Here is a 57,671-nt window from a genome sequence, read left to right on the forward strand (position 1 = left end):
AAATCTTCTGAATAACGTAATAACCCAAACCACTTTCACGTTAAGTGACGGATATGTGAATTATATACTCAAAACGAATGAACCAGAGATAGTAGAAAATTATCGTGAATCTGCTTCTATTTTCGTCAATAATTTCAGAAAAATTTTGGATAAAAAAACAGTCGAAAATGTAATTCAAATATCAGAAGTGTTAAAGACTCCTGGTAATCTGAGAGAGGTGCTTTCGGCTTTATGGCATCGTCATTCACAAAAACCACTTTATATCGGTATATTGACCGCTAATCGCCATCATACAACAGATATGACATCTATAGGGAGATACGTCAATATTGTGCCAGCCATGATTACATGCTTATCAGATATTAATGCTATTATGCAGTATGTATCTGCTTGGACAATACCTTACTATTATGTTCAACAAATGATAGTGAATGAATATGGTCATCACATTCCTTTTGATTTTTTGATTAATCAAGAAATTCAATCAAATGATAATCATAGATGGGTTACTAGCCACTCTATGCCTCAGCAATTAGGGCATTTATCTAAGGTAATTATCACTATTTAACCTCAAATATGGTCTTCCCCTATTCTTACTGCAGACTGCTCATGACATAGAAAGCGTTCCAGCCTCTGAATTCCACATGATGCTGAAAATATTGACTCTACTATGCTCTTTCGTTGATTCAATATCTGCGTCGACTTTTATATGTAAACGAAGTTCATTTCGTTTTTTATCTTCTGGATAGTGTTTTGTTTTTCTTCCTCCTTTGGTCTGAGTATGTTTAATTTTTTGCGGGCATTGGATACATCATAGATCCGATATGCCCGTATCTTCTTAGGCGCTTTAAATTGAGATACTTTGCCAATAAGCCCGCTGCACCATTGCTCTTCCTTCGAAGATCGTTCGTTTTTCCCAGAGGAACCCAGAATCTCGATTGAAAGTCATACCAAATATCAATGGTTATCATGGCTGCCCTTCATCCATTGTTTAATGACGGTTGCTTAATGGGAAATCGCATCCCGAATGGCTTCCAATGAAGCGGGATTCTCAATCAGGGCAATATCGCTTGGTTCACGTCCTTCACAAATAGCCTGCATGGTGCGGCGCAACATTTTTCCTGAACGGGTTTTCGGTAATTGCGTCACAAAATAGACGCGTGCCGGACGTCCAACGCTGCCGATTTTCTTATCCACCAACGCCATTAATGCCTTTTCCAATGTGGTAAAATGGTCAGCACTCTGGATTTCTCGTCCTTCTTTGAGGACAGCAAACGCCACGGCGGTTTGTCCTTTCACTTCATCCTTGATACCAATGACGGCAACTTCTGCGACATCTTCGTGGCTGGCGATGCACTCTTCAATCTCCCGCGTTCCCAAACGGTGGCCGGAAACGTTAATCACATCATCCGAACGCCCCAGAATAAAATAATAACCTTCGCTGTCACGTATTCCCCAATCAAATGTCGAATAGACTTGCTGATCAAAGTGACGCCAGTAAGTATTAATGAAACGTCGATCATCACCATAGATAGTCTGGATGCAACCTGGCGGCAAAGGGCCTTTGATAACCAGCATTCCTTTTTCATTATCACCACATTCCTGACCAGTCAGTTCGTTGAGTAGCTTGACGTTAAAACCGTACATGGGAAAACCGGTGCTACCAAAACGGCTTGGCCTGTCATCCAGACTGCGGGCAATCGCCATAATGGGCCAGCCCGTTTCAGTTTGCCAATAGTTATCAATAACAGGCACATTAATGGTTTCGGCAATCCAACGGGCGGTATGTTCATCAAGCGGCTCTCCCGCTAAATAGAGTGTTTCAAGCGATGAGATATCATATTTGGCGATACAATCCGTCGGGTATTTTTTCAAAACGCGGATTGCCGTAGGGGCAGAAAACATTCTGGTGACACGATATTTTTCGACAATTTGCCACCAAATGCCCGCATCCGGTCGTATCGGGAGACCTTCATACATGATCGTTGCCATGCCGGCGATTAAGGGAGCATAGACAATATAAGAGTGCCCAACAACCCAGCCAATATCCGATGTGCAGAAAAAAACGCCGCCTGCCTGACCACCAAAAATAACGTCCATTGATGTCGCCAGCGCCACGGCATAACCGCCGACATCGCGTTGAACCCCTTTCGGGGTTCCGGTTGTGCCTGATGTATAGAGCACACAAGACGTTTCATTGGATTCGAGCCATGTGACAGGCACTTCTGCATCAAGATGCTTCTGCCGTAATGTGGCAAAATCGACATCCCTGCCGTTCACCCAATGAATATTGGACAGTCCGCGATCTACCATCAAAACATGGCGTGGCGTGTGCCTGGCTAATTCAATGGCCTCATCAAGCAGAGGCTTATAAGGAATGATTTTTCCCCCACGTGAACCCGCATCCGCTGAGACGACTAAAACGGGTTCAGCGTTATCTAATCGGGTAGCGAGACTGTGAGAAGCAAAACCCCCAAATACGACTGAATGGATTGCCCCAATACGGGCACAGGCCAGTAAAATAAACAGGGCTTCAGCCACCATTGGCATGTAAACAACGACACGATCACCTTTTTTCACGCCGAGCGACAACATGATAGCAGCGGCACGATTCACTTCCCGATGCAGTTCTTTATAGGTGAAAACTCGCTCGCTATTGATTTTAGTTTCCGTTGAAATGGCAATCAGTGCCCTGGCATCGGGTTGGCTTTCCAGCCAGCGGTCTAGCGCATTGTAGCAGAGATTGGTTTTTCCCCCACAAAACCAACGGGCAAAAGGGGGATGGCTATGATCCAGGGGCTGTTCAAAAGGCTGTTGCCAGTGTATGCGTTTGGCCTGTTCTGCCCAAAAAGTATCGGGATCATCAATTGAATGCTGATAGAAATTTTGGAATGACATAATCTCTCCTACATTCATCTCTCAAGGGTATACAAATTATATGACATACAAATCAAGGTATTCGTTTACCGGAATATCTCTCAATGCCATCAGATCAAGAGATATCGCTAAAATTTTTTGTTGCTGCTCTTGCGGGAAGCGACGCGCCAGATTGGTTTTGAATTTCTCCTCTAATAGCGGAATGCCATCTTTACGGCGACGGGCGTGTCCAATCGGGAATTCGATTTTAACTTCGTCCAATTGAGTGCCATCGGTGAATGTCAACGTCAGTGCATTGGCAATGGAGCGTTTTTCGGGATCATGATAGTCACGGGTGAAATCAAGGTCTTCAACGCAGACTATTTTTTCCCGCAAGGTGTCAATGCGTGGATCGGCAGCGATATCATCTTCATAATCCGCAGCCGTCAGACGCCCAAAAATCAGCGGGACGGCAACCATATATTGAATACAGTGATCCCTGTCGGCGGGATTGTTCAATGGTCCCTGTTTATCAATGATTCTGATACAGGCTTCGTGGGTACGGATAGTGATTTGTGCAATATCTTCAATGCGTTTGTTGTGCTCTTTCAGTTGCTGATGCAAGATCATTGCTGCTTCTACGGCAGTTTGTGAATGGAATTCGGCTGGAAAAGCGATTTTAAACAGCACATTTTCCATGACATAAGAACCATAAGGGCGCTGGAATGTGAATGGCTGACCATTGAACAGAACGTCATAAAATCCCCAGGTTTTGGCAGATAATACAGAGGGATAACCCATTTCACCGGTTTGGGCTATCAGAGCCAGACGCACGGCACGGGAAGTTGCATCTCCCGCAGCCCAGGATTTGCGCGAGCCGGTATTGGGGGCATGGCGATAAGTTCTCAAAGATTGTCCGTCAACCCAGGCCAATGAAACCGCACTTAATATTTCCTCACGTTGCAGCCCTAACAGTTGAGCGACAACCGCCGTGGAAGCCACTTTGACTAAAACAACATGATCCAACCCGACTTTATTGAAAGCATTTTCTAATGCCAGGCAGCCTTGAATTTCATGCGCCTTAATCATCGCTGTCAGAACATCCCATATGGTGAGTGGTTTTTCTCCGCGGGCAATCGCATTTCTGGACAACCAGTCGGCGGTGGCAAGTATTCCGCCAAGATTATCAGAAGGATGTCCCCATTCGGCTGCCAGCCAGGTGTCATTGAAATCGAGCCAGCGGATCATTGCACCAATGTTAAAGGCGGCCTGAACAGGATCGAGCTGGAATTGGGTTCCTGGTACGCGTGCACCGTTAAGTACCGTTGTTCCCGGCACAATTGGCCCTAATAGTTTTGTGCAGGCGGGATATTCCAGCGCCTCTAATCCACAACCCAAGGTATCTATCAGGCAGTGGTGGGCTGTGGCGTAAGCAATTGGGGATGTTATGGTGTAGTCCATGACATAATCCACAATATCTACAATCACTTGATCGTAATCAGGTCGGTTGTTAACAACAGAGGTAGACATAATTTAATCCTTAAATCGAATTATTAACGTTGTTCAAGCGGTATAAATGCCAAATTTTCAGGGCCAATATAGTTAGCTGATGGACGGATGATTTTGTTATCAATACGTTGCTCAATAATGTGAGCGGCCCAACCAGAAGTGCGGGCCATCACAAATAGTGGGGTAAACATGGCAGTAGGAACCCCCATCATGTGATAGGAAACCGCTGAGAACCAATCAAGATTCGGGAACATTTTTTTGTTATCCCACATCACGGATTCAATCCGATCAGCAATGTCATACATCTGGGGTGTCCCTGCTTCCTGGGAAAGTTGCAGGGCAATTTCTTTAATGACTTTATGGCGAGGATCGGAGACGGTATAAACCGGATGGCCGAAACCGATGATAACTTCTTTTCTCGCCAGACGGGCCAGAATATCGGTTTCGGCTTGCGCGGGAGTGTCATAGCGTTGCTGAATTTCGAATGAAACTTCATTGGCCCCACCATGCTTCGATCCACGCAGGGCACCAATTCCTCCGATAATGGCAGAGTAAATATCTGATCCCGTGCCCGCAATGACTCGGCTGGTAAAGGTAGACGCATTAAATTCATGTTCAGCGTACAAGATCAGGGAGGTGTGCATCGCTTTTTCCCATGATCCCCGTGGCTTTTGGCCATGCAGGAGATGGAGAAAGTGTCCGCCAATGGAATCATCATCGGTTTCAACTTCGATGCGACGGCCATTATGACTATAGTGATACCAATACAGCAGTATTGAACCGAGAGAGGCGAGTAAGCGATCAGCAATATCGCGGGCACCAGCTAGGTTGTGATCTTCTTTTTCTGGCAAAGTACAACCCAGTACAGAAACGCCGGTACGCATGACATCCATAGGATGGGCCACCGCAGGCAGTGCCTCCAATGCGGCTTTGACATTGCTTGGCAGGCCACGTAAGGATTTCAATTTGTTTTTGTAGGATGTCAATTCTGCGTGGGAGGGAAGTTTGCCGTGGATGAGAAGATAAGCGACTTCTTCAAATTCACAATGGGCGGCCAAATCGAGAATATCATAACCACGGTAATGTAAATCATTGCCATTTTTGCCAACGGTACAGAGCGCTGTATTGCCTGCTGTAACACCGGACAGTGCAACTGATTTTTTGGGCTTAAATGATGTAGATCCAGAGAGTTCCATTGCCGTATTCTGCTTACTCATGAGTATCACCTCTGCTATTTTTCTGGGAAAACAGGGCATCCAGTTTTCGTTCAAAATCGTAGTAGTTGATGCTTTCATAAAGTTCATTGCGGGTTTGCATCATATTGATGACGTTTTTCTGTGTGCCATCTCGACGCAAAGTGGTATAGACCTGTTCGGCCGCTTTATTCATCGCCCGAAATGCTGATAGCGGGTAAAGGGCGATGGCGACGTTGACGCGCCTTAATTCTTCGATTGTAAAGAGTGGTGTCGCACCGAATTCGGTAATGTTCGCTAAAACAGGGACCTGCGTCTTGGACGCGAATTCCTGATACATATGCAGCTCGGTGATGGCTTCAGGGAACAGCATATCGGCGCCCGCTTCGATATAAGCTGTGGCTCTGTCCAGTGCGGCATCTAACCCTTCTACTGCCAGTGCATCCGTGCGGGCCATAATGACAAAATTTTCATCGGTGCGGGCATCAACGGCAGCCTTGATACGGTCTACCATCTCCTGTTTGGAAACAATTTCTTTATTTGGACGATGACCACAACGTTTAGCACCGACCTGATCTTCAATATGCACACCCGCGGCTCCTGCTTTAATAATAGAACGAATTGTGCGGGCGACATTAAACGCCGAGGAACCGAACCCAATATCGGCATCGACAAGCAGCGGTAAGTCACAGACATCAGTAATACGGCGGACATCAATCAACACGTCGTCCAGCGTAGAGATCCCCAAATCTGGCAGCCCCAGCGAACCTGCAGAAACACCACCACCTGAAAGGTAAATCGCCTTGTAGCCTGCCTGTTTTGCCAGTAATGCATGGTTTGCATTGATGGTTCCGACGACTTGTAACGGAGATTCGTCCTCTATTGCCTGACGAAAAGCTAAACCAGCGGAAGAAAGTGCCATATATAACCCCATTGTTACCAAAATGAAACCAATTTGTATTTTGTTGTTACTGTAAAAAGGTTTTTAGCAAGGTCTATGCCAATATTTAAAAAATGGGCAGATGGGCTAATAGGGATGTGTCAACTATATGTTTTTATTATCTAAATGAATTGGGTGGATAGATTTTGGTTGATAAGTAGCTACTGTTTAGCTATTGGCTATAATGTATATTTGTTTCATCTTGAATCAATTGTGTTTCATTTTTGTTTCATATTTTGGTGGTGAAACAGAACACAAGCAACAGGGGAGGAGATATGGCATCAGCACACGCAGAGGAACGTGATAACAATAAACCCGTTATCTGGACCGTCTCTGTTTCCAGACTTTTTGATCTTTTTCGTGATATTACACCGGAGTTTGATCACCAAGCGAATATCACGCCGATTCAGTTGGGTTTTGAACGTGCGGTCCAACATATTCGCAAACGACTGGAAACTGAACATTGTGATGCGGTGATTTGCGCAGGATCTAATGGGGCCTATTTAAAAAGCCGTTTATCTGTGCCTGTGATTATTGCTAAAGCCAGCGGATTTGATTTTATGCAGGCATTGGCCCGTGCCCGACAAATCAGTTCCCGAATTGGTGTGATTACCTACCAAAATACGTTGCCTGCATTAGAAGAATTTCAGCAGCATTTCAATTTGCGCATTGAACAACGCAGTTATGTCACAGAGGAAGATGCCAGGGCGCAGGTCAATACGTTGAAGGCGATGGGCATAAAAGTGATTGTCGGGGCAGGATTGATTACCGATCTTGCTTATGAAGCTGAGTTAGTGGGAGTTTTTGTCTATTCAGCAGATTCGATTCGGCAGGCATTTAGGGATGCGTTGGAGATGGCCCGAATGAGCAAACTTAATCAGGTAGTGATTTCTCCTTATCCTACAGAAGATAAACTACGCACACGGCACACAATCAACGATATCAGGGGGCATTCTGTTGCAGTAGAACATGTGCGCAATACAATTATGCTGTACTCCCGCTCGACGGCAACAGTTTTAATTCAGGGAGAAAGCGGTACAGGAAAAGAGCTGGTGGCGCAGGCTATTCATCATGAATATACCTTGCGGTATGGACAGCTAGCGGGCAAGTATCCGCGGCCATTTGTTGCCGTTAACTGTGGCGCGATTACAGAGTCTTTGCTGGAGGCTGAACTGTTTGGTTATGAGGAAGGCGCTTTCACCGGTTCACGACGTGGCGGGCGTGCGGGGTTATTTGAAATTGCACATAGAGGGACGCTATTTCTGGATGAAATCGGTGAAATGCCATTGCCTTTGCAAACGCGGTTATTAAGGGTATTAGAAGAAAAATCGGTTGTCAGGGTTGGTGGATATCGTCCGATTGCCGTCGATGTGCGGATCATCTGTGCGACGCATTGTGATTTAGATACTTGGGTCAGGGAAGGGCGTTTTCGGGCAGATTTGTTCTACCGTTTGAGTGTATTGCGGATCAACATACCTGCATTAAGGGAGAGGGGGGATGATATTGGTTTGTTGGCGCTAGAATACTTACAACGGGCTTTTGCGGTACTTAACTTACCTGTTACTGCATCGAGGATACAGGCGCTTGCTGGGTGTTATGATGTGTTGCATGACTATCATTGGCCGGGAAATGTGCGTGAACTACGTAACTTAATGGAACGGATAGCGCTTTATTTAAGTGCTCATCCAGAACAGGCGTTAACCCCTGCATTGATATTATCGCTTTCACCTGAACGCCAAACTGGCTCTGATGTTACGCAAGCAGCCCAGATTGAGACAGTTTCTCTTATCGAAAATACGCCTTCAGTACACGATATTGTGGCACGGTTTTCAGGTAATCGGCGTGCGGCAGCAGAATATCTGGGCATTAGCCGCACAACGTTATGGCGGAAGTTAAAGAAAGAGCAGGAAAAAGTTAAGTAGCAATTTTCTGCCTATTTTTATCATGCTAACGGGGGCATGATTAAATAATGAATGCTCATGAGATCTTGTTTGCTAACAAATGTGCATATTGTTTTATATCAATATTTCCGCCACTCAAGATAATTCCGATACGTTGCCCTTGCAATTGTTCCCGCATTGCGTTTGCCGCAGCAAATCCCAAACAGCCGGTAGGCTCGACGATGGTTTTCATTCGCTCGGCCAAAAAGTACATAGCATCAATTAATTGATCATCTGACGCAGTAAGAATGTCTTTGACAAGGTGGCGAATGATAGCAAAAGTGTGTTGTCCCAAGTGTTGTGTTTGAGCACCATCTGCAATGGTTTTTGGGGTATCTATATGAACTATTTCACCTTTTTTAAAAGATTGCTGACCATCATTACCGGTTGCTGGTTCGACACCAAAAACCTGACATGTAGGGGATAAGTGAGCAGCGGCAAGCGCAGAGCCAGACAATAAACCCCCACCGCCAAGAGGTATAAATAGGGCATCCAACTCACCGACTTCTTCAAATAGCTCCTTAGCCGCGGTGCCTTGACCTGCAATGATATGTGGATGATCGAAAGGTGGGATGAGTGTCATGCCGTGTTTTTCTGCCAGTTGCCGACCGATTTCTTCGCGATCTTCAGTATATCGGTCATAAAAAACGACTTTACCCCCATAACCTTTTGTGGCTGTTATCTTAGCTTGGGGAGCATCGTGTGGCATGACAATGGTGGCAGAAATATTCAGTAACTTAGCTGCCAGCGCAATTGCTTGTGCATGATTGCCTGATGAAAAAGCAATAACGCCTGCGTTTTTCTGTTCATCACTAAACTGGGATAGGGCATTCATGGCTCCGCGGAATTTGAATGCCCCCATTTTTTGATAGTTTTCACACTTGAAATAAACTTGAGCGTCAAAGAATTCATTGACAGTTGTTGATGTGAATACAGGAGTTTTATTGATATAGGGTTTAATACGAGAATGTGCTGCATGAATATGATTATAATCGGGAACAAACTTCATTACTTTGTCTCCTTTGTCCGGTAATGTATCCCATTAATGTTATTGAATACCTTGATAAATAAGAGGACAGTATAGTCACAATATTGTGGTTAATACTGGGATGGCTGTATCAATATGGCATCTTAGAATTTAATATATTCCAGAGGAATCCAGCCTGCTTCTCCTGAGTCTTTATATGCCCAGTACCAACCATTTAATGCTCGGTCAAGATACAGATATTCTCCCGCTTTTACTGTTAACTCGTGAGCCGTGTAATCTTCCTGACATATTGCATTATCAGGATAAATGAGATTCAGAATTTGTTGAGGAACCCAGCCACTGACATTTAAGGAGTTTGTCGTCCAAATCCAGTAAGGGTAATCAATATCGCTATGGCTGATCGAAACAATATCTCCAGCTTGTAATTTGATCGGATTTGGATAAGCACTAACATAGTCGTGAATTACAATGCTTTTTCTCATTATGGTTAAATAGTGTTTCAAAATGATAAGAGTATTCTTTACCTCGCGCACCGCGCGGGGTAAAGAATACCAATATCTGATACTCTCAGTATTATGAAAACCTATTTAATTAATTGTTAGTAATCATTCGCTTGTTATTGGGTGAAGATGGGGTTATTGATTATCTCAAATATGTTTTTGCGGAGGTTGTTATGCCTATAAACCCAACCGACCCATTTAGAACTACGTACCCGCTTGTAAAAAACAGATTAACAGTGCGTTTTCTTAGCAATGAGAGTAATTTCTTCGCCGTATATTTCGATTCACCGAAGGAATTCCCATATCGTCCATTTTCTGGTGTTCTTAATCAAGGTAGTCCAACTTTGGTTTACGAATATCTCTCTACCCCAATGGAGTAAAAGTCCTTTTAAATCACTATCATTCAAAGTTGGATCATCTATTTTTTATATCCTCAACCAATGCTAAACTGTACTAGTTAGCGAGTGCATCGCGAAGCAGGTAAACGATCATGCACAGAGATATACCGAAGATATTAACGTATTGGGGCGAATGGGTAGTGCAAGGCAGGGTTAACATTGGTTGGAAGTCGATATCTGCCGGGTTTAAAAACGCGGTGACTTATTCCGGTAATAACAAGCTATCGTGCAGTGACGAGGACGGCATGATCATAGATGGCTGCGTTGCCAAGTTGCGTAATGTGGGTATGGCTCAGGAGTGCGATTTTTATCGAATATCACTACGTTAGTGGCACGTCTAAAGAGCCATAGGTTGTAAGTTCAGGCTCAGTGAAAGCGAAGTCAGAAAGCGTATGCTGGCGGAAAGTTTTATTCTTGGGTGCCTTGGAGGCGTTAGACGAACCACTGGAAATAGATAATCTATGGCTTCCACGGTAGCAGAGCGAATTTGTCCAGTTCAGCCTTAAGCGCCCTATAGTAAACCTATCCCTTCCTATCCCTTGCCCGTATACCTCGCGAACGGCTCAACCAGCTCAAATGAGATAGCTGTTTGTGTGTCAGCATTACTGATTCACAAATATCGTTAACTGTAATAGCGTGATAATTCCGAGTACCTCAGAAAACTGTTAATCTGGTGACGGTCAAAGAAAGTGTAATCACGTTCTCGTATCATATGAGGCGGTACCCTGATTCATATGGCCGTGTTTAGCAAAGAGGGTAATGCAATGAATTTAAAAAATAAAATATTCAAAGCTGCTGGGAGAATACCGTTAATTAGGTCCCATGAATGGCCTTTTGGTAAGATAGAAATAGTCTTAGCTTACAACTTTAAAAAGCGAAAACCGCAAGAGTATATCTACTTAAAGTCAAAATATAAGGATGTGCTTGAACTGGTGGGGCGAGAATCCGAAAGGGAGGAACAAAAATATATTTATAATAATTTCCATTATCTTCAATCGATGACGGAAAATGACCGCTTAGATATTTTTGCACATGCCAGCGAGTACGCTTTAGGTTGTTACAGCCCGGAAACACTGGCTAGCGATTTGAAAAAAATGTCTCTTCATCGGGTTGGCGTGATTAAATTCCAAGCATGTTATATCGGAAGAGGAGACTGGCTAGAAAAAGCGCGAGATGCTTTTATAGATGCAGAAATCAATTTTGCTTATATGTCCGCCCCCACTGACCGTGTGATCTGGAATAATCCTTTTATAAAATATGTGCAGGGTGACAGGAGTCAGGCATATAAAGTGGTTAAAGGTAACATCGATAAACAATTCCCCGGAACAAGATACATGCTTTAGTTGTTTAATTCATAGACATTGTGTAGCGGCCTAAATTATCTAGAACGCAAGACAGAATTCCACCTTTGGTTATTTCCACCAACCCGCAGGGCAAATCCCAGGTATTACGGGCAATGCAAAGCCTTTTATACGGCTTAGCTCACAGGGTCATGTAAAACTTTAACCTGACCTTATAACTTATTAATAACATTAAAATACGGTGAAACACTGAGTTTGAGTAAAACAGCCATACCTCATTGAGATAACGTTTAAATACCCTGAAACGAGGAGTTTGAAGCGATATGCAAAAAAGCATATCGCTCGGCTCCCTGCAATGCAAGTTTCTCAAAGTATCAAAAGATTGGGTTTAATTCCGGCGTCTTACAGGAATCAAGATATTGATGCACGGGGAATGTAGAGCAGCTTCCTTAAAATAAAATTTTTAATAAATATCAGTGTATTATGTGTATTTTCGTATGCCATTCTGAACCAGGTTGCATATTTACATCTCGCTCGTAAATTCCGCAGCAAAGTGATTCCGTTGGGTAGACGGAATTAAGCCAACTCAAAGAGTTATACGCCACCTGACCAACTTCCTCCAATGGAGTAAGTTAGGAATATACCCATCGTCATTGAAGATGCTTGATTTTTCCCTCAAATCAGATCACTATCGCGAACATGAAAATTAATCTGACTGATGGACGAGTGCGTGAGCGCATTAAAGTCGTGCTTTTGGCTTCCGAAGGATGGACTGCCCAGATGATCGCGCAAGCGCTGCGTATCCATGAAACGACAGTCAGCCGTACCCGTCTCAACATCATGGGTTGCACTGAATTGGCAACGGATTGAAGAGACTATTATCAGGGAAACTTATCCGCTTTCACAAAAAATTCATCTCATCCTGGATGGAGCCGGCTACCACCGCTCTGAAGTGGTTCAATTTTTTGCCGAAGTTCTGAATATTGAGTTGCATTATCTGCCGCCTTACAGCCCGAATCTCAACCAATTGAACGATTATGGAAGTACGCGAATGAGCAGGTCTGAAACAATGTTTATTTCCCTGATGCAAAAACATTCCGTGAAACCCTTCATCATTTTTTTCATGTCACATTACCCGAGAAAGTACAGGAATTGACTACCCGACTGACCGATAATTTCCAGACTTTAATTCCTGCATCTTCAAGTTAATTGCGTATAGTATGGTATTGTCACTACATGTACATGGCGGTATATCTCATCGCCGAAGAACAATAACGGGCTGGAACTCATCTACATTGATGACCAGGTGCAAAAAGACGGCTGTATCACGATTCGCACTTTCCACCGCCAGCACACCCATTTATCCAGGCAGTTTCAGAACAAGCGGATAAAAGACATCGTGGACGGTGAAAAGGTCTACTATGCCAATGCTGAACCCTGTGATATTCCAGAAGACTGCCGATTAGATGTCCGTGTCCAGATGCCGGAAGATTCGGTGTGGAATTTGAGGCAGGGGGAGGTATAAGTATGAGACTCGTTAAAATTTACTCAGATGCTTATATATTTGAGGAGCCACACAGAAAAGCGTTCGGAAAAAATAGACTAACTATTGTGTGTCATGGATACGGGGCTGAACATGGTGTTGTAATTGATGGTCGCTTGTATTCTCCTCAGAGGCTTTCTGGTCGAATCCCGTTGTGGACGAGCATTAATAATTTACATAGTATACGACTTATTTCTTGTCGGACATCGGACTCACACGACCATATAAATGGTATGGGTTTAATGTCATTACCTCCTAGAGCAACTTCTTTTGCTTCGTTATTGTCTGGACATCTGAATAATATTTACATTAGAGCATATACAGGGAAAGTTGCAGTGCATCCCTGCTCAAAGGATGCTCATGTGATGAGTAAGATATTTGGAGAAGAAAGTTTAGAAAGGTATCTAATGCGACAACTTAAGATAGCTAAAAATGAGCATAATTATCATTATTACTGTGTGGTCTTTTTAAATGGACAAGTAGTGAAAGAGCGTTATCAAATTCAGACTGTAGACGGGAGTGAATTTGGTCTTTTATAATAATTTTTTATTATTCTTAACATAAAGTGAAATTTACCTGTTGGTATTTCTCACCTTTTAACCCATCAATCACTGATTACGTTATTTGTGACGCGTCACGATAAATAAAGGCCATTGATTCTGGAGCGATTAAATACTATTTGGCGTGGCTCACTGCCGACGAAATTCGTCGTGAGTCACTCAGTTACATTAAGTAACCCTGTGAGTGTAAGGTCATCAACTGCAAAAAATTTTTCAGTTGCTAACCTCACATAAGCAAAAGGTATAGAGGAAATTTCAACACCCAAAATATGATATCCCACCTTAAAAAAGATGGTTGGAATTTCAACCATGACTCAGATTTGCGTCATTTGTGGGAACTATAGGGATTTCCACTATGGTTGATCACTCTGGCAGTTAAAGGATAGATTTTTGCCCTATGGTGATCAGCAGCCTTCTTTCATTCTCACCTTGTAGCCGACTCCAATTTCTTTGGCAAAAAGTGCTCAATGATTTTTGGCGGGAGTGATCTGAAGGAGTAAATCAGACTCAAAACAGGCAAAAAATGGTATGCATTTTTGTTACATTTTTTTACAAAAAGAAGTTCATTAGTTACAAATAAGTATCCCCCGGCATAGCCGGGGGTTTTTCATATGCGCCTATAAGGCTTTCTTACCAGCCGCGCCCTAACAGGCGCATGGCGATCTGACATTTGCATTCTATTGATTACTTACGGCCCGTAAACGGGCTACCGGGATACGGGATTGATAATTGTTCTCCCAATTTATCCGTCTCCAGTTGATGCCTTATGTATTCCTGTATCCTTACTGCATTTTTTCCCACTGTATCAACGTAATACCCCCGACACCAAAACTCACGATTGCGATATTTGAATTTGAGATCACCAAATTGCTCATAAAGCATCAGGCTACTTTTCCCCTTCAGATACCCCATAAAGCTCGACACACTCATCTTGGGCCGGATTTCCAGAAGCATGTGGATGTGATCCGCACAACATTCTGCCTCCAATATGTTCACGTTTTTCCATTCACAGCGTTTTCTTAATATGCTGCCTATCGCTCTCCGTTTTTCTCCGTAGAACACCTGCCTTCGGTATTTTGGGGCAAAGACTATGTGGTATTTACAGTTCCATCGGGTATGCGCTAAGCTCTTTTCATCCCTCATGGTGGGACCCCCTTTCGATTTCTTCATTCACTTTTGCAGTTGCCAGACCGCAAGGTGTTTTAACAAATCAAAAGGGGTTTTTATAGCGGACGTAGAGCTGTAAGCTCTACGGAACCCCCAGCCTAGCTGGGGGTTTTCTATATACAATAAAAGGCCTTCTTATGAACAAGAAGGCCTTTTATTTCTCTTTATTTATGGATGTTATTATATTCGGTGTCAACATTCGAACAGTCAAAACCTGGTTGCACAGCAGCAGGTATAGTATCTAATAGGGATACTACCCTTTCTGCTGTCTTTCTATTTATATGATATATAGCAACCAATTTATCAATTAATTGGTTGCTTGAGATATTTAAGTTTTCTTGCTTTTCGGAGCAGGCATGGAACAACGGCGCGTGATCAATTGGAGAAACAATCTTTGATGGTTCTGCGTGGACAACCATAGGTAATAATATAAATATTGGAAAGAGTTTCTTCATTGTTTTCCTCGAATATTTTAATTGAAATTTAAATGTCATAAGATTTATAATCGTACAAGCATAATAACCGTCTATATACTGTGCTATTTTTATCTTCGAAAGATAATAAGTAACTCTTAATATCTTTAGATGGTATTTTATCTTGATAATAACTATGAAAGATGCAGTCATCTTTTTTTGAAATAGGTAATGCCCTGTCTTCAATAATTTCTGAAATAGTATTATGAGTATTGCTGCAATTGTTAGCAGATGTCCGCTCAAAATGATCTACAAGTTTCCTTCTTTGCTGTTCCTTATAAATTTCTACATTATCGAGTTCAGGGCAGATTTCACTGAATGCAAAGATTGGAAAGAACTGGGAACTTTGTATTTTCTGTTTATTTAATAATATAATTAATTGCTTATTTGCTTCCTCAACAATCTTGAAATAATCTTGCATCATCTCAGGCTTGGTTTGGAACTCATACTTGACTCGTTTATGAGATCCTACGGCTAATACCATTTGTCCATTTTTTAACTGGTCTAAATCTTCTGTGATTTTTACTTCTATATCCCCACCACTTTTTATTTCATTCCAGACTTTTTGAACTTTTCTAATATCCATTGCTGAAACTGGTAAGATTAAATTTGATAAACTTTCATATATCGAAGCGTAATCGTCAGTCTTGATTTTATTTATTCTTATAGTGGTAGCATTCCCTATGTATATATCATGTTCAGATATGGTATTAGATCGTGAATCTTTTTCATATTCGACAAGTAAAAAATTACTTCTAATTTTATTAGCTATATCTGAGTTAGTAGGTACATAGGAAAAAATAGTCTTTAAAATTTGCTGTATGTTTCTATCACTTATGCTATACCCAATAAAGATAACCGGATTATGAATGAATAGTGAGAGTAATTGTGCTCTAATTAGTTCATATTTGTTATCGAAATAGTCATAATCTTCTTCTGTAATCGTTAGTTCAGAAGGGGCTGAGACACAACCATGTATTTTATAGACAGAACCATAAGGGTTACTTAAAAGTATGCTATTACCTATTAGTGGTTCGAATTCAAAAAACTGTTCAATCAATGTGTCATAATTAGTAGTAATAATTGAACCAATATTTTTTCTCATTTTTATCAGTTCAGCTATTTCGTCATTTTTTTCTTCTTTAATTAACGTGGCTGATAATATTTTAGTTATATATATTTTAAATCTACTTAAATTAACACCTTTATCCATTTCAGTATAGAAAATATCATTTATTTTTTTGAACTTACCATTTCTGTCATTAGATAAAGTTTCGTTAAATAATTTTTCTATATCGCTTGCAATTTTTTCATATTTACACTCACCATTTATTTGACATTTTTATTTAATGTCAAGATAAGATTCTTTATCTCCGGTAAGCTCGAAGCAGATATGAGACCATTCCAATCAAAGGAATTTGACAGATATCTCAAACTGAATCCAGTTCCAATGAACAGCACTGGATGATTTCGATAGTTACCGATAAACTCTCTTATATCCATGATTTAAGTTAACTCTTTGTTTATAAATGGAAAGTAGATGTTTCAGCAATCATAATAATATTACCGTTTGAATATCTAGCACTGTCCAGCTTTCTTGAACAAAAAGTGCTTTTTCTCATTGATTTTGCTTAGGAATGCGATAAGGAATATTCTTCGAAAGAAATTAATTTTGAGTCTGATAGGAGTTATGTATGTCGATCATAATGGATATTATCTCTGTTATTGGTTCTGGTGTTTCGATATCTGGTATTACCCTGAAGGATTTAATCAAGAAAAACCCTAATAAAGTTGAAATTGAACGTTATATAAAATTCCTTGAACCAAAGAAAGTCTTAACGGCTCCTCTTGATGAGGAGATTATTTACGCAGTTATAAAAAGCCTGGAAGAAATAAAGAAAGAGACGGAAAATGTTAGGCTGAAATGCAATGATGAGTCGGTTTCATTAGTTTTATTAAATTTGGTTTTGACCATGAGTGAAGAACTTATGAGTCTTCATAAGATATCTAATTCCGCTGATGCTAATGTGAAGATGTATAAAAACCTGCAAAAGATAAGAATAAAATTTGCTCAAGCACTTGCTATGTTATGCAGCGCATATGATATTGACATAACACGTTCAGAGCTTTCAAAATTTATTCTGGATGTTGGTTATAAACCTCGTAGCTGATAAGTTGTGGCACTATATATGCAATCATAGTGCCCTCATAATATCAGTACGATTTTAGTTGAAATGAATTAAACCATAATTGCCTCTTAATTCATTATCAACAAGAGTAAAGTTCGTCATTTCTCTGTCAAGCCAATAAGACTCTTCAATATGCTCTAACAGTATTATTTGGAAACCACCATAAGACCGCATTTTCTCAACAAAAGAATTAATTTCATTTAGGGCTGCATCAAGACTTGCAAAGTCATCAGTTTTTTCACCAGCAGTACTAAAATATGGAGTGCTGGGCTGGTCAATTACCAAGAATCGTGGAACCCACGGTACGTTTCTATCTCTTACCAATTCGTGAAGTGCAAGGAAATAAGCTACATGTACATACATATAGTTAGAAGCACTTCCAATATCTATCATTTTTTCAACTTGATTTTTATTTATTAAATCAAGTGTTTTTTTGGCCTTGTTGAATATCGGAGTTGCATCCTCAAATCCTTTTAAAGGCATCCGCGTGAATATTTCCTTTATTTTTCCGTTCAGTAAACTCAATGTATATTCTTTAAAGGCATTATTATCTGTTATCTTGCTTTCTAACTCATCAATTTTAGTAGTTATCTTTTCTATAGTATCAGCGTAATCATATTTAGGGAGAACAACTACCCGTTTAATTTCAGAGCTGAGTTCGCCTATGAACCGATAAAGTTCGATTGGTGTAATCTTTTCATCGCTAACAGTTGCAAGTTTTTTACTCAAGGATGATATTTTAAGTTCTAACTCTTTTCTCTTAGCATTTGTTTTTGATATGAGTGAGTTTTGTCCTTTTTCGGCTATAGCCTTTTTTATCTCTGAGCTTTGGTTCAATAAAGATTTAATGATTGAATAGATGTTTTTTGTATATAATATGTTGCTATAATTATCATCTAGATATTTAGCTATTAAAAGTGAGTCTTGGTTATCTTTTAAAAATTTCTTATATTCAGTATTTGTTTCTATATATTCATTAATATCTGCCAGTTCTTTTTTTAAGAGGAAAAGTTCTTTTTCGATTTTTGTTTTTTCATTAATTGCTGGGATTTCGTTTATATCCTTGTAATTAACTATTGCTCTCAAATTTTCAAATTTATCACTTACAGTTGGTTCATTCTTGCTGTTTTCAATTATTAAACCAAAATGATACGCCCTGTCGTAAAGTGATTCTATTTCACTTTCGAAATTGAAATAAGAGTCTTTGCTAGCCGACTGTTTATATTCGATACGTGCAAGATTCCTTTGTAATTCTTCTAACCTCGTTCTCATTATCATAGTTTCGGCGTTTTCACTGCCAAGAGCCATGTCAAGGGTTCGGTCAATACGCTCTCTTGTCTTTAAATCAGAGATTTTTGAATAAAGATGTTCTGAAGAGGTTAGTGTTGTTTGATCTATAAAGCAATGGGGAATAAAATATCTATAAGATACTTTTGACCCTTGTTGTATGAATCTACCACCATAAGGGATTTTTAGAGAACTATTAATACCAAACTCATAATTCAGATGTTTCTTTAAAACATCCTTTTTGATATTGTTAATAGGGGTTTGTGGAATGCCTCCATTTTTGTCAAAGTAAACTAGATCATCTTCTTCAAAGTGTGTCGCTTTTCTACAAATAGTGAAATATTTACCGTTAATACTTAATCTAATCCCATACCAATTTACAAAATTATCGACATTTGTTTTTGATATACCATCAGATGATGAGGATAAAAGGCAATAATCAACAATAGCCAGTATTGAGGATTTTCCTTTGCCAGAATCACCTGTTATAACATTTACCTTATTTTCCTCAAGTTCTAAATTCCTCAAGGTTGAATCAATTTGCCATATCAAAATATTAGTAATCTGCATTATAATCTAACTCCACAAATGTCATATATATTGTGTGGTTCTTCTAATAATAAACGTGCAACATTTATAGATGCTGCCTGTATTTTTACGGCTCTTTTACCAATAAATGGGATCGCATTATCTAATATTAACTTGTTTTTAAATGCTAATTTACCTTGGTCTAGTTCAGCTATTCCATTTTCAATGCATAATGAAACACAATTTACAGAGGATGGAAGGAAATTATAGAATCTTTTATTTATGGATACTATTATTTCGGGCTTGGTTAATAGTAGATCTTGAAAGGATAGTGTATTGGTTCTCTTGTGGGCAAGGTAATCTAAGCTTTTTTTATGAAATATAATTGGTAAAATTAGCATTGCATTGCTTATTTCAATATTTGATGCTATTGATAGCACCTCTTGCAAAGAGAATATACCTAAAAGCTCATTATTATATATTTTCATTTATAGACTGACTCCCAATTTTGAAGCCATCCTATTTTGGGTTTATCTGAAAGGAGCAAGAACGTTCCTGTAGTCATAGACTTAGGTAATTGATTTTTATCCAACACAATATTACAGTTTCCTGTCAATTCAGTATAGACAGAGAAGGCTTTATTGAGATGATCTTCATTTATTTCTGTAAAACAGCTTCGTGTATACGTTGCTAAATGACGTGATTTCCATTCATCAAGCGCTTTTTGATATATTAGTTTTTCTTCTTGAGTTGTTAAATCCCCAGAGCTTTGTAATTTTTGAATGAAAGCTTCTGTCTTGGCCATTTCATTTATATATTTTACGATTGAATCGCTATTCAAATCCAAATCTTTGAGTTGTTTGTAAGAGATCTTTGATTCAACGTTAGTAGGGTATGCAGATTCAAAATCGTAGTATTGGTCGAAATTATTTATACAATTTCTTGAAATTTGAATAATCCTATCTACTCCAAAATTATTTCGAAAATCATCATAGCTTATATTTATCTTTGTGTGATTTTTAATTAGATCATATTTACGTTCAAAGAACGCACCCGATATGTAATAAAAGACATCATCTAATTTATCATTTTGGATTGCTAATGTTTTTAGTAATGTTTTAATTTGGGATATGATCCCATCTTTACTATGTTGAAAACTTATACTATGAAATAATCTGTCAGAAGTATTGCTATCGAGTGAGTTAATGATAGAAATATACTTATAGAGCTCATCTAACTTATTTTTGTGATCTTGTTCTATCTTTTTTATTTCATCTTTTATTTTTTCAATGTCCTTAGTGTCGTTAGCTAAAAGTTGCACTATACCAGGCTCTAAGGTAAGCCCTTTATTAGTGTAAAAAATAAGGCTAATGCTTTTGTCGCCTATGGTCTTAATCGCCTCTGACCAGTTATATAATGTTTTCCATAAGTCTATGTCTTTATTAGTTATATTAGACTTGTTAATTGAATGTTTAACTTGGATAAAGGTTTTATGACCCTCGATGCTCTCAAGATGGAGATCGTCATAAACTTCAATCCCAATGTGTTCTTCTGGTTTAAGCTCTAAGGCATGTTTTAAAGCAACGTAATCTTGATAGGTAAAACCTATTGAATTTTTGTCAGAATTAGTTTTTTCAAAGAAATCCATATGGTAGCCCACTAAGGAAACAAGCAATGAAAGCATAAAAAACATCAGTATAGTTTTTTCACCATAGCAAACACTAAAAATATATGGAAGCACACGTATCAAAGTTTAGCTATATAACCTTATGTTTTTATACTGGTTTTATGTACATGTGCGCTTTCAATTCGAGAGAATGGCTTAGCTACGAGGCATCCGTCAGCATATGGGCATTTCAAGCTATCCCTATCCTTTTTGCTAATCCTCTCTATCAGTCAAGCAGCGATAGCTTTAGCTCTCTGAGTTTGAACGTAATCACTCCACCATTGCATCAAACTCTGTCGCTCTATCAGATATTCTGCACGATTGTATGCTGCGATAATTTCATCTTTTTTAGAGTGGGCAAGTGCTGCCTCAAGAACTTCAGCTCTGAATTTACCAGACTCCTCTGCCGCTGTTCTTGCAATAGAACGCATACCGTGAGCTACAAGCTCGCCTCCAAACCCCATTCGGATGATAGCTGCGTTGGCTGTTTGTTCATGCATATGATTAAGAGGCGCTTTAATGCTGGGGAAAACCCATTCTCTATGTCCACTTATTGATTTCATTAATTCAAGGATGCGCAAAGTTTCTTTACTCAAAGGAACTTTATGAGGCTTTTTCATTTTCATAAAATCAGCAGGAATGTTCCAAATGCTGTTGGTTGTATCAATATCAGACCACCTTGCGCGAACGGCTTCACCCGGACGAACCCATGTCAACAATTGCCATTCAATTAGCATACGTGTTTCCGACCGGATTGACGCATTCGTTAAAGATTCCATAAACCTTGGCAATTCGCTTGGGGGAAGGGCAGGCATATTTTGCTTTTTTGGCTTACTGAATCTTTGGCCAAGGTTGTCAGCCGGGTTGAACTCAATAAGTTCCTCAGTGGCTGCCCACCGGAAGATTTCATTCAGACGGGAAATGATGCGGCGTAGAGTTTCCAACACGCCTCGTTGCTCAATAGGATCAAGGTGTTGTTTTAAGAGCTTAGGCCGGATCTCATTGATAGGGACATTACCCAGACCAGGAAAGACATTTCTCTCTAAGCTGCGCCAGATGTCTGCTGCATGGTCTTGTGAGATACCTGAGGTCTTTACCTTCTCATCTAACCATTTCCGTGCTACGGCTTGGAGGGTGTGCTCAGTAGCACTCTTTAATGCATTCGCCTTATCGTTGTTATGGACTTGGGGATCAACACCATTTGCCAGTAAGGAGAGATATTCATCACGAAAGGCTCTGGCTTTTGCAAGGGTAAGGTGAGGATATGTCCCAAGGCTCATTTTGGTTCTTTTCTTGCTCACTGGTACTGCATACCTGAAATACCAATTTTTCTTCCCTCCTTTCGCCAAAGGAGCGATTCGTAGAATCAAACCATCACCGTCAAACAAGTTGATTTCTTTGTCGGCTGGCTTAGTGCTTTTGATTTCGGTGTCAGTGAGTTTCTTAGCGATTTTTGCCATTTTGGGACCCTTGGTTTTTGGACCCTTCTTAGTGGGTCCCATTCAGGGTGCCATAAGTACTGGTTCTCAGCAATTCTCACTGGACGACAATAGACGTAAAAAAGCCCGCAGAGCTTGTGCTGTGCGGGCTTAGTAGACTTCATTGTACTTCAAAAAACTAAAAAGTGGTGGAGCTGGCGGGAGTTGAACCCGCGTCCGAAATTCCTACATCCTTGGTACTACATGCTTAGTCTAGTCTTTACATTCGCTTGCCAGCTGCGGACAGACACGCCACTAACAAACTAGCCTGATTAGATTTAACGCTTCAACCCCAGGCAGGGCATCCACGCGATCTCTTTTGGATTTGACCTCTCTTGATCCCCGTCCTAAGAGCGGAGGCTAGGGAGAAAGGGCTCTGCGCAGGTTATTAAGCTGCCAGTGCGTAGTTTTCGTCGTTTGCGACTATTGTTTTGCGGCTTTTTACGAGGCCAACCGCCCCTCGGCATGCACCTTGGGTTTCGCGAATCTCGTCGAATCCAGAATCAGCCCCAAGTGTATTAAGAGCAAGTATATCAGAATATTGAGTGATAATGCCAGTGATTAACGCCCAGAATTCTTCATAATTCTCGCTTTGTCTAATTTCCACTCACGTTCTTTGATATCTGAACGCTTATCATGCGCCTTTTTACCTTTTGCAACGCCAATTTTGATTTTGCACCAGGCATTTTTCCAATACATGGAAAGTGCGACGATAGTATAACCTTCTCGATTGATTCGACCATACAGTGAATCAAGCTCGCGTTTGTTAAGTAGTAGCTTACGTGACCTTGTCGGATCACAAACTACGTGGGAAGAAGCAACATTTAATGGCGTAATCGTGGCACCAAAAAGATAAGCATCACCATCTTTGAGCAAAACATAACTCTCACTGATGTTAGCCTTGCCAGCGCGCAGTGATTTGACTTCCCAACCTTGTAGGGATAAGCCTGCTTCGAGTTCTTCCTCAATGAAGTATTCGTGGCGGGCTCGCTTATTCATGGCAATTGTTGCCGAACCGGGTTTGTATGCTTTTTTCTTTGTCATAATGCGTTGTATTATACTGTATGCGTTAGTGAAAGAAATCTCTTCTGTATGATATTTAGCGATAAGTGCGTATTTATTGTTCTAAAATGTCATCGGGTTTTTATTTAACCATGTTTAAGTGATACTATTCAGCGCTGTTATGTTTTACAGGAAATGATATGCCACAGATTAGTCGCTCTGCGCTAGTGCCTTACAGCGTGGAACAAATGTATAAATTGGTCAACGATGTGACATCTTATCCGGATTTTTTACCAGGATGTGTAGGTAGCCGTGTTATAAGCAGTAGCAATAATGAAATGACGGCTTCTGTTGAGGTCTCTAAGGCAGGGATCAGTAAGACGTTCGTAACGCGCAATACGTTATTTGATAATCAACGCATCAGTATGCAACTTGTTGATGGGCCTTTCCGTAAATTGATGGGAGGGTGGCATTTTACTCCGTTAAGTGAAGATGCTTGTAAGGTTGAGTTGCATCTCGATTTTGAATTTACCAACAAATTGATTGAACTGGCTTTTGGTAAGGTATTTAAAGAGCTGGCTGGGAATATGGTTCAGGCTTTTACCCAACGTGCACGTGAGGTCTATAGTGTCTGAAATTAATATCGAAGTCGTTTATGCTCTGCCTGAACGACAATATCTGCGTAATGTGAAAGTACCGCAAGGAGCAACCGTCGAACAGGCGATTGTAGCGTCCGGCCTTTTGACATTACGTAATGATATCGATTTGGCTAAAAATAAAGTTGGTATTTATAGCCGCCCTGCCAAACTGACTGATACATTGGAAGAGGGAGATCGCGTGGAAATTTATCGCCCTCTGGTTGCTGATCCAAAAGAAATGCGCCGTAAACGAGCAGAGCGCGCGAAGAACAATGCGCGATAATGTCTATTTATTCGCCAGATTATCTACTGGCGAATAAATAAAACACACATTTCACTGATTCTCTGGCAGTGATTTTTCATCTTTGATATCAGTTAACACGCCTTTGCTATCAAAGGTAAGTGTCAGTGTTTCCTGAGTTGTTTTCCCATGGCCTGGTTGTTGGCGGAATACGTAATACCAAGTTTGACTCCCAAATGGATCGGTCAGCATTGGTGTTCCCAAAGTGTAAGAAACTTGCTGCTGAGTCATTCCTTTATGGATTTTTGATACCGCAGCCGGCGTAAGGTAGTTCCCTTGATTAATATCAGGACGATAAACAATTCGCTCAAACATAGAGCAACCCGCAGTCAGCATAACAAGTGATACAGTAGCGGCAGTCAACAATTTACAGCGCATAGTAATTACATTCCTTTAGGAGTTAGGCCGTCGATAATAATAAACATTGAAGAGGTTGAAAACCTCTATGCATTTACCTATGACTGCAATTATACAAGAAAGTTGTCTCAATTTATGCCGCTAACAGTTCTTTTGCGTTAGCCAAAGTATTTTTTGTAACCTCACTTCCCGCCAAAAGCCGTGCCAGTTCTTGAAGTCGTGCTTTTTTATCCAATAGTTGCATTTGGGTTTCTGTTTCTTCACCGTCTGTCTGTTTGCTGACATAAAAATGCTGATGCCCGCATCCTGCGACTTGGGGTAGGTGGGTGACACACATAACTTGGGTCGATTCCCCCAATTCACGTAGCAAGCGCCCAACAATGGCCGCTGTTGGACCACTGATACCTACATCAACTTCATCGAAAATCAGCGCAGGGGTTTCCATTTTTTTCGCTGTAATGACTTGAATTGCCAGTGCAATACGGGAAAGCTCACCACCCGATACCACTTTTGCTAACGGCTGGTGGGGTTGGCCGGGGTTGGTTGTGACATTGAATTCAACTTTGCTGGCGCCATCAATATTTAAATGCTCCGCTTCAAAGGTAACATCAATGGTAAAACGGCCGTGAGGCATAGAAAGTTGGTGCATACTGTTTGTTATCAGTTGGCTTAATTCTGCGGCATATTTCTGGCGAACATGATGCAATTTTTCTGCCACAGTCAGGGCTTGCTGATAATGTAAGCTGACAAGTTCACTAAGGTGGGCGCAATCATTTTCCTGCTGGGATAACTGATATTGCTCTTCCAACAGTTGTTGATGTAATGCAGGTAACTCTTCTGGCGCAACATGGTGTTTACGAGCCATACTAATTTGTTGGGAGATTTTCTGTTCCAGTTCAAATAAACGATTGGGGTCCAGTTCCAGTTGGTCGCTGTAATGACGTAGCTCGTCACTCACTTCATTGATTTGAATAGCCGCCTCTTCCAGCATGTTAAGCAGGCCACTGAGTTTGTGATCCATGCTGGCAAGCTCTGTTAGTTCACTGCGGGCATAGCTAAGAAGACTGGTAATGTTCTGTTCATCATTATCACTTAAAATCTGGAGGATATTTTGGCTGACGGACAAGAATTGCCCGCAATTTGCCAGCCGTTTATATTCACTATCCTGTTCTTGATAATGGCCTGGTTGTGGTGACAGTTCATCCAGTTCTTTCAGGTGATATTCCAGCAATTGCTGACGTGAACGACGCTCAAGAGCTTGTTGTTGGAATTGGGAGAGAGCCTGGCAGCTTTGGCGCCATTGCTGGTAAGCCTGTTTCATTTCTTGCTGAAGTTCGAAATCGCCCGTGTAAATATCCAGTAAGCGCCTTTGGTGACGATTTTCTAACAATAATTGGTGAGCATGTTGCCCGTGAATTTGTATTAGATGAGAGCCTAATTCACGTAATTGAGAAAGTGGTACAGCGGTGCCATTGATAAAACCGCGAGAGCGCCCATCAGCGGTAATTGTACGACGCAGTAGGCACTCATTATCATCATCAAAACTTCCATCTAGCTGGTGGTCTATAAGCCATTTGCGGGCAGAAGGAGCATCAGTTAGTGAAAAACGGGCACAAAGATCGGTACGCGGAGCACCTGGACGAACCATGTTAGCTTCGCCACGATTGCCAAGACATAAACCTAATGCATCAATCGCGATGGATTTACCGGCTCCGGTTTCACCTGTGATTGCCGTCATGCCTGCGCGGAAATCAATTTCAAGTTCGCGAACGATAGCAAAGTTACTGATGGTCAATTGAGTCAGCATCGTGCTCCTCCTTCTTTTTTACTGTATATAAACACGTTCCTGTGCATAAAAACATGTCTGTGCTTCCATACAGTATAAACTGGTTTTTTATACAGTAAAGTAGGAAGATCTATTTTTAGAACATTTTTTTCGACCAGCCCAGTTTTGTGCTCAGTGTATTAAAGTAGTTGTAATCTTTTGGGTGAATTAAATGCAGATTGTAGTCACTGCGTTTGATGATCACTTCTTCACCATCTTGGATTGGCAGGACGATCTGGCTGTCACAACTGACTTCGTAGTCATTGCTATTCTGGGCAAATTTCAGGCGAATGCTGCTTTCGCTGCTGATAACGAGAGGGCGAGCCGAGAGCGTATGTGGAAACATCGGCACTAGCACGATAGCGTCTAAGTTTGGGGTTAATATAGGTCCTCCTGCCGACAGTGAATAGGCCGTAGAGCCAGTGGGAGTTGCTATGATTAATCCATCTGAACGTTGAGAAAAAGCAAAACGTTCATCAATATATACTTCGAATTCAATCATATGAGCAACTTTGCCTGGATGAAGTACGACTTCGTTTAATGCAGTACTACGGCGGGATTTATGTCCCGTTTTTGTCACTTGTGCTTCGAGCAGAAAACGTTTTTCGTCTCGATATTTGCCGTCCAAAACTTCGGATAGTTGTTGTAAGGCATTATCGGGATCCAAATCCGTCAAAAAGCCCAAATTGCCTCGGTTGATACCAATGACTTTGATGTTATAACGTGATAATACTCTGGTTGCACCGAGCATATTGCCATCACCACCGACAACAATCACAAGATCGGCAATTTTACCAATTTCTGTCAATCCTCCAGTTTGAGCGCCTTTTAAATTAATGTCTTTCGCGACCTGTCTATCCACAATGACGCAATAACCTTTAGATACCAGCCAGTGGTACAGCATTTCGTGGGTGGCCAGCGCTTCCGGGTGACGTGGACGACCGACAATACCGATGCATTTGAATTCATTATTCATTGCTGTTATTTCCTTCAGCATATGGTTTTGCCCTCACAATAATGATTGTTCCCTTGAATCCCGCGTTTTGATCCCCATAATAAGCTCAAATGGCGAAGATAATACAAAATACGCGGAGATATTCATGAGTAGTAAAGACCAAAAAGTACCTGACGAGCAAGTCGCAGAAAATACAGAAAATGTATTAGAGCAACAAATGAATGCGGAACAGGCAGATGCGCCAGAGACTGAAAGCGTTGTTGATCCGCGTGTTGCTGAGTTGGAAGAACAACTGAAACAGGCTCAGGTTAATGAACGTGATGCTATGTTGCGTGCGCGTGCTGAAATCGAAAACATTCGCCGTCGTACTGAGCAGGATATAGAAAAGGCACATAAATTTGCATTGGAAAAATTCGCCAATGAACTTTTGCCCGTTATCGATAATCTGGAACGTGCATTAGATGCGGCTGATCGTACCAATGAAGCGTTACTGCCAATGATTGAAGGTATTGAACTGACGCTGAAATCTTTTATTGATTCAGTGGGTAAGTTTGGCGTTGAAGTGGTCAGTGACATTAATGTACCTTTCAATCCAGAAGTGCATCAGGCGATGACCATGATGGAATCAGATCAGCATGAACCTAATCAGGTTATGTTGGTGATGCAGAAAGGTTATACTTTAAATGGTCGTCTATTGCGTCCTGCAATGGTTGCGGTTTCTAAATAAAGGTTACGGTCTCTCGTGATGTAATGCCGCCATTAGAAAGGCGGCATTTTTGTAGGCAGAGATCGGTTATTGGGGTAATTGAGGCTCCCAATCTATTGGAGATAATCCTTGAGCTTCCAATAAGCTATTGGCCTGTGAAAAATGTTTACAGCCTAAGAAACCTCGATGGGCGGACAGAGGTGAAGGATGGGGGGCTTTTAATACATGGTGGCGTTGGATATCAATGAAGTGGCCTTTTTTCTGGGCATGAGATCCCCAAAGTAAGAAAATGACCCCATTGCGATGTTCATTGATTGCTGCAATAACTTTGTCAGTGAACGTTTCCCAGCCCAAATGCGCATGAGAATGTGCGTTACCGCGCTCAACGGTGAGTACGGTATTGAGTAATAACACCCCCTGTTTTGCCCAGCTTATTAAGCAACCGTGATTTGGACGAGTAAATCCAGCAATATCCGATGCCAGTTCTTTGTACATATTGACGAGAGAAGGCGGTGCAGGAATACCTGGCTGTACAGAGAAAGCCAAACCATGGGCCTGATTCGGGCCGTGGTAAGGATCTTGTCCTAAAATGACGACTTTTACATCAGCCAATTCAGTATAGCGAAAGGCATTAAAAACATCGGCTTGAGGCGGATAAATGGTTTTTCCAGCCTGACGTTCATTGGCAACATAAGCCAATGTATCAACAAAATAAGGCTGTTTCTTTTCATTGCCGATGACATCGTGCCATGTGAGAGGTGTGGACATAGCCAATCCCTTTCTAAATGATTATCAGATGACTTAAGCTTACCGATTCCCTTGGGATAGGGAAACCCTCAGATCCCAATCTAAGCTTAATTCTCAGGATGAAAATCTATTTTTATAAATTTTTTTGAAAAAATATGAAAATAATTTCATTCAATTCTACTATAAAAGATGATTTAAAACATAATGTTATGAATTTATTATCAATAACCTTATGAAATTAGTTGATTACAATCAAAGAATCTTCTCATTTGTGCTGGTATACAGGAAATCAAGAACGATGGTTGATTAAATTATGGATTGACTGAATAACTAAGATGATGATTCTGGAGGTATAAATGATTACTGGAATTCAAATTACCCAATCTGATAATGCTGCATTGATGAATTCTTTTTGGCTATTGGATGATGAAAAAAATGAAGCGCGTTGCATCTGTGCCAAAGCAGATTACGATGAAGGCCAGATTGTTGCTAAAGAGGAACTGGGGCAATTTGAATATCGCGAGATCCCGTTGGAGGTCAAGCCGGCTGTACGTATAGAAGGCGGGCAACATCTGAATGTTAATGTTCTGCGTCGTGAAACGTTGGAAGATGCCGTAAAACACCCTGAAAAGTATCCTCAACTCACTATTCGTGTATCTGGTTATGCTGTGCGTTTTAACTCACTGACTCCAGAACAGCAACGTGATGTTATTGCGCGTACGTTTACAGAAAGCCTGTAATTTTTGTATCAAGCAAAAAATTTAAAGGGAGAATTAATACTCCCTTTTTTATTTCCATGTTTTAGTTGTGGGAATTAATTTTGTTAATTAAGGATTAAATTTGTTTTAATATTGTTAAAAATTCTGCCGATAGTGAGTTTGGGTTTTTAAAACACACCAAATTTAAATAATCTGTAGGAGAATTTTATGACTTTATCAGTTAATACCGATTTTTTCCGTGGACCAGGGATCTACTCACTACAAGGAAATGCGCTACAACCCCAACCTAATTCTTCAGCTCAATCACCACCTGACGAAGTTGAACACATTTCTTCCCCAAGCATTTCACTTTCAGAAAATACCAAGCAGGTGAATGCGCTCTATCAATCATTGGTTAATAATTTAAATGCCAGCGCGATGGCAGCTCCTGAATTGAAAGCAAATGATATTGCGGGAAAACAATCTAAACTGGTCGATTATAACTTGACGTTGGTTACCCGTGATGTTTATCGACAAACGAGTTTAGGGATTGGCGATTATGTGCGCCTGTCTGATGAGGATTTATCAAAATTAGGGATTGATCCTGATACTCTGAATGATTATTCAACAGGATTTCAGGCCGGTGTTTACCACAATAAGGGACTATATATTGTCTCTTTCACAGGATCGAATGAATTACAGGATTTTATGGTAAGTATTCGTCAAGGGCTTGGTTTCAATGAAAAGCAGTATAATCAAGCCGTGGAATTGGCACATAAATCGTTAGAAGTATTTGGTGAAAATGTCATTTTTACAGGGCATTCATTGGGGGGCGGATTAGCAACAGTGGCAGCATTGGCAACAGGGAAACCAGCAGTTATTTACAATTCTGTTAGTGTTTCTGACGCTACATTGAAATATATGGGCGTATCACCCGAAGTTGCTCGTGAAATGGCTGACAGCGGTTTGATACGCCATTATACCGTCCAACATGATTGGCTGGGGAACCTGCAAAAAACATTGCCAATTCGTCAACCGATGGGGCACAAAGTAGAGCTTAAGTATGAATATGAATTAGAAAATATATGGGATGTCATGTTGCCTAATCGATATGGTCTCCACACTTTTAAGGCTCATTTTTTGGAAGCTGTCCTCGAATTGATGGCGGAACAAAAGCCTTGGTTGAATAATGGCAATACCATGTTGGCGTCAACGGACGTTACAGATACAGATATTACCTTGCAGCAAGGTGAGCAGCATTTGCCGTATAATATTTAGCGCTCAGTCTGCCGGAACATGGGCGAATTCACTGTATGGCTTCGCCCATGTTCTACAATCGGTGATTAATTAATCGTTGCTAAATAGGTTTTCATCATACTGAGAGTATCAGATGTTGGAGTTCCTTACCCTGTACGGAGCACGGGATAAGGAATACGCCTATCATTTTGAAGCGCTATTTAGATTCAGTTAATTCTGGTCTGGGATTGCCAGAAGGAGCGCGGCGTTTCCCGATATTTTTGCTATCGCGATGACGAACTTTTACGCGGTTTTTCTTTGTCTCTTCTGTTTTCTTCTTCTCTTTGCGTTTTGCCAATACTTTTTTGGATGGCTTATTGCTCTTTTTCTCACTTGGCGCTTTGGTTTGTGGGCGAAGTTCATCAACCACTCGCATTTTCAAAGGCTCTTTGAGATAACGGCTGATTTTGCCTAAAAGCAGGTGATCGTGTGCTTCAACCAGAGCAATGGCAGTTCCTTTACGGCCTGCGCGAGCAGTACGACCAATTCGGTGTAAGTAAACATCCGCGGTACGAGGCAAATCGAAGTTAAAGACGTGGCTGATATTCTCGATATCCAAGCCACGGGAAGCAACATCGGTTGCTACCAAGACCTTGACTTTACCCTCATTCAAGCGTCTGACAGCATCTGTACGCTTGGCTTGCACCATTTCACCTTCAAGAAAACACGCTTGAATGCCTGCTTGGTTCAGCCAATCGACAAGTTCGCGCACACGCTCTCGTTTGCGCACGAAAACAATGGATTTCGTCACTTCAGGCTGCTGGAGAAGGTGGCACAGCAGGGCTGTTTTATGCTCTAACGAATCAGCCCGATAGTAAAATTGCTGAATTTTCTTGCGCTCACGGCGAGAAGGTTCGGCATCGATCTCAACCGGATCTGTTAACAGACGCTCAGCAAAATCACGGATGGATTCCCCTTCCAGCGTCGCGGAGAATAACAATGTTTGTTTACGCCAGCGGGTTTCGCCTGCAATCGTTTCGACATCATTGGCAAATCCCATATCCAACATGCGATCCGCTTCATCAAGGATCAGCGTTTCCACTGCACGGCAGTCGAAATTTTCCTCTTTGATGTATTGCAGCAGACGCCCTGTCGTTGCGACAACAATATCCTGATTCTCACTGAATACTTCCGCATGATTCATGTAGGCAACACCACCTGTAATTGTGGCAATGTCCAAATGTGTATGGGCCGCCAGCTCTTTTGCCTGTTCTGCCACCTGCATTGCCAGTTCACGGGTTGGTGTCAAAATCAGGATGCGTGGAGGTCCTGATTTTTTGCGAGGAAAATCCAATAAATGCTGTAGAGCCGGTAGCAGGTAAGCGGCAGTTTTACCGGTACCGGTTGGCGCTGAGCCTAATACATCGCGTCCGTCCATAGCCGCAGGAATGGCTGCCGCCTGAATAGCGGTCGGGCGTTCGTAGCCTTTGTCGTTCAGTGCTTCAAGCAAGGATTCATCAAGTTGGAATTCGGAAAAGTTTGTCGCAGTCATCATATACCTCTGTTTGGGTCGCCGATTATAAACAGGTTGGGCGTATTCTTCATCCTATAAAAGCATCCAATAAGTAGGTTACTTTTATCCGCCGGCTATAAGATTTATGCTATGACAAATTCTAATTTCAGCAGAATAGGTTATGGCATCGATACAGAAACCCACTTTTCGCCGCGGTGGTTTTACATTTAAACAGTTTTTTGTTGGACATGATAAATGTGCGATGAAAGTCGGGACGGATGGGGTGTTGTTGGGAGCCTGGGCGCCAGTATATAACAAGAAAAGATGTCTGGATATTGGATGTGGCAGTGGTTTGATTGCATTGATGATAGCCCAACGCACCAAAGAAGATACCTTTATTGATGCGGTGGAGCTGGATGAACTTGCTGCAATGCAGGCAGTGGATAATGTACGGCAATCACCGTGGCCTTCCCGCATGACGGTATATCAGCAGGATATTCATGATTTCGTGCGACAAAATGCGTTGCGGAAAATTAACGCGCAATATGATTTGATTGTGAGCAATCCTCCCTACTTTGAGCCAGCTATTGCATGTCGAAACGAAGCTCGTAATCAGGCGCGTTATACGGAGTCATTGACGCATCAGGGGTTATTGGCGTGTGTACGGGCATTGATTACACCAACAGGGTTATTTTGTCTGGTACTCCCTTATGAAATTGGTGAACAATTTGAAAAAATGGCGTCAGATTTGGGATGGTTTACCCATTTCCGTGTCAATGTTCGTGACAGGCAAGATAAGCCGTTGCATCGGCTATTACTGGGATTGTCACGACAAAAACAGGATGTCCAAGTGAGTGAATTAACGATTCGTTCTTCGGATGGCACATATTCAGAGGACTTTCGTCAGTTGGTAACAGATTTTTATCTTTATTATTGATGAGATTAGCACTATTGAGATGGTGAATGAGATATTTCGGTATAATAAAACAAAGGTTTTCTTTTCTCAGTTTAAAATCGCGTATCCTGTGAAATAGCGGCTATGATTTAGAAAAGTGCAATACGGAAATAACAGGTGGCTGTAATCAAAATTACAACTAAAGTTGAACTTCACAGTGAACTGATACTCAAAGTCATGCTTGTTCGGGAAATCAGAACATCATATTGGTTTAATTTAAGTATAAATGTGGAGTTTTACCTCAGGAGAGTGAACCTCGGATGAGCGAGCAGTTAACGGATCAAATGCTGATTGAACGCGTCCAGAAGGGCGACCAAAAAGCATTTAATTTGCTGGTGATGAGATACCAGCACAAAGTAGCGAGCCTGATTGCTCGTTACGTACCTCAAAGTGACGTTCCTGATGTTGCTCAGGAGGTTTTCATTAAGACTTATCGGGCACTTTCTTCTTTCCGAGGTGATAGTGCATTTTATACATGGTTGTACCGTATTGCCGTTAATACTGCGAAAAATTATTTAGTTGCTCAGGGGCGCCGTCCACCATCTAATGATTTGGATGCCAACGATGCAGAAAATTATGATACGTCAAGTTCATTAAAAGAAATTTCGAACCCTGAGAACTTAATGTTGTCTGAAGAATTAAAGGAAGTCGTTTTCCGCACGATTGAGTCGCTTCCAGAAGATTTGAGGGTCGCGATTACGTTGAGGGAGTTGGATGGATTGAGCTATGAAGAGATAGCCGACATCATGGAATGTCCTGTAGGCACTGTGCGCTCACGAATTTTTCGGGCAAGGGAAGCAATTGATAATAAAGTTCAACCACTTATCCAACAATAACGAATGGAAAACAGTGGAATAAAACAATATTGAAGGGTACTTTGGCATGCAAAGAGAGAAACTTTCCGCATTAATGGATGGAGAAGCTCTTGATAGTGAAGTAGTTCATTTGGTCTCTGAAGATGCGGTCATGCAGAAACAGTGGGAACGCTATCATCTGGTGCGTGATGTGCTGCGTGGCGATGTGGGGGATGTATTGCATTTGGATATTGCAAGTCAAGTCGCGTTGGCACTTGAAAAAGAACCCATTCATATTAATCCAGCAGCTGTTCTGGAATCTCAGCCAAAACCTGAAACATGGGCTAACATGCCATTCTGGCATAAAATTTGTGCATGGAAGAGTCAAATTGCACAAATTGGTGTTGCAGCCTGTGTATCGCTGTCCGTGATTATCGGTGTCCAGCAGTATAATAGTGATAACAGTGTTGAAACAGATATCCAATTTGAAGCCCCCGCTTTTAACACATTGCCGGTGATGGGTACCGCTTCAACAGTTGGCTTAGCAACCCCAGCTGAAGAAGAAACTTTCGGTGGTGATTTGAATATGCAAGTGCGAGAAAGCAATAAACGAATTGATGCGATGTTGCAGCAATATGAACTCGCTCGGCGCATTCACGCTGAAAAAAATGATGGTGTCACTCAGGCTAATCAGTCTCCTGAAGAGCAAGCGCCACAACAACAGTGATGAAACGTACTTGGCTTGTCGTTTTTTTATTGGCGAGTAGCCTGATAAATCCTCTAAAGGCCTCAGCGCAACAAAGCAACGCTGAGGCTTTGTTACAGGATATGAGTAAGGCAGTGCAAACGCTGGATTACGAGCTTGGCTTCATCATCTTAGAACAGCAATTTCTCGTTCCCTTGCGTTACCGTCATGCCATTATTGATGGACAGGTTATGGCTCAAATCATCCAAATGGATGGTTCACGTAGGGAAATTATCCAGCGCGGTGACCAAATCAGCTATTACGAACCTGGATTAGACTCATTTAGTATCCGTGGTTCTCATATCGTCGATTATCTTCCACCGATCATCTTTGCCGATTTTGCCCAATTACAAAAATTTTACCGTTTTATTGATGCAGGCAGCACGAATTTTGGCGATTATCCTGTGCGTTTTGTACGCATCATATCGAAAGATAAATCCCGTTATAATTATAACCTGTTGATTGATGAGAAAAATCATCTTCCTCTGCTGATAGACCTATTAGATAAGGATAATAAAACAGTCATTGAACAATTCCGTGTCGTGTCATCAACTGTGAATGACTCGATTAAAACGGAATTGAATGTAATTACTGATTTGAAATTACCACCTATGCTGCTCATTCCTCCTGCTGATAAATTGAAATTCAATTGGCTGGTTGGAAAAATGCCTGACGGTTTCAAAGAAATTTCACGTAACAGCCGAAAACTATCAGAGACAGAATGGTTAGAGTCCATTATGTATGGTGATGGATTGTTTAATTTTTCTGTAAATGTGGTGAACTCAGATAAAAAAATTGTCGATGAACAACCATTTCGACAGGGCAGAAGAACGGTTTATACTTTGACCAGAGGCAAAAACAGCATAACAGTCATTGGTGAGCTGCCTTTCGCAACAGCCGAACAAATTGCAGCAAGCGTGACGTTTACGGGAGAAAATTGATGGTTAAAGAGTGGGCAACTGTTGTCCGTTGGCACAAAGGGCGGGCATTATTACGTTATGGCTCATCTTCAGGTTGCGGTAGCTGTCAAACCAAAGCAGCCTGTGGTTCTTATTTACTGGAAAAGATAGGGCCAGAAAGCATCCATCAGTTGGAACTGGAAATTGCTCAACCACTCCAACCGGGGCAGAAGGTTGAAGTAGGCATTCCTGAAAGCAGTCTGCTACGTTCAGCTATGCTGGTATATTTGACACCCTTGTTGGGGTTGTTTTTGGTTGCCGCACTTTTTCAATTTTGGACGACTGACCAATTATGGACCTGCTTAGGCGGGGTTGGCGGTGGAGTCGCTGGTTTCTTCATTGCTCGCAAGATCGCGGCGTATTGGGATAATTTGCAAGCATACCAGCCTGTTGTGTTACAAATTGGTTTACCTCCTGATTCGATTAAGGTTCTACAGCAAGAATAATCTGTTTTACCATACGAGCTTCAACTTTAATTTATCATTACTGAAAACAACTGGGTCATACTGAAAACGACAGGCATGGCTAAGTTTTCACGGGTTTGGTTTTCACGGGTTTGACATGTAGAATACAGCTCCTCAGGCCAGTGGCCGAACCAATAAACTGTCGCTTTATGTCCATCAATGTGTCCATAGGCGAATGATTCAGAAATATTAAGGCAAAAAAGATTTAATAATGAAGCAAATAAGAAATTTCTCCATTATCGCCCACATTGACCACGGTAAATCCACGCTCTCTGACCGGATTATTCAAATTTGTGGTGGTTTGTCTGATCGCGAAATGGCAGCGCAAGTACTGGATTCAATGGATCTTGAACGTGAACGCGGGATCACGATCAAAGCACAAAGTGTAACCCTTGATTACAAGGCAAATGACGGGCAAGTCTACCAATTAAACTTTATCGATACGCCAGGGCATGTTGACTTCTCTTACGAAGTTTCCCGTTCATTGGCTGCGTGTGAAGGTGCTTTGCTGGTTGTTGATGCAGGGCAGGGGGTTGAAGCCCAGACATTGGCTAACTGCTATACCGCCATTGAAATGGATTTGGAAGTCGTTCCAGTTCTGAATAAAATTGACCTTCCTGCTGCTGAACCAGAGCGTGTCGCTGAAGAAATCGAAGACATTGTTGGTATTGATGCGACCAATGCTGTTCGTTGTTCTGCAAAAACGGGCGTGGGTGTACAGGATGTTATTGAACGTCTGGTGGAAGAGATACCGCCACCAGAAGGCGATCCTGATGCTCCATTACAGGCCCTGATTATTGACTCATGGTTTGATAATTACCTTGGTGTTGTGTCACTTGTTCGTATTAAAAACGGTACGTTGCGTAAAGGTGACAAAATTAAGGTAATGAGCACTGGACAGGTATACAACGCTGACCGATTGGGTATCTTCACACCGAAACGCATTGATCGTGATGTGTTGAATTGTGGTGAAGTAGGCTGGTTGGTCTGTGCCATCAAAGATATTCTGGGGGCGCCAGTTGGGGATACACTGACAACGGCTCGCCAGCCTGCGGAAAAAGCCCTGCCTGGTTTTAAAAAGGTCAAACCGCAAGTTTATGCTGGTCTGTTTCCTGTAAGTTCTGATGACTATGAAGCATTCCGTGATGCGTTGGGCAAACTGAGCTTAAATGATGCATCATTATTCTACGAACCAGAAAGTTCGACTGCGCTGGGTTTTGGTTTCCGCTGTGGTTTCCTTGGCTTGCTGCATATGGAAATCATTCAGGAGCGCCTGGAACGTGAATATGATCTTGATTTGATCACAACGGCTCCAACAGTTGTTTATGAAGTTGAGACAACCAGTGGTGATATTATCTATGTTGATAGTCCATCCAAGTTGCCACCATTAAACAACATTAATGAATTGCGTGAGCCGATTGCAGAATGTCACATGTTGTTGCCGAAAGAGTACCTTGGCAACGTCATTACACTCTGCGTAGAAAAACGCGGTGTGCAGACAAATATGGTTTATCACGGTAATCAGGTTGCACTAACTTATGAAATTCCAATGGCTGAAGTGGTTCTGGATTTCTTTGACCGCTTAAAATCAACATCTCGTGGTTACGCCTCGTTAGATTATAATTTTATCCGCTTCCAGGATTCGGACATGGTTCGTGTAGATGTCTTGATTAACGGTGAGCGTGTTGATGCCCTGGCATTGATTACTCACCGTGACAACTCTCAGTACCGTGGACGTGAGCTGGTGGAAAAAATGAAAGATCTGATCCCACGCCAGCAGTTTGACATTGCTATTCAGGCTGCCATAGGAACTCACATTATTGCGCGTTCTACCGTTAAGCAATTACGTAAAAACGTATTGGCGAAATGTTATGGTGGTGACGTCAGCCGTAAGAAAAAGTTATTGCAGAAACAGAAAGAAGGTAAAAAACGCATGAAGCAGGTCGGCAATGTTGAACTGCCGCAGGAAGCTTTCTTAGCGATTCTGCATGTTGGCAAAGATAATTAACACAAGGTCGTAAGGAGTTCAAATGGCTAACACTTTTGCCTTGATATTAACGTTAGCAACGTTAATTACTGGTATTCTTTGGTGCATAGAGCGATTTAAGTTCGCACCTGAACGTAAGAAAAAACTTGCTCATATTCAGGAACAGGCGACAGGAGCAGAAGCTCAGGAAGCTTTGGCTAAAGGACTTAACAAACCTTCATGGGTTGAAACACTTGCATCTGTCTTTCCAGTGTTAGCCATTGTGTTGGTTCTGCGCTCTTTCGTCTATGAACCTTTTCAGATCCCTTCTGGTTCAATGATGCCGACATTGTTGATCGGGGATTTTATTCTGGTTGAAAAATTTGCTTATGGTTTAAAAGATCCCATTACGCAAACAACCTTAATTAAGACTGGCGAGCCTAAGCGTGGCGATATTGCAGTTTTCAAATTCCCGAAGAACCCAAGCATAGATTTTGTAAAACGCATTATTGGCTTACCTGGAGATAAGATCGTTTACGATTATGTCAACAAAGAGCTTCAGGTTTACCCGGGCTGTGGCTGGAATGCGCAATGTAAGGGCGATTTACCGGTTACTTATCGGAATGTGTTCCCAAGTGAATGGACAATAAAAGAGGCTGTGACACCAGAAGGCGTTCGTATAAGTGGTGTTTATCAAGTTCCGGTTGATGAGTCAGTAGGGCCGAACGCTCTTCGCCAGGACGAAAGAGTCGAAACTTTAGGTAATGTGTCGCACCATATTTTGACCATTCCTGTAATACAACGTTTCCCTGGTTTCTCTCAAGAAGGTTTGCCAGTAGGGACTTGGGTTGTTCCTAAGGGGCAATATTTTGCCATGGGTGATAACCGTGACAATAGTGATGATAGTCGTTCATGGGGCTTTGTACCGGAGAAAAATCTGGTAGGCCGTGCAACTGCCATTTGGATGAGCTTTGAAAAACAGGAAGGTGAATGGCCTACTGGTGTGCGCTTTAGTCGAATTGGTGGAATTCACTAATATTTATATATTAGCGCAGCATTAATTTATCTCACAGTGTAGAATATTCTTTCAAACGAGATGACTGGCTCCTAAAGAGGATGAATACTTTGGGAGCCAGTGCAAACGCAACAGTTTTGTAAGGCATACCGCAAAAATATCCCCAAGAGAAATTGCGGGTTAATATCGCCTCACAGGTCTGTTGCGTGTGCTTTTTATTTGATGAATTCTAACTGAATTGGTAGCACATGAACCCCATAATAACGAACCGGTTACAACATAAGCTAGGATATAGCTTTAAACAGCACGATTTGTTGCTTCAAGCATTGACTCACCGCAGTGCCAGTAGCAAGCATAATGAACGTTTGGAATTTCTTGGTGACTCCATCCTGAGTTTTGTCATTGCTAATGCCCTTTACCATCGTTTTCCCCGTGTTGATGAAGGGGATATGAGCCGAATGCGGGCAACATTGGTGCGTGGTAATACTCTGGCGGAGCTAGCCAGGGAATTTGAATTAGGTGAATGCCTGCGTTTGGGGCCGGGTGAGTTAAAGAGTGGAGGACATCGTCGCGAATCCATTTTAGCGGATAGCATTGAAGCCTTAATCGGCGCTATTTTTCTTGATAGCGACATTCAGACAGTCGAAAAGATTATCTTGAATTGGTATGAAACCCGTTTGAATGAAATTAGCCCAGGCGATAAGCAAAAAGATCCTAAAACCCGTTTACAAGAATATTTGCAAGGGCGTCATCTGCCGTTGCCTACATATCTGGTTGTTCAGGTTCGTGGGGAAGCCCATGATCAGGAATTTACAATTCACTGTCAGGTCAGTGGATTTGAACAACCGGTCAGAGGAGTCGGTTCCAGTCGCCGCAAGGCAGAGCAGGCGGCTGCGGAACAAGCATTAAAACAACTGGAGCTTGAATGAGCGAAGAAAAAAACTATTGCGGATTCGTTGCAATAGTCGGTCGGCCTAATGTTGGTAAATCAACGTTATTGAATCAGTTATTGGGCCAAAAAGTATCTATTACCTCCCGTAAACCTCAAACGACGCGGCATCGCATCATGGGGATCCATACGGAAGGGGCTTACCAAACTATCTATGTTGATACACCGGGTCTGCATATTGAAGAAAAGCGGGCGATAAACCGCCTGATGAACCGTGCGGCGAGCAGCTCTATTGGTGATGTCGAACTGGTTATTTTTGTTGTGGAAGGTACGCACTGGACACCCGATGATGAAATGGTGGTGAATAAGTTACGTCATTTGCGTTGTCCTGTCTTACTGGCTATCAATAAAGTGGACAATGTAACGGATAAAACCCTTCTTCTGCCACATATCGGTTTTCTTAGCCAACAGATGAATTTTCTCGATGTTGTGCCGATTAGCGCCGAAAAAGGCATGAATGTTGATACTATTGCCAACATAGTACGTGATCATATGCCACAGGCGGATCATCACTTCCCAGAGGATTACATTACTGATCGCTCACAGCGTTTTATGGCGTCAGAAATCATCCGTGAAAAACTGATGCGTTTTTTGGGTGATGAACTCCCCTATTCTGTGACAGTGGAAATTGAGCAATTTGTTACCAATGAGCGTGGAGGCTATACCATCCACGGTTTGATTCTGGTAGAGCGTGATGGTCAGAAGAAAATGGTGATTGGTAATAAAGGCAGCAAAATCAAGAAGATTGGCATAGAAGCCCGTCAGGATATGGAAAAGCTGTTTGATATGAAAGTCCACCTGGAATTGTGGGTAAAAGTGAAATCCGGTTGGGCTGATGACGAACGAGCGCTGCGTAGCCTCGGTTACGTTGACGACTTATAAGGCTGATTTGTGGACGGCTGGCAGAGAGCCTTTGTGCTTCACGGGCGCCCTTACAGTGAAACCAGTTTATTGCTGGATTTTTTTACTGAACATGAAGGGCGGGTACGTGTTTTAGCGAAAGGGGCACGCAGCCGTCGCTCCAATCTAAAAGGTTGTTTGCAACCTTTCACCCCGCTGCTTATTCGTTGGAGTGGTCGGGGTGAAATCAAGACATTAAGAGACGCAGAGCCTATCTCATTGGCTCTTCCCTTAACGGGAAGTGTGCTCTACAGCGGTTTATATGTGAATGAACTCTTGTCCAGACTTCTTGAGCAAGGAACGGCATATCCCGCGCTTTTTTTTGACTACCTCCAATGTTTACAAGCGCTTGCAGCGAGTGAATACACACCAGAATGTGCATTGCGTCGTTTTGAATTAGCGTTACTAACCAATATGGGATACGGAGTAGATTATCTTCACTGTGCAGGAAGTGGTGAACCTATATCGGATACCATGACTTACCGTTATCGTGAAGAAAAAGGGTTTATTGCCAGTTTGGTTGTGGATCACTACAGTTTTACAGGTTATGAACTCAAGGCACTGGCAAATAGCGAATTTCCCGATCAGGTGACCTTGAAAGCGGCGAAGCGTTTCACTCGCATTGCTTTGAAACCTTATCTGGGGGGAAAACCGTTAAAGAGCCGTGAGCTATTTCGTCAATTCGTACGTAAAAAAACTGATAACCCCAACAAGAAAAATGAAAACTAAAGTAAGCCACCTTTTCATGATGAAGAGTGTAGACTTTACTGAATCTTATGTTATTGCAGGAGCTAAAAATGGCTGAGGTATTGTTAGGTATCAACATTGATCACATTGCAACCTTGCGTAATGCCCGTGGGACACAGTATCCCGATCCCGTTCAGGCAGCATTTGTTGCAGAGCAAGCGGGAGCAGATGGTATAACGGTTCACCTACGTGAAGATCGCCGCCATATTACTGACAGAGATGTTCAATTATTAAAAAACACAATCCAAACCCGCATGAACCTTGAAATGGCGGTAACAGATGAGATGGTGGGGATTGCTTGCCAAATCAAACCTGCTTTCTGTTGCTTAGTGCCTGAAAAGCGTCAAGAGGTCACAACTGAAGGTGGACTGGATGTGTTTGGACAAAAAGAGCACATTGCTGCGGCTATTAAGACTTTATCAGAAGCGGGGATTTTAGTGTCTTTGTTCATTGATGCGGATCACCAACAAATTGATGCTGCTGTCGAAGTTGGGGCGCCATTTATTGAAATTCACACGGGTGCGTATGCAGATGCAGAGAATGAGAGACAGCAGGAAAAAGAGTTTCAGCGTATCAAAGAAGCCGCAACCTATGCAGCCGCGAAAGGGCTTAAAGTCAATGCAGGCCACGGTTTGACCTATCACAATGTGCAGCGCATTGCAGCCTTACCTGAAATTTATGAATTGAATATAGGACATGCCATTATTGGCCGTGCTGTATTCAGTGGCTTATCTGCGGCTGTTGCGGATATGAAAACTTTATTGCGGGAAGCACGCCGTTAATGGCTATTCTTGGATTAGGCACTGATATTGTTGAAATATCCCGCATTGAAGAAATTGTCGGGCGTTCGGGAGAACGTCTGGCAAGGCGAGTTCTGAGTGATAGGGAATGGCAGCAATATCAACAGCATAACCAGCCTGTCCGCTTCCTTGCAAAACGGTTTGCGGTCAAGGAAGCGGCAGCTAAAGCTTTTGGAACTGGTATCCGTAATGGACTGGCCTTTAATCAATTTGAAGTGATTAATGATCCACTGGGAAAACCCACATTGAAACTTCATGGAGAGGCCGAAGTGCTGGCTAACAAATTAAGGGTAAAATCCATGCATGTCACACTAGCAGATGAACGGCGTTATGCCTGTGCGACGGTGATATTGGAAAATTAAATTCAGATCTTATCAGCATGATGCAGGAGTACAAATTTATCCCATAACTGCTCTTCAGTTTCCTGATGATTAGGATCAAGAATAATGGTGTTCGTAATTGGGCAGACAGATTGGCAAGTTGGCTTTTCGTAATGCCCGATACACTCGGTACAGCGTTCAGGCTCAATTTCGTAGATCTCTGCACCCATTGTGATGGCCTGATTAGGGCATTCGGGTTCACACATATCGCAATTAATGCAGCGTTTGGTAATTAATAGTGCCATTTCAACCTCTTAAATCAATTAAGTCTTTTAAGTTGCAGACTTAATTCTTCCTGATTTGTTGCTCCAGACATCCTTTGTTATTTCATACAATATATTTACAAAAACATGGTTACAGATAAATGCATTGTGCAAAGAAAAGCTATCTGGAGGCATATATTAACACATCAGAAAGCAGTCTAATACTTTTATCATGGTATATACTTAAATATATTTTCAATACCTTAGAGTAAAAACATGCTTGAATACATCGTAAAACATGGCAATGATATTGTGAAAGTCTTGGGATCTATCGGGACTTTTATTGGTATTATTTTGTCCGTATTAAAGAAGATTTATGCCGATGTGTGTGTGTTTAGAGAGAGAAAGGCCATAAAGTATATCAAATATCTTAACGAATATAACGTTTATTTAGATGGTTTGAGTAAAGAATATATTAAACATCAAATTGCATCTGAAATAATGTTTGATGTTACAAAGATAAAATCTGATAAATTTAGAAATATATTTATTAAGTTGAAACAAAATGGGTTGAGTCCTGAATATATAGATATTCTTAAGAGGTTGAAAACATATATTGTCGTAAACTCTGGTGTGGTGCAAATTAATGTCAGTTTTTACTATTACTTTACTTATTGTTTTGAGAAAATATTTTCAACTTATTTTTTCACTTTAGCATTTGTTGTGTTAGTTGTGTTTTTATTCAAAGTTGATGCCTTGAGTAATACTATCGGGAGTGTTTTAGATTTCTTTTTCGTCATGTTAAGTATGATTTTACTGATGGTGATTGGTATCTATTTATTGATGTTAAGCCCGTCAAAATATCAAATCCGAAAATTAAATAAGGAATTAATTAAATATAAAATCGATGATGTTTCTTTATAGACGGTATTGGTTGAATTGTTATTATAAATAGCGATTCAAAATGATAGGAGTATTCCTTACCCCGCGCGGAGCGCGGGGTAAGGAACTCCAACATATGATACTCTCAGTATTATGAAAACCTATTTATCTATACGCATTAAACTTCAAGTTGCAATTTACATCATTCTATGAAACCTGATTTCTCCTCCACTTCGCGGGGAGAAATCACATGCATCTTGAAGTGAGATTGATATAAACTTAAAGTCTGTTAGATAGTGAAATTAATTTTGTGTGTCTTCTGGAGCGACCCCAATGAAATCAAGCTGCTTAACGGAAGTTATATTACCCAATAATTATCACACGAGCGATTTTTTAGCCTTTCATCAGCGGGATGAAATGGGCGTTTCTGAAATAGTACAACATAATCAAATTAAAAAAGGGATTATTTGGTATGAAAATCCAGCTCTTTTAACCATCACAATAGAAAAGAATAGAGCGAAAATACAACTTGATATTGATGGTGATAAAGACTGTTCTTCACAACATGAAGCATTATCGACGTTAGCCTCTCATATGCTTGGTTTAAAACAACCTGTTGATATCTTTGAATCTATCTATCAAGATCATCCCGTTATTGGCGAATTGGTTAACAGACAAACAGGCTTACGCATTTATCAGTCCGCGGCACCTTTTGAAGCACTAAGTTGGGCGATTATTGGGCAACAAATTAGGGCGTGTTGACGTTTCGTGGAGGGAAGTTTGAACAGCATGATGATCTGGTATCATTGTCTTCGCGAAAAAACCATTACCCCAGCTCATCATGCCAAGAACAATGTTATCAAAATCTTTATGGAATACGCTAGCTGTATTAATGCAACAACATGGATGTATTTACCACAAAGACGCGCATTACCTGACTTTCGAAGGGATCCTTTATCGAATGAGAACGGGATGTCCGTGGCGGGATTTACCCGATGAATTTGGCAAATGGAATACGCTTTTTAAGCGCTTTAACGCCTGGTCAAAGAAAGGTGTTTTTGAATTATTATTCAAATTGTTATCTGAAAATACAGACACCGAATGGTTATTCATTGATGGGAGTATTATCCGCGCTCATCAACATAGCTCAGGGGCAGCTTCAACAGAAGATGAAGCCATCGGTAAAAGTCGAGGTGGACGTTCGACTAAAATTCATTTGGCCGTAGACAGTTATGGTTTGCCTGTCCATTTTGAGCTGTCAGGGGGTCAAACGCACGACATTGTACATGCAGAAAGTTTGGTCACCCATTCACCCGCATCCGATTTTGTGATCGCGGATAAAGGTTACGATAGCGGTACTTTCAGAGATTTCGTTGAAAAACAAGGTTCAAAAACGGTCATTCCCTATCGAAAAAATAGCCGAAAACCCGATAAAAGTATTGATGAAGTTTTATACTGTTATCGGCATTTGGTCGAAAATGCGTTTGCCAGAATAAAACATTTTCGAGCTATTGCGACAAGATACGATAAATTGGCGCGAAATTACGCCAGTATGTTGGCACTGGCGTTTGTCATTATATGGTTACCGATGTGGGTTGAGTAAATGGTGAACTCAAAACGTCAACAGCCCCTAGTTTAAGCGCAGCAATTTCCATCAGGCGGCGTTTTATTCAGGCGGTGGGGCGTCAACACTCTTCTGGGTTACTGTGTTTCCCGAATTATAAGCAAGTGATGCAATATTCGCCGTATGATCTCCGTCAGTGTGGTTTTTCTGTGGGTAAAGCCAATGCCTTATTGCATGTTTGTCAACTGATTAACTCAGGGGATTTGGAACTCAATATTCCAGAAAGAGAAAATGCAATAAAACAACTGACAGAGAGTTTGCTTGCTATCAAAGGCATCGGCATGTGGACAGTGAATTATGCTTTGCTACGGGGATTCAATTATCTGGATGGCTCACTACATGGTGATGTAGCTGTCAGACGTAATCTCCAATATTTGCTCAATCAGGAAGACAAAGTGAGTGCGGAACAGGCGGAAAAATGGTTGGCAGATTTTTCTCCCTGGAAAGCGTTGGTGGGCGCTCATTTATGGCAACAGCAATCCAGTAGTGGATATTAATACCGTTCTAACTTCTTTGACTGGCAAGATAAAATTGAATCAAGGTTTCAGACGGTATCCGGTAGAAAAATGGTGAGTGAAAGGACAGTGCGGATGAAATTGTTCCTTGATGCTTTTCTTGATGAGATTGAACTAGCAGATTGAGGTATTGGGTATAATAGGCGGAATTTTTATAAGCAAGAGAATGGGCAGTGACCGAAAATTTTAATGATGAATATTGGATGCGTCGGGCAATAGATTTAGCCATGCAAGCACAGACTAAGGGAGAAATCCCTGTTGGTGCTGTATTGGTAGCTGATAATAAGGTGATTGCTGAGGGATTTAACCACCCAATTACTGACCATGATCCTACCGCTCATGCAGAAATTATTGCGTTACGGCGGGGCGGGAAGCAATTGCAGAATTATCGTCTGTTAAATACGACACTGTATGTCACTTTAGAGCCTTGTGTCATGTGCGCAGGTGCGATGGTACACAGCAGGATACAACGATTAGTTTATGGTGCCAGCGATATGAAAACGGGAGCGGCAGGATCGTTGATTGATATCTTGCGCCATCCAGGTATGAACCACCAAATTGAAATTACCGGCGGTGTGCTGGCGGAAGAGTGCTCCACTATGTTGAGTGCTTTTTTTAAACAACGCAGGGAGCAGCATAAGGCATTGAAAAAATTGAAAGCTCAGCAACAGGAAATGCCCTAATCAATTAGGGCTTAATGGTTGTTTCAGATTGCGTCGGTGTTTTATTCTCTGCCGCTTTTTCGTGAGATTCAGCGTTATTGCCTGTTATTTTGTCATTTTCAGCTTGGGGAGGAGTGATAGTCGTATCCGTTGCCACTTCACTCCCTTCCACTTTCTCGCGGTTGGCTTTTGCTCTAAGGTATCCCTCCAGGCTCAAATAGTAACGCCGAATATTTTCAACGTAGCGATAAGCTTCATAGCCACGGGCATAACCATATGTTGTATTGGCGTAATATTTTTTCTTGCTGAGCAGGGGAAGACGCGTTTTAACATCCAGCCAACTGTCTGGATTACCTTTTTGCGCAGCGGTTAACTTACGGGCATCAAGAAGGTGGCCATACCCCATGTTGTAAGCAGCAAGGGCAAACCAAATGCGCTCATCTTCAGGAATGGTTTTTGGCAAACGCTCCATCAGGTAGTTCAGATAAGCCATTCCTCCTTTTACACTCTCTTCTGGATCCAGTCGATCATGAATTCCAGCCCATTCTGCTGTTGGGCGGGTGAGCATCATTAATCCACGAACACCAGTCGGTGAAGTGGCTTGTGGGTCCCAATGTGATTCTTGCCATGCAATGGCAGCCACCAATTGCCAATCAAGCGATCCCGCGTATTGTTGAAAAATTGGCTGATAGGTTGGTAAGAGCTTATTGATGGCACGAATAAATGAAATAGTGTCGAAATAATCGAATGAACCGACATGACTGAAATATTTTTCTTGTAGCCGCGACATAATGCCGTTTTCAGTCAACATACTGAAGAAATCGAGCATAGCGGAGTAGAGGCTATAATCGCCATTGCGTTTTAAATACCAGGTTAAAGGACTTTCTTCACTGACATCAAAAGCAACTGCCAGATTGGGATGAATACGCTGCTGCAAGGCTAAACTAAGGGAGTCACTGATGGTATAGTCGATTTTTCCCTCGGAAAGTTGTTCGAGCAATTGTTGTGTATTTTCGCGCGGTGTTTCTTCCCAACTTAATTCAGGATAAGACTTTTCTTTCCACTTTCTCAGCTCGCTTACATGGGCTGAGCCTGCCGTGACGATGAGTTTACCTTTTAGATCGCCAAACGAACGTGGCCGTGCCTCCCCCTTGCGATAAACCAGTTGTTGTATGACAGAAGCGTAGGCAGGGCCAGTGCGTGTTTGGTCCAGCCTATCTTTATTGTAGATAAGACCGGCAGCCAGGAAATCGGCTTTATCGTTTTCCAAATCGTCAAACAGTTGCTTAATGTTGGGACGAAACTTAATCACAAGTTTAACCCCCAGATAATCGGCAAACCGCTTGACTAACTCATAGTCGAATCCTGTCGGTTCGTTTTTACTGTTAAGAGAGAGTAGAGGAGAGCTAATAGTGCTAACCCGCAGCTCTCCTCGTGCCAGAATTTTGTTTATCTGCTCCTGCTGTTTATTCGGCCAATTGATATTAAGGCCGATGATAGCAGCAGAAAGGAGCGTGATAATTACGATAACAAAGTAATTTATTTTTATGTTATTCAAATAGTTATCTCTTTTCAGAACGATTTGAAACCGTATGAAGTACAAGATAATAGCATGGTTAAATTTCCAGTAATTGAGAATTTTGCGTAACAAAAGGGAGATGTGCAACCCTATTGAACCCATTTTGGTATTTTATTGAGTGTATTGCTGGGTGGATAAATCACCACGCAAACGGTTTCGTCAGAGGAAACATTCCTCTATAATGCTTGCAGTTTCCCCTGAGGCATCAGTCAGGCTTTGCGTCTAAGATGAGAGAACCTATTATTATGGAAATTCTGCGTGGCTCACCCGCTTTATCGGCATTTCGTATCACTAAGCTCCTTTCCCAGTGTCAAGATCAACATCTCCCTGTTACCGACATTTATGCAGAATATGTGCATTTTGCCGAAGTTAATACCCCAATCACAGAAGATGAGCGAGAGAAATTAAATAAGCTATTAAAATATGGCCCCTCTTTGGCTGAATTGGAGCCTAAAGGACAACTTATATTAGTCACTCCGCGTCCTGGCACGATATCCCCTTGGTCATCAAAAGCGACAGACATTGCCCACAATTGTGGACTGAAGCAGATTGTCCGTTTAGAAAGGGGAATTGCCTATTATATTCAGAGTATTGGCATGGATGACGGGCAGTGGCAAACATTGTCGGCATTATTGCATGATCGCATGATGGAAAGTGTGTTCACTCAGTTTGAACAAGCTGAAGTCCTGTTTTCTCACCAACAACCTGCACCGTTAAAACAGATTGATATCTTGCAATTGGGGCGGGCAGCATTGGAGTCGGCAAATATTGAATTAGGGCTGGCTCTGGCTACCGATGAAATTGATTATCTAATGAGCGCTTTTCAGGCGTTGGGGCGCAATCCAACAGATGTTGAGCTGTATATGTTTGCTCAGGCAAATTCTGAGCATTGTCGCCACAAAATTTTCAACGCTGATTGGGTTATTAATGGTCAGGCTCAACCCAAGTCTTTGTTCAAAATGATCAAAAACACGTTTGAACAAACGCCGGATTACGTGCTTTCTGCTTATAAAGATAACGCAGCGGTTATGGAAGGCTCTAATGTTGGCCGCTTTTTCCCTGACTCCACCGGTGCTTATGACTACCATCAAGAGCCAGCCCATATCTTAATGAAAGTAGAAACTCATAACCATCCAACCGCGATTTCGCCTTGGCCTGGCGCAGCAACGGGCTCAGGTGGTGAAATTCGTGATGAAGGTGCAACCGGACGAGGAGCCAAACCGAAAGCTGGGCTGGTCGGTTTTTCAGTTTCAAACTTGAGAATTCCTGGGTTTGAACAACCGTGGGAAGCGGATTTTGGTAAACCTGATCGGATTGTCAGTGCATTAGACATCATGCTGGAAGGTCCATTAGGCGGTGCAGCGTTTAATAATGAATTTGGGCGGCCAGCATTGGCTGGGTATTTCAGAACCTATGAAGAAAAAGTCTGTTCCCATAATGGTACAGAATTGCGTGGTTATCATAAGCCCATCATGTTGGCAGGCGGGATCGGCAATATCCGTGAAGAACATATCCAAAAAGGGGAAATTTCGGTCGGCGCAAAACTGATTGTGTTGGGTGGGCCAAGTATGAATATCGGCTTAGGGGGCGGTGCGGCATCTTCAATGACATCAGGTCAGTCTGATGCTGATTTGGATTTTGCCTCTGTGCAGCGTGACAATGCTGAAATGGAGCGTCGTTGCCAGGAAGTTATCGACAGTTGCTGGCAATTGGGGGATAAGAATCCGATTTTATTTATCCATGACGTTGGGGCTGGTGGTTTGTCAAATGCCATGCCTGAATTGGTCAGTGATGGTGGTCGAGGCGGGCGTTTTGAGTTACGCAATATCCTTAACGATGAACCTGGTATGAGCCCATTGCAGTTATGGTGCAATGAATCCCAGGAGCGTTATGTTTTAGCGGTAGCACCAGAGCAGTTAGCTCTGTTTGAAGCAATATGCCGTCGTGAACGTGCGCCTTACGCTGTGATTGGGGAAGCCACGGAAGAGCGACATTTACTGTTGAATGACAACCATTTTAATAATCAGCCAATCGATATGCCGCTGGATGTCTTGCTCGGTAAGACACCAAAGATGGTGAAAAATGTGCAGGTCTTGCAAGCGCAAGGGCAAGGTTTGGATCGCAAGGGTATTGATCTCGCAGAAGCGGTAAAACGCGTCTTGCATTTGCCCGCTGTAGCGGAAAAAACATTCCTGATTACGATTGGGGATCGCTCCATCACCGGTATGGTTGCCCGTGACCAAATGGTTGGCCCTTGGCAAATTCCAGTCGCAGATTGTGCTGTTACTACCGCCAGTTTGGACAGCTATTATGGCGAAGCCATGTCAATAGGCGAGCGAGCGCCGATTGCATTGTTGGACTTTGCGGCATCGGCGCGTATGGCGGTGGGTGAAGCTCTGACCAATATTGCTTCCGCCTATGTCCAGGATCTGAAACGCGTGAAGTTATCAGCTAACTGGATGTCGGCATCAGGCCATGCTGGTGAAGATGCGGGTTTATATGCCGCCGTCAAAGCGGTGGGTGAGGAGCTGTGTCCCGCTTTAGGATTGACTATTCCCGTTGGCAAGGATTCGATGTCAATGAAAACCCGCTGGCGTCAAAATGGGGAAGAGCGTGAAATGACTTCACCACTTTCATTGGTTATCAGTGCCTTCGGACGAGTAGAAGATGTGCGCCGTACCGTGACGCCAGAGTTATCTACTGAAGATGACAATGCGTTGTTGCTGATCGATCTGGGTAAAGGACAAAATGCGCTGGGTGGAACAGCATTGGCGCAGGTTTATCGCCAACTGGGGGATAAAACCGCAGATGTTCGCAATGTCGAGCAATTAGCGGGCTTCTTTAATGCGATCCAGCATTTGATTTCAGAACAAAAATTGTTGGCTTACCATGATCGTTCGGATGGTGGGCTATTAGTGACATTAGCGGAAATGGCTTTTGCTGGTCATTGCGGCTTGCATACCGATATCAGTGCATTTGATGAAGATATCTTGGCCGCATTATTTAATGAAGAGCTGGGTGCGGTGATCCAAATTCGTGAGACTGACAGGGTGCAAATTGAAAACCTGTTGGCAGATTATGGATTAAATGAATGTGTGCACTATTTAGGTAAAGCCCAGGCGGGCGATGATTTTGTGATTTCCAGTGGCAATATGGAAGTTTATCGTCAGAAGCGCAGCACATTGCGCTTATGGTGGGCAGAAACAACGTGGCAAATGCAGCGTCTGCGTGATAACCCAGAGTGCGCAGATCAAGAACATCAGGCAAAACAGGATGTGGCTGATCCGGGCTTGAATGTAGAATTAACCTTCAACCCTGCGGAAGATATTGCTGCTTGTTATATTGCAAAACAAGTGCGTCCGCGCGTTGCTGTATTGCGTGAGCAGGGCGTTAATTCCCATGTTGAGATGGCGGCGGCATTCCACCGAGCGGGCTTTGAGGCGGTGGATGTTCATATGAGTGACTTATTGGCGGGGCGGATCACATTAGATCAATTCCAAACATTGGTTGCCTGCGGTGGCTTCTCATATGGGGATGTGCTTGGTGCAGGTGAAGGCTGGGCGAAATCCATTCTGTTTAATCCACGGGTACGTGATGATTTTGCGAGTTTCTTCGCAAGGCCGGATACCTTAGCACTTGGTGTATGTAACGGGTGTCAGATGATGTCCAATTTGCATGAATTGATCCCTGGCACGGAACACTGGCCGCGCTTTGTCCGTAACCGTTCAGAACGCTATGAAGCCCGCTTTAGCTTAGTGGAAGTGGCAAACAGCCCTTCATTGTTCCTGAAAGATATGGCCGGTTCGCGCTTGCCGATCGCAGTGGCTCATGGTGAAGGGCAGGTGGAATTCAGAAACGACCTGAGTTTGATGGAACTTGAAAAGTATCAGCAAGTCGCATTGCGTTTTGTGGATAACTACGGTTCAGTGACAGAAAACTATCCGGCAAACCCGAATGGTTCTGTGAACGGCATTACTTCTGTGACCAACCTTGACGGCAGAGTCACCGTGATGATGCCTCATCCTGAGAGGGTATACCGCACAGTTAGCAACTCCTGGCATCCTAAGGAGTGGGGAGAAGATAGCCCGTGGATGCGAATTTTCCGTAATGCGCGCAAACAGCTAGGTTAACGGTAAAGGCCCTGATGCATTTTCAGGGCCTTATTGAATACAGAAAATTCTTGCTAAATAGGTTTTCATAATACTGAAAGTATCAGATGTTGGAGTTTCTTACCCCGCGAGGCGTGCGGGGTAAGGAATGTTCCTATCATTTTGAAACGCTATTTAGGTAGGGGAGCCGTAGAGCCGGAATCTCGTCCTGACTGAATAGTTTGATATTAGTAATATAGGCTATGAGATAAAATGATATTTTTAGTTATTAATTTGATGCTCATGCTATGTATTTTAATAATAACCTATCAATCAAAAAACATTGGACGGTTCTAAATCATCATAAATTAATGATAAATTCATCGGTATTTTTGTTTTAAATTAACATTATGTTTTGTGTTGGTCAATTGATTGAATGTGTGCTTCATATTTTATAATTGATATGATTTTTATCATATGTTTTAAAGATGTATCTTTGTTCTTCTCTCTCTTTTAATTTTATTTATTCAATGATATATTCAACTTTATTGAAGAATTTTTGCCAAATCTACATGTGAAGATTTGGCAGGATATTTCTTTTAATAAGAAATAAATGTTTTTTCGTTTACTAATGGAGAATATATTAGAAATGGCAAATGTTATTTACTTAGAAATTAATGGGGATAATCAAGGGTTGATATCACAAGGATGCTCTACTATAGATTCCATCTGTAATAAATATCAAAAAGGACATGAAAATGAAATTTTGGTTTATGAATTCTCATCCGATATGTCAAGAGATCAAAATGTCAATTATCAACCTATTGACATTAGAAAACCAATTGATAAGTCATCTCCTTTATTATCTCAAGCCTTAACTAAAAATGAAAAGTTGACATGTATTTTCCATTTCTATAGGACATCAATGCAAGGTGGGTTGGAACTTTATTACAAAGTAAAACTGACAGGAGCTACATTAGTTCGATTAAATTGTTTTTATCCAAATTCGGTTACTCATAATGATGTTCAGCCACAGGAAAGCGTATCTATAAAATATGAATCGATAACTTGGGAACATGTGATGGCAGGAACCAGTGCGTACAGCATTTGGGAAGATAGAGTATATTGAGATTATCATGCCTAAATATATTGTACATACATTAGATGATTTTATTACTTATGAAGCTAAGCTGAGAAGAACAACTGATCTTGCCGCTCGATATATATTAGATGATCCTGGAGCTAAGGCTAGATATCGTAAAGAAATAAACGATGTAATTGAAGACATAAGAAGAGATTATAATAATAATCAGGGAAATATAGAAAAAAAGAGAGAATTAGTTAGAGAGCTTAAGTATGAATACGAAAGTGAAGAGGAAGCATATCAACAAGCTAGGCGACTTGATTATGGAAAATATAAATTAACAGAAATTTTTGAAGATACGGGAGTAATAAAATATGCTAAAACAACAGGAAAGATTTTAGGTGGTGTAGTTCAATTTGTCGGTGGACGCTATGTTTTTAACGTTGGAAAGGCTTTAGGCCCAGCAGGTACATATTCAAATATGAGAAGAATAGGTATGCTTGCTATGGCTACAGGAGCAAGTAATACAATTGAAGCAATCTCCCCTATTGTATACGAATATACTAATGGGAAGTATGATCTTGGAAATCCTTTAAAAGATCTTACTGAATATGCATTTGTAAATTTGGGCGCTAATGAAGGAATGGGAGAATTCTCATATGATATTGTTGACTTTGGGGTAAGTTCATATTTAACTTTTGGGGCATATAGAAGAGTAAATGCTTCTAAAAGACTTCTTAATAGTTGGATTGATGGTAATTCATCTAATAGATTATATAGGGCTATAAAACAAGATTATAAGCGAAAATGGGAGACGATGAATAAACCTATGTTTATTTTACAAGGAGAAAATACCATTCGTAAATTTAATTTGATTATAAATGAAGATGAAGGAAAGTGAACCGATGTTTTGTGTGTTTTATATTTTAACTGTAGATTAACATCGGTTTTTAAATAGGCCATTGCAAAAATGGCCTATAATTTAAAAGATCTTTATCTTGATTTGAAAATAAGATAATTTGATGCAGGTGATGAGGTTGCAACCTGCGAGTCGATAGTTTGAAACTATAAAAGTTAAAATGCTAAGAGGTAACATAAATATCAAGAAAACAATAACAATATAATATAATGCATCAGGATGTTGTATTACGGTGGCTATAAAAACAATAAATATACAGATTAACATTGCTCTTAATGATGAAAAAGAATCATCGGACATTTTTATTATCCAAGCAAGAAAATTCCCATCAGTTGTTTCTCTTTCAAAGGAGAAATGTCTAATTAAAGTTAATTGTTCTTTAAATGTAAATGTTTTTATAATTAATTTTCTGAGTTTAGTGTCTTTCTCGATATGGATTTTTTTTCTTTTTTTATTTATCGGTTGACTAGAGTGATGCTCTGAACTAGGTTCGAAAAATATTCTGTTGGTGAAAGCAAAAAAAAACAGTTTTATCCCTATAGCATAACTGCATCCGATGTTTTTAGCTTGATTTAATATTGCCCAAAAGGAGGAGGCTAAGTAGATAAAGAAAAGGTAATTGATCCAATGTGCTTTGGAGGGAACCATATATAATGTAATGGCAATTATAATAAAAAATAGAGTAACTCTTTTTACAGATGCCAGAGTTTCATAAGCTAACCATTTTATCCAAGCAGTAAAATCGTCGGAAGTTTCATTTTTTATTAATGTAAAGCTTTTGAGTAGGGTAATTTGCTCTGTAAATGTAAACAGTTTAATGATTGATTTCCTAATTTTTTTGTCATGAGTTAATCGCATAGCTATCCCAAATTTATCAGATTAAATCGTAATTTGTTTTTAATTCAGCATAATAAATAGCGTTTCAAAATGATAGGAGTATTCCTTACCCCGCGCGGAGCGCGGGGTAAGGAACGCCAACATCTGATACTCTCAGTATTATGAAAACCTATTTATAATAGAATGAATAGTAGTAGTTACTCAAGTATCACAATTAGATGAACTTAAAAACAGGATTTGGTCACGCATTAAATCCATTGATTAGCATACTGACCTCATTTCATCCCTGTGGGGCATCAAGAGATTTATTCGTCTTGTTTTTAAATAAAACTTATTAAGAATTGATAGAAAATAAATTAATGTTAAGTTATCGCCATTTTTGCAGTGTCTCCATATCGCGACAAAGGCGTTTTTGGGTGTCTCAAAAATGAGACATTTAATTTGTTGATATTATTTGAAAAATATTTTTTGATGGTAAAATGTCATAAATAGGCGACACTCATGCCTATCAGATATGAATAAATACCAATAAGAAAATGCAATAAATCTGAGATTTTATTTATTTTCAATTATATCAATTGGTTAAAAATAATTTTGTAAGTTGGCATGTAATGTGCATAATACAGAGCAGTTGCTCATTCAACTTTTTTATGTCGGCCCACAATTGGGTGGAAACATGCCACATAAAGCCCGGAATGACGCCAAAGTAAGGTGCCTACCGTCCAACTTAATGATACTCGCCTTCGGGCCTTATCAAACACAGGGCGACACGTGGAGTGAGGCACCGCCTACATGTTTACATGAAGGAACTTCACTGGCGGGATGGTAAAAAAAGTTACCGTCCCGCCATCATTATTACAGCCCACCCTGTTTATGTATGCATCCGCATCACTTTCAATGACTCATTGTTTCAATTATCCGTCGTTTTCAACTATTATTCTGACCATTTTCAATAAGAGAAAAGTCACTGTAGTATCAATGTCATTACAGGTTATGAGATGATTTCTTTGAAAAAATGGCGTTTATTTCCACGCTCATTGCGCCAGTTGGTTGTCATGGCTTTCTGGTTAGTGTTATTACCGCTCTTGGTTTTGGCTTATCAGGCTTATCAAAGTCTTGATCAGCTTAGTACCCAGGCTGCTGAGATTAATCGTTCAACGCTGGTGGACGCTCGCCGTAGCGAAGCAATGGTTAGCGTCGCCCTTGAGATGGAGCGTAGTTACCGCCAATACTGTGTATTAGGTGATAGTCGGTTAGAAAAGCTTTATCAACGCCAATATCGGCAATACATGAATATGCTTGGTAATCAGATGGCGATGCTAGCTAATGCAGAGTATACAAAGAAATTCAATGAATTATTGTCGGGCTTGAGCAACATTGCCTGTAGTAATGGGGCGCCAGAAGCAACGTCTTCTAAATTACTTGAAGAATTTTCCAGGGCGAATAATCTTTTGGTACAGGAAACCCGTAATATTATTTTTAGCCGTGGTGAACAACTGCAAAAAGATATCGCCGACAAAGGGCAATTTTTCGGTTGGCAGAGCCTTATTTTATTCTTGTTAAGTGCTTTCTTGATAACCTTGTTTACACGTATGATCATTGGGCCAGTAAAAGGCATTGAACGGATGATCAATCGGCTTGGAGAAGGGCAATCATTGGAAAATCAGATTGATTCCTTTAAAGGACCACGGGAATTGCGATCATTGGCTCAACGCATTATTTGGCTGAGTGAGCGTTTATCCTGGCTTGAGTCTCAGCGTCATGAGTTTTTACGCCATATTTCCCACGAACTGAAAACCCCTCTGGCAAGTATGCGTGAAGGAACGGAGCTATTGGCTGATGAAATTGCTGGACCTCTGACAGCAGATCAAAGGGAAGTTGTCAGTATCTTGGATAGTAGTAGCAGGCATTTACAGCAGCTTATTGAGCAATTACTGGAATATAACCGCAAATTAGCGGATGGCGCTGCCGAACATCAGATTGTTTCTTTAAAAGAAATTGTGAATAGTGTCGTATTATCACACCAACTGCCGGCACGGACAAAAAATATTCATACGGAAATTCAATTGGATATGGATTATTGTTGGGCAGAGCCTGGCTTACTAACACG

Annotated in this window: 56 protein-coding genes, 1 other RNA gene and 1 pseudogene (2 of these 58 only partly in view); 34 read left to right on the top strand and 24 right to left on the bottom strand. The window is 41.4% G+C overall.

The features are described 5' to 3' along the window. Positions 1-568, top strand: partial view of a non-ribosomal peptide synthetase gene (locus WDV75_RS14495; RefSeq protein WP_273560134.1) — the 3' end only. 2,672 nt of this gene lie to the left of the window's left edge; 568 of the gene's 3,240 nt are visible here — the last part of the coding sequence; its start codon lies off the left edge, out of view; its stop codon occupies positions 566-568. Positions 569-1,005: 437 nt separating this feature from the next. On the opposite strand, the gene WDV75_RS14500 is transcribed toward WDV75_RS14495, so the two are convergent. The 4 genes from WDV75_RS14500 to prpB are packed head-to-tail and all read right to left on the bottom strand — an operon-like array spanning position 1,006 to position 6,480. Next, positions 1,006-2,898, bottom strand: coding sequence for a propionate--CoA ligase (locus WDV75_RS14500; protein ID WP_273560132.1), 1,893 nt, complete (start codon positions 2,896-2,898; stop codon positions 1,006-1,008). A gap of 36 nt (positions 2,899-2,934) precedes the next feature. Beyond that, the gene (locus WDV75_RS14505; RefSeq protein ID WP_273560129.1) at positions 2,935-4,386 is read right to left on the bottom strand and encodes a bifunctional 2-methylcitrate dehydratase/aconitate hydratase; all 1,452 of its coding nucleotides are present in this window, start codon (positions 4,384-4,386) and stop codon (positions 2,935-2,937) included. A gap of 23 nt (positions 4,387-4,409) precedes the next feature. Continuing rightward, positions 4,410-5,561 carry a bifunctional 2-methylcitrate synthase/citrate synthase gene (prpC, locus tag WDV75_RS14510; RefSeq protein ID WP_273560154.1) on the bottom strand — a complete coding sequence of 384 codons (1,152 nt, stop codon included), beginning with the start codon at positions 5,559-5,561 and terminating at the stop codon, positions 4,410-4,412. A 13-nt stretch (positions 5,562-5,574) separates the two neighbouring features. Then, positions 5,575-6,480, bottom strand: coding sequence for a methylisocitrate lyase (gene prpB, locus WDV75_RS14515; RefSeq protein ID WP_273560127.1), 906 nt, complete (start codon positions 6,478-6,480; stop codon positions 5,575-5,577). Positions 6,481-6,773: 293 nt separating this feature from the next. Between prpB and prpR the strand changes: the two genes are divergently transcribed. Beyond that, entirely contained in the window at positions 6,774-8,420 is a 1,647-nt protein-coding gene (gene prpR / locus WDV75_RS14520; RefSeq protein ID WP_273560125.1) for a propionate catabolism operon regulatory protein PrpR, read from the top strand. Between the two features lie 55 nt (positions 8,421-8,475). Here the strand turns inward: prpR and WDV75_RS14525 are convergent, their stop codons facing one another. Then, positions 8,476-9,447, bottom strand: coding sequence for a threo-3-hydroxy-L-aspartate ammonia-lyase (locus WDV75_RS14525; RefSeq protein ID WP_273560123.1), 972 nt, complete (start codon positions 9,445-9,447; stop codon positions 8,476-8,478). Positions 9,448-9,569: 122 nt separating this feature from the next. After that, positions 9,570-9,908: an SH3 domain-containing protein gene (locus WDV75_RS14530; protein WP_338804745.1), complete on the bottom strand. Its 339-nt coding sequence runs from the start codon at positions 9,906-9,908 to the stop codon at positions 9,570-9,572. A gap of 508 nt (positions 9,909-10,416) precedes the next feature. Here WDV75_RS14530 and WDV75_RS14535 point away from each other — a divergent pair. The 5 genes and pseudogenes from WDV75_RS14535 to WDV75_RS14555 all read left to right on the top strand — a co-directional run bounded on the left by WDV75_RS14535 (position 10,417) and on the right by WDV75_RS14555 (position 13,707). Then, positions 10,417-10,653 carry an antiterminator Q family protein gene (locus tag WDV75_RS14535; protein WP_273560119.1) on the top strand — a complete coding sequence of 79 codons (237 nt, stop codon included), beginning with the start codon at positions 10,417-10,419 and terminating at the stop codon, positions 10,651-10,653. A gap of 435 nt (positions 10,654-11,088) precedes the next feature. Then, positions 11,089-11,667 carry a hypothetical protein gene (locus WDV75_RS14540; protein ID WP_273560117.1) on the top strand — a complete coding sequence of 193 codons (579 nt, stop codon included), beginning with the start codon at positions 11,089-11,091 and terminating at the stop codon, positions 11,665-11,667. A 657-nt stretch (positions 11,668-12,324) separates the two neighbouring features. Beyond that, positions 12,325-12,834, top strand: a pseudogene (locus WDV75_RS14545) (transposase). A gap of 190 nt (positions 12,835-13,024) precedes the next feature. Then, positions 13,025-13,150, top strand: coding sequence for a hypothetical protein (locus tag WDV75_RS14550; protein WP_273560115.1), 126 nt, complete (start codon positions 13,025-13,027; stop codon positions 13,148-13,150). A 2-nt stretch (positions 13,151-13,152) separates the two neighbouring features. Continuing rightward, positions 13,153-13,707: a hypothetical protein gene (locus WDV75_RS14555; RefSeq protein WP_273560113.1), complete on the top strand. Its 555-nt coding sequence runs from the start codon at positions 13,153-13,155 to the stop codon at positions 13,705-13,707. 176 nt (positions 13,708-13,883) lie between these two features. On the opposite strand, the gene WDV75_RS14560 is transcribed toward WDV75_RS14555, so the two are convergent. The 4 genes from WDV75_RS14560 to WDV75_RS14575 all read right to left on the bottom strand — a co-directional run bounded on the left by WDV75_RS14560 (position 13,884) and on the right by WDV75_RS14575 (position 16,581). Next, positions 13,884-14,039 carry a hypothetical protein gene (locus WDV75_RS14560; protein WP_338860031.1) on the bottom strand — a complete coding sequence of 52 codons (156 nt, stop codon included), beginning with the start codon at positions 14,037-14,039 and terminating at the stop codon, positions 13,884-13,886. 373 nt (positions 14,040-14,412) lie between these two features. Next, the gene (gene tnpA, locus WDV75_RS14565) at positions 14,413-14,871 is read right to left on the bottom strand and encodes an IS200/IS605 family transposase (RefSeq protein ID WP_273560111.1); all 459 of its coding nucleotides are present in this window, start codon (positions 14,869-14,871) and stop codon (positions 14,413-14,415) included. A gap of 188 nt (positions 14,872-15,059) precedes the next feature. Next, a complete protein-coding gene (locus WDV75_RS14570) occupies positions 15,060-15,350 on the bottom strand; it encodes a hypothetical protein (RefSeq protein ID WP_273560109.1) in 291 nt (96 codons plus the stop codon). Between the two features lie 28 nt (positions 15,351-15,378). Continuing rightward, positions 15,379-16,581 (bottom strand): SIR2 family NAD-dependent protein deacylase, encoded by a 1,203-nt coding sequence (locus WDV75_RS14575; RefSeq protein WP_273560107.1) that lies wholly within the window; start codon positions 16,579-16,581, stop codon positions 15,379-15,381. Positions 16,582-17,062: 481 nt separating this feature from the next. Between WDV75_RS14575 and WDV75_RS14580 the strand changes: the two genes are divergently transcribed. After that, entirely contained in the window at positions 17,063-17,539 is a 477-nt protein-coding gene (locus tag WDV75_RS14580) for a hypothetical protein (protein WP_048990929.1), read from the top strand. 54 nt (positions 17,540-17,593) lie between these two features. On the opposite strand, the gene WDV75_RS14585 is transcribed toward WDV75_RS14580, so the two are convergent. The 6 genes from WDV75_RS14585 to smpB form a co-directional block, all read right to left on the bottom strand. Then, the gene (locus tag WDV75_RS14585; protein WP_273560093.1) at positions 17,594-19,414 is read right to left on the bottom strand and encodes a DUF3732 domain-containing protein; all 1,821 of its coding nucleotides are present in this window, start codon (positions 19,412-19,414) and stop codon (positions 17,594-17,596) included. Next, complete coding sequence (locus tag WDV75_RS14590) at positions 19,414-19,860, bottom strand: three component ABC system middle component (RefSeq protein WP_273560092.1); 447 nt, start codon at positions 19,858-19,860, stop codon at positions 19,414-19,416. The genes WDV75_RS14585 and WDV75_RS14590 overlap by 1 nt, the downstream gene beginning before the upstream one ends. Further along, the gene (locus tag WDV75_RS14595) at positions 19,857-21,056 is read right to left on the bottom strand and encodes a hypothetical protein (protein WP_273560090.1); all 1,200 of its coding nucleotides are present in this window, start codon (positions 21,054-21,056) and stop codon (positions 19,857-19,859) included. Before WDV75_RS14595 ends, WDV75_RS14590 begins: the two co-directional genes overlap by 4 nt. Positions 21,057-21,268: 212 nt before the next feature. Further along, positions 21,269-22,498, bottom strand: coding sequence for an integrase domain-containing protein (locus tag WDV75_RS14600; protein WP_273560088.1), 1,230 nt, complete (start codon positions 22,496-22,498; stop codon positions 21,269-21,271). A 165-nt stretch (positions 22,499-22,663) separates the two neighbouring features. Continuing rightward, positions 22,664-23,027: a transfer-messenger RNA gene (gene ssrA / locus WDV75_RS14605) on the bottom strand. Between the two features lie 50 nt (positions 23,028-23,077). Beyond that, the gene (smpB, locus tag WDV75_RS14610) at positions 23,078-23,560 is read right to left on the bottom strand and encodes an SsrA-binding protein SmpB (RefSeq protein ID WP_189760709.1); all 483 of its coding nucleotides are present in this window, start codon (positions 23,558-23,560) and stop codon (positions 23,078-23,080) included. Between the two features lie 158 nt (positions 23,561-23,718). On the opposite strand from smpB, the gene WDV75_RS14615 reads away from it, so the two are divergent. Together WDV75_RS14615 and WDV75_RS14620 are read left to right on the top strand one after the other, a co-directional pair. After that, the gene (locus WDV75_RS14615) at positions 23,719-24,153 is read left to right on the top strand and encodes a type II toxin-antitoxin system RatA family toxin (RefSeq protein WP_189760708.1); all 435 of its coding nucleotides are present in this window, start codon (positions 23,719-23,721) and stop codon (positions 24,151-24,153) included. Further along, a complete protein-coding gene (locus WDV75_RS14620) occupies positions 24,146-24,439 on the top strand; it encodes an RnfH family protein (protein WP_273560084.1) in 294 nt (97 codons plus the stop codon). The genes WDV75_RS14615 and WDV75_RS14620 overlap by 8 nt, the downstream gene beginning before the upstream one ends. Positions 24,440-24,490: 51 nt before the next feature. Here WDV75_RS14620 and bamE read toward each other — a convergent pair whose 3' ends face one another. The 3 genes from bamE to nadK form a co-directional block, all read right to left on the bottom strand. Beyond that, positions 24,491-24,835, bottom strand: coding sequence for an outer membrane protein assembly factor BamE (bamE, locus tag WDV75_RS14625; protein ID WP_189760706.1), 345 nt, complete (start codon positions 24,833-24,835; stop codon positions 24,491-24,493). Between the two features lie 112 nt (positions 24,836-24,947). After that, positions 24,948-26,621, bottom strand: coding sequence for a DNA repair protein RecN (gene recN, locus WDV75_RS14630; RefSeq protein ID WP_273560081.1), 1,674 nt, complete (start codon positions 26,619-26,621; stop codon positions 24,948-24,950). Between the two features lie 115 nt (positions 26,622-26,736). Beyond that, on the bottom strand, positions 26,737-27,615 hold the full coding sequence (gene nadK, locus WDV75_RS14635) for an NAD(+) kinase (RefSeq protein WP_143187471.1): 879 nt from the start codon (positions 27,613-27,615) through the stop codon (positions 26,737-26,739). A 124-nt stretch (positions 27,616-27,739) separates the two neighbouring features. Here nadK and grpE point away from each other — a divergent pair, with 124 nt between their 5' ends. Next, positions 27,740-28,321 (top strand): nucleotide exchange factor GrpE, encoded by a 582-nt coding sequence (grpE, locus tag WDV75_RS14640; protein WP_273560078.1) that lies wholly within the window; start codon positions 27,740-27,742, stop codon positions 28,319-28,321. A gap of 66 nt (positions 28,322-28,387) precedes the next feature. Here the strand turns inward: grpE and ung are convergent, their stop codons facing one another. After that, complete coding sequence (gene ung / locus WDV75_RS14645) at positions 28,388-29,068, bottom strand: uracil-DNA glycosylase (protein WP_273560076.1); 681 nt, start codon at positions 29,066-29,068, stop codon at positions 28,388-28,390. A 335-nt stretch (positions 29,069-29,403) separates the two neighbouring features. On the opposite strand from ung, the gene grcA reads away from it, so the two are divergent. After that, the gene (grcA, locus tag WDV75_RS14650; protein ID WP_189760702.1) at positions 29,404-29,787 is read left to right on the top strand and encodes an autonomous glycyl radical cofactor GrcA; all 384 of its coding nucleotides are present in this window, start codon (positions 29,404-29,406) and stop codon (positions 29,785-29,787) included. A 186-nt stretch (positions 29,788-29,973) separates the two neighbouring features. Then, complete coding sequence (locus WDV75_RS14655) at positions 29,974-31,023, top strand: phospholipase (RefSeq protein ID WP_273560074.1); 1,050 nt, start codon at positions 29,974-29,976, stop codon at positions 31,021-31,023. Between the two features lie 175 nt (positions 31,024-31,198). Here the strand turns inward: WDV75_RS14655 and srmB are convergent, their stop codons facing one another. Beyond that, entirely contained in the window at positions 31,199-32,533 is a 1,335-nt protein-coding gene (gene srmB, locus WDV75_RS14660; RefSeq protein ID WP_273560153.1) for an ATP-dependent RNA helicase SrmB, read from the bottom strand. A 142-nt stretch (positions 32,534-32,675) separates the two neighbouring features. Between srmB and trmN the strand changes: the two genes are divergently transcribed. The 12 genes from trmN to acpS all read left to right on the top strand — a co-directional run bounded on the left by trmN (position 32,676) and on the right by acpS (position 43,150). Continuing rightward, complete coding sequence (gene trmN, locus WDV75_RS14665) at positions 32,676-33,431, top strand: tRNA(1)(Val) (adenine(37)-N(6))-methyltransferase TrmN (protein WP_273560072.1); 756 nt, start codon at positions 32,676-32,678, stop codon at positions 33,429-33,431. Between the two features lie 278 nt (positions 33,432-33,709). Further along, positions 33,710-34,285 (top strand): RNA polymerase sigma factor RpoE, encoded by a 576-nt coding sequence (gene rpoE, locus WDV75_RS14670; protein ID WP_047768512.1) that lies wholly within the window; start codon positions 33,710-33,712, stop codon positions 34,283-34,285. A 46-nt stretch (positions 34,286-34,331) separates the two neighbouring features. After that, positions 34,332-34,970: an anti-sigma-E factor RseA gene (rseA, locus tag WDV75_RS14675; protein WP_273560071.1), complete on the top strand. Its 639-nt coding sequence runs from the start codon at positions 34,332-34,334 to the stop codon at positions 34,968-34,970. After that, positions 34,970-35,929 carry a sigma-E factor regulatory protein RseB gene (gene rseB, locus WDV75_RS14680; protein ID WP_273560152.1) on the top strand — a complete coding sequence of 320 codons (960 nt, stop codon included), beginning with the start codon at positions 34,970-34,972 and terminating at the stop codon, positions 35,927-35,929. Before rseA ends, rseB begins: the two co-directional genes overlap by 1 nt. Beyond that, positions 35,929-36,393 carry a SoxR-reducing system protein RseC gene (gene rseC / locus WDV75_RS14685; protein ID WP_189760409.1) on the top strand — a complete coding sequence of 155 codons (465 nt, stop codon included), beginning with the start codon at positions 35,929-35,931 and terminating at the stop codon, positions 36,391-36,393. The genes rseB and rseC overlap by 1 nt, the downstream gene beginning before the upstream one ends. A gap of 229 nt (positions 36,394-36,622) precedes the next feature. Further along, complete coding sequence (lepA, locus tag WDV75_RS14690; RefSeq protein WP_273560070.1) at positions 36,623-38,419, top strand: translation elongation factor 4; 1,797 nt, start codon at positions 36,623-36,625, stop codon at positions 38,417-38,419. 22 nt (positions 38,420-38,441) lie between these two features. Then, entirely contained in the window at positions 38,442-39,413 is a 972-nt protein-coding gene (gene lepB, locus WDV75_RS14695) for a signal peptidase I (RefSeq protein ID WP_273560069.1), read from the top strand. Positions 39,414-39,640: 227 nt separating this feature from the next. Continuing rightward, positions 39,641-40,321: a ribonuclease III gene (rnc, locus tag WDV75_RS14700; RefSeq protein WP_189760412.1), complete on the top strand. Its 681-nt coding sequence runs from the start codon at positions 39,641-39,643 to the stop codon at positions 40,319-40,321. Then, positions 40,318-41,223 carry a GTPase Era gene (era, locus tag WDV75_RS14705; RefSeq protein ID WP_273560067.1) on the top strand — a complete coding sequence of 302 codons (906 nt, stop codon included), beginning with the start codon at positions 40,318-40,320 and terminating at the stop codon, positions 41,221-41,223. The genes rnc and era overlap by 4 nt, the downstream gene beginning before the upstream one ends. 9 nt (positions 41,224-41,232) lie before the next feature. Beyond that, on the top strand, positions 41,233-41,970 hold the full coding sequence (gene recO / locus WDV75_RS14710) for a DNA repair protein RecO (protein ID WP_273560065.1): 738 nt from the start codon (positions 41,233-41,235) through the stop codon (positions 41,968-41,970). Positions 41,971-42,038: 68 nt separating this feature from the next. Beyond that, positions 42,039-42,770 carry a pyridoxine 5'-phosphate synthase gene (pdxJ, locus tag WDV75_RS14715; protein ID WP_273560063.1) on the top strand — a complete coding sequence of 244 codons (732 nt, stop codon included), beginning with the start codon at positions 42,039-42,041 and terminating at the stop codon, positions 42,768-42,770. Next, on the top strand, positions 42,770-43,150 hold the full coding sequence (acpS, locus tag WDV75_RS14720) for a holo-ACP synthase (protein ID WP_273560061.1): 381 nt from the start codon (positions 42,770-42,772) through the stop codon (positions 43,148-43,150). Before pdxJ ends, acpS begins: the two co-directional genes overlap by 1 nt. A 2-nt stretch (positions 43,151-43,152) precedes the next feature. Here acpS and WDV75_RS14725 read toward each other — a convergent pair whose 3' ends face one another. Beyond that, the gene (locus WDV75_RS14725) at positions 43,153-43,413 is read right to left on the bottom strand and encodes a YfhL family 4Fe-4S dicluster ferredoxin (protein WP_099132125.1); all 261 of its coding nucleotides are present in this window, start codon (positions 43,411-43,413) and stop codon (positions 43,153-43,155) included. 234 nt (positions 43,414-43,647) lie between these two features. Here WDV75_RS14725 and WDV75_RS14730 point away from each other — a divergent pair, with 234 nt between their 5' ends. The 5 genes from WDV75_RS14730 (at position 43,648) to tadA (ending at position 47,075) form a co-directional block, all read left to right on the top strand. Beyond that, the gene (locus WDV75_RS14730; protein ID WP_273560059.1) at positions 43,648-44,295 is read left to right on the top strand and encodes a hypothetical protein; all 648 of its coding nucleotides are present in this window, start codon (positions 43,648-43,650) and stop codon (positions 44,293-44,295) included. Between the two features lie 291 nt (positions 44,296-44,586). Further along, positions 44,587-45,015 (top strand): hypothetical protein, encoded by a 429-nt coding sequence (locus tag WDV75_RS14735; protein ID WP_338860032.1) that lies wholly within the window; start codon positions 44,587-44,589, stop codon positions 45,013-45,015. A 79-nt stretch (positions 45,016-45,094) separates the two neighbouring features. After that, positions 45,095-45,856: an IS5 family transposase gene (locus tag WDV75_RS14740; RefSeq protein WP_338802971.1), complete on the top strand. Its 762-nt coding sequence runs from the start codon at positions 45,095-45,097 to the stop codon at positions 45,854-45,856. A gap of 44 nt (positions 45,857-45,900) precedes the next feature. Continuing rightward, positions 45,901-46,374 (top strand): DNA-3-methyladenine glycosylase 2 family protein, encoded by a 474-nt coding sequence (locus WDV75_RS14745; protein WP_338861207.1) that lies wholly within the window; start codon positions 45,901-45,903, stop codon positions 46,372-46,374. A gap of 221 nt (positions 46,375-46,595) precedes the next feature. After that, positions 46,596-47,075 (top strand): tRNA adenosine(34) deaminase TadA, encoded by a 480-nt coding sequence (gene tadA / locus WDV75_RS14750; RefSeq protein WP_338805365.1) that lies wholly within the window; start codon positions 46,596-46,598, stop codon positions 47,073-47,075. Positions 47,076-47,079: 4 nt separating this feature from the next. Here the strand turns inward: tadA and mltF are convergent, their stop codons facing one another. Further along, positions 47,080-48,612, bottom strand: coding sequence for a membrane-bound lytic murein transglycosylase MltF (gene mltF / locus WDV75_RS14755; protein ID WP_273559419.1), 1,533 nt, complete (start codon positions 48,610-48,612; stop codon positions 47,080-47,082). A gap of 266 nt (positions 48,613-48,878) precedes the next feature. On the opposite strand from mltF, the gene purL reads away from it, so the two are divergent. From purL to WDV75_RS14770, 3 genes are all read left to right on the top strand, one after another. After that, a complete protein-coding gene (gene purL / locus WDV75_RS14760; protein ID WP_273559523.1) occupies positions 48,879-52,763 on the top strand; it encodes a phosphoribosylformylglycinamidine synthase in 3,885 nt (1,294 codons plus the stop codon). A 607-nt stretch (positions 52,764-53,370) separates the two neighbouring features. Beyond that, positions 53,371-53,850, top strand: coding sequence for an Hcp family type VI secretion system effector (locus WDV75_RS14765; protein WP_273559420.1), 480 nt, complete (start codon positions 53,371-53,373; stop codon positions 53,848-53,850). Between the two features lie 7 nt (positions 53,851-53,857). Continuing rightward, positions 53,858-54,706, top strand: coding sequence for a DUF4225 domain-containing protein (locus WDV75_RS14770; RefSeq protein WP_338860033.1), 849 nt, complete (start codon positions 53,858-53,860; stop codon positions 54,704-54,706). An 81-nt stretch (positions 54,707-54,787) separates the two neighbouring features. Here WDV75_RS14770 and WDV75_RS14775 read toward each other — a convergent pair whose 3' ends face one another. Beyond that, on the bottom strand, positions 54,788-55,582 hold the full coding sequence (locus tag WDV75_RS14775) for a hypothetical protein (RefSeq protein ID WP_273559424.1): 795 nt from the start codon (positions 55,580-55,582) through the stop codon (positions 54,788-54,790). 977 nt (positions 55,583-56,559) lie between these two features. On the opposite strand from WDV75_RS14775, the gene WDV75_RS14780 reads away from it, so the two are divergent. Further along, positions 56,560-57,671 carry the 5' portion of a sensor histidine kinase gene (locus tag WDV75_RS14780; protein ID WP_273559426.1) on the top strand. The gene runs 328 nt beyond the window's last position, so 1,112 of the gene's 1,440 nt are visible here — the first part of the coding sequence; its start codon is at positions 56,560-56,562; its stop codon lies off the right edge, out of view.

Origin of the sequence: Xenorhabdus griffiniae, from assembly GCF_037265215.1 — a bacterium.
Taxonomy (GTDB): Bacteria; Pseudomonadota; Gammaproteobacteria; order Enterobacterales; family Enterobacteriaceae; genus Xenorhabdus; species Xenorhabdus griffiniae.

Excerpts from the sequence above, each read along its gene's own strand:
- WDV75_RS14735 (WP_338860032.1), top strand. The coding sequence starts at position 44,587 with ATGAAATCAAGCTGCTTAACGGAAGTTATATTACCCAATAATTATCAC.
- WDV75_RS14765 (WP_273559420.1), top strand. The coding sequence starts at position 53,371 with ATGGCAAATGTTATTTACTTAGAAATTAATGGGGATAATCAAGGGTTG.
- WDV75_RS14725 (WP_099132125.1), bottom strand. The coding sequence starts at position 43,413 with ATGGCACTATTAATTACCAAACGCTGCATTAATTGCGATATGTGTGAA.
- purL (WP_273559523.1), top strand. The coding sequence starts at position 48,879 with ATGGAAATTCTGCGTGGCTCACCCGCTTTATCGGCATTTCGTATCACT.
- rnc (WP_189760412.1), top strand. The coding sequence starts at position 39,641 with ATGAACCCCATAATAACGAACCGGTTACAACATAAGCTAGGATATAGC.
- WDV75_RS14500 (WP_273560132.1), bottom strand. The coding sequence starts at position 2,898 with ATGTCATTCCAAAATTTCTATCAGCATTCAATTGATGATCCCGATACT.
- WDV75_RS14740 (WP_338802971.1), top strand. The coding sequence starts at position 45,095 with ATGCCAAGAACAATGTTATCAAAATCTTTATGGAATACGCTAGCTGTA.
- rpoE (WP_047768512.1), top strand. The coding sequence starts at position 33,710 with ATGAGCGAGCAGTTAACGGATCAAATGCTGATTGAACGCGTCCAGAAG.
- ung (WP_273560076.1), bottom strand. The coding sequence starts at position 29,068 with ATGTCCACACCTCTCACATGGCACGATGTCATCGGCAATGAAAAGAAA.
- WDV75_RS14560 (WP_338860031.1), bottom strand. The coding sequence starts at position 14,039 with ATGGTTGAAATTCCAACCATCTTTTTTAAGGTGGGATATCATATTTTG.
- prpB (WP_273560127.1), bottom strand. The coding sequence starts at position 6,480 with ATGGCACTTTCTTCCGCTGGTTTAGCTTTTCGTCAGGCAATAGAGGAC.
- WDV75_RS14655 (WP_273560074.1), top strand. The coding sequence starts at position 29,974 with ATGACTTTATCAGTTAATACCGATTTTTTCCGTGGACCAGGGATCTAC.
- pdxJ (WP_273560063.1), top strand. The coding sequence starts at position 42,039 with ATGGCTGAGGTATTGTTAGGTATCAACATTGATCACATTGCAACCTTG.
- lepB (WP_273560069.1), top strand. The coding sequence starts at position 38,442 with ATGGCTAACACTTTTGCCTTGATATTAACGTTAGCAACGTTAATTACT.
- tadA (WP_338805365.1), top strand. The coding sequence starts at position 46,596 with ATGCGTCGGGCAATAGATTTAGCCATGCAAGCACAGACTAAGGGAGAA.
- rseB (WP_273560152.1), top strand. The coding sequence starts at position 34,970 with ATGAAACGTACTTGGCTTGTCGTTTTTTTATTGGCGAGTAGCCTGATA.
- lepA (WP_273560070.1), top strand. The coding sequence starts at position 36,623 with ATGAAGCAAATAAGAAATTTCTCCATTATCGCCCACATTGACCACGGT.
- WDV75_RS14535 (WP_273560119.1), top strand. The coding sequence starts at position 10,417 with ATGCACAGAGATATACCGAAGATATTAACGTATTGGGGCGAATGGGTA.
- prpC (WP_273560154.1), bottom strand. The coding sequence starts at position 5,561 with ATGGAACTCTCTGGATCTACATCATTTAAGCCCAAAAAATCAGTTGCA.
- WDV75_RS14775 (WP_273559424.1), bottom strand. The coding sequence starts at position 55,582 with ATGCGATTAACTCATGACAAAAAAATTAGGAAATCAATCATTAAACTG.
- WDV75_RS14580 (WP_048990929.1), top strand. The coding sequence starts at position 17,063 with ATGTCGATCATAATGGATATTATCTCTGTTATTGGTTCTGGTGTTTCG.
- WDV75_RS14530 (WP_338804745.1), bottom strand. The coding sequence starts at position 9,908 with ATGAGAAAAAGCATTGTAATTCACGACTATGTTAGTGCTTATCCAAAT.
- WDV75_RS14600 (WP_273560088.1), bottom strand. The coding sequence starts at position 22,498 with ATGGCAAAAATCGCTAAGAAACTCACTGACACCGAAATCAAAAGCACT.
- rseA (WP_273560071.1), top strand. The coding sequence starts at position 34,332 with ATGCAAAGAGAGAAACTTTCCGCATTAATGGATGGAGAAGCTCTTGAT.
- WDV75_RS14540 (WP_273560117.1), top strand. The coding sequence starts at position 11,089 with ATGAATTTAAAAAATAAAATATTCAAAGCTGCTGGGAGAATACCGTTA.
- WDV75_RS14770 (WP_338860033.1), top strand. The coding sequence starts at position 53,858 with ATGCCTAAATATATTGTACATACATTAGATGATTTTATTACTTATGAA.
- rseC (WP_189760409.1), top strand. The coding sequence starts at position 35,929 with ATGGTTAAAGAGTGGGCAACTGTTGTCCGTTGGCACAAAGGGCGGGCA.
- WDV75_RS14505 (WP_273560129.1), bottom strand. The coding sequence starts at position 4,386 with ATGTCTACCTCTGTTGTTAACAACCGACCTGATTACGATCAAGTGATT.
- acpS (WP_273560061.1), top strand. The coding sequence starts at position 42,770 with ATGGCTATTCTTGGATTAGGCACTGATATTGTTGAAATATCCCGCATT.
- WDV75_RS14585 (WP_273560093.1), bottom strand. The coding sequence starts at position 19,414 with ATGCAGATTACTAATATTTTGATATGGCAAATTGATTCAACCTTGAGG.
- WDV75_RS14615 (WP_189760708.1), top strand. The coding sequence starts at position 23,719 with ATGCCACAGATTAGTCGCTCTGCGCTAGTGCCTTACAGCGTGGAACAA.
- bamE (WP_189760706.1), bottom strand. The coding sequence starts at position 24,835 with ATGCGCTGTAAATTGTTGACTGCCGCTACTGTATCACTTGTTATGCTG.
- grpE (WP_273560078.1), top strand. The coding sequence starts at position 27,740 with ATGAGTAGTAAAGACCAAAAAGTACCTGACGAGCAAGTCGCAGAAAAT.
- WDV75_RS14575 (WP_273560107.1), bottom strand. The coding sequence starts at position 16,581 with ATGGATAAAGGTGTTAATTTAAGTAGATTTAAAATATATATAACTAAA.
- WDV75_RS14730 (WP_273560059.1), top strand. The coding sequence starts at position 43,648 with ATGCTTGAATACATCGTAAAACATGGCAATGATATTGTGAAAGTCTTG.
- WDV75_RS14555 (WP_273560113.1), top strand. The coding sequence starts at position 13,153 with ATGAGACTCGTTAAAATTTACTCAGATGCTTATATATTTGAGGAGCCA.
- WDV75_RS14595 (WP_273560090.1), bottom strand. The coding sequence starts at position 21,056 with ATGCTTTCATTGCTTGTTTCCTTAGTGGGCTACCATATGGATTTCTTT.
- era (WP_273560067.1), top strand. The coding sequence starts at position 40,318 with ATGAGCGAAGAAAAAAACTATTGCGGATTCGTTGCAATAGTCGGTCGG.
- nadK (WP_143187471.1), bottom strand. The coding sequence starts at position 27,615 with ATGAATAATGAATTCAAATGCATCGGTATTGTCGGTCGTCCACGTCAC.
- grcA (WP_189760702.1), top strand. The coding sequence starts at position 29,404 with ATGATTACTGGAATTCAAATTACCCAATCTGATAATGCTGCATTGATG.
- srmB (WP_273560153.1), bottom strand. The coding sequence starts at position 32,533 with ATGACTGCGACAAACTTTTCCGAATTCCAACTTGATGAATCCTTGCTT.
- WDV75_RS14525 (WP_273560123.1), bottom strand. The coding sequence starts at position 9,447 with ATGAAGTTTGTTCCCGATTATAATCATATTCATGCAGCACATTCTCGT.
- WDV75_RS14590 (WP_273560092.1), bottom strand. The coding sequence starts at position 19,860 with ATGAAAATATATAATAATGAGCTTTTAGGTATATTCTCTTTGCAAGAG.
- prpR (WP_273560125.1), top strand. The coding sequence starts at position 6,774 with ATGGCATCAGCACACGCAGAGGAACGTGATAACAATAAACCCGTTATC.
- tnpA (WP_273560111.1), bottom strand. The coding sequence starts at position 14,871 with ATGAGGGATGAAAAGAGCTTAGCGCATACCCGATGGAACTGTAAATAC.
- recN (WP_273560081.1), bottom strand. The coding sequence starts at position 26,621 with ATGCTGACTCAATTGACCATCAGTAACTTTGCTATCGTTCGCGAACTT.
- WDV75_RS14570 (WP_273560109.1), bottom strand. The coding sequence starts at position 15,350 with ATGAAGAAACTCTTTCCAATATTTATATTATTACCTATGGTTGTCCAC.
- smpB (WP_189760709.1), bottom strand. The coding sequence starts at position 23,560 with ATGACAAAGAAAAAAGCATACAAACCCGGTTCGGCAACAATTGCCATG.
- trmN (WP_273560072.1), top strand. The coding sequence starts at position 32,676 with ATGGCATCGATACAGAAACCCACTTTTCGCCGCGGTGGTTTTACATTT.